At 65.7% G+C, this 56,201-nt stretch carries 55 protein-coding genes (1 of these 55 only partly in view); 31 read left to right on the top strand and 24 right to left on the bottom strand.

Going from position 1 to position 56,201, the window contains the following annotated elements:
- Nucleotides 1–182: 182 nt before the first annotated feature.
- The 12 genes from AC1DQK_RS10060 (at nt 183) to AC1DQK_RS10115 (ending at nt 12,056) form a co-directional block, all read left to right on the top strand.
- Complete coding sequence (locus AC1DQK_RS10060; RefSeq protein ID WP_477869992.1) at nt 183–1,694, top strand: PAS domain-containing sensor histidine kinase; 1,512 nt, start codon at nt 183–185, stop codon at nt 1,692–1,694.
- Nucleotides 1,687–2,307, top strand: coding sequence for a response regulator transcription factor (locus tag AC1DQK_RS10065; RefSeq protein WP_477869994.1), 621 nt, complete (start codon nt 1,687–1,689; stop codon nt 2,305–2,307). Before AC1DQK_RS10060 ends, AC1DQK_RS10065 begins: the two co-directional genes overlap by 8 nt.
- 580 nt (nt 2,308–2,887) lie before the next feature.
- Entirely contained in the window at nt 2,888–4,759 is a 1,872-nt protein-coding gene (locus tag AC1DQK_RS10070; protein WP_477869996.1) for a methyl-accepting chemotaxis protein, read from the top strand.
- 54 nt (nt 4,760–4,813) lie between these two features.
- The gene (locus AC1DQK_RS10075) at nt 4,814–5,098 is read left to right on the top strand and encodes an STAS domain-containing protein (RefSeq protein ID WP_477869998.1); all 285 of its coding nucleotides are present in this window, start codon (nt 4,814–4,816) and stop codon (nt 5,096–5,098) included.
- Nucleotides 5,095–7,338 (top strand): chemotaxis protein CheA, encoded by a 2,244-nt coding sequence (locus AC1DQK_RS10080; RefSeq protein WP_477870000.1) that lies wholly within the window; start codon nt 5,095–5,097, stop codon nt 7,336–7,338. The genes AC1DQK_RS10075 and AC1DQK_RS10080 overlap by 4 nt, the downstream gene beginning before the upstream one ends.
- Nucleotides 7,339–7,347: 9 nt before the next feature.
- Entirely contained in the window at nt 7,348–8,214 is an 867-nt protein-coding gene (locus AC1DQK_RS10085) for a CheR family methyltransferase (protein ID WP_477870002.1), read from the top strand.
- Nucleotides 8,211–9,236 (top strand): protein-glutamate methylesterase/protein-glutamine glutaminase, encoded by a 1,026-nt coding sequence (locus tag AC1DQK_RS10090; protein ID WP_477870004.1) that lies wholly within the window; start codon nt 8,211–8,213, stop codon nt 9,234–9,236. The genes AC1DQK_RS10085 and AC1DQK_RS10090 overlap by 4 nt, the downstream gene beginning before the upstream one ends.
- Nucleotides 9,237–9,325: 89 nt before the next feature.
- Nucleotides 9,326–9,787 (top strand): chemotaxis protein CheD, encoded by a 462-nt coding sequence (locus tag AC1DQK_RS10095; RefSeq protein ID WP_477870839.1) that lies wholly within the window; start codon nt 9,326–9,328, stop codon nt 9,785–9,787.
- Nucleotides 9,788–9,862: 75 nt separating this feature from the next.
- Nucleotides 9,863–10,231, top strand: coding sequence for a response regulator (locus tag AC1DQK_RS10100; RefSeq protein ID WP_477870006.1), 369 nt, complete (start codon nt 9,863–9,865; stop codon nt 10,229–10,231).
- Nucleotides 10,232–10,254: 23 nt separating this feature from the next.
- Entirely contained in the window at nt 10,255–10,704 is a 450-nt protein-coding gene (locus tag AC1DQK_RS10105; RefSeq protein ID WP_477870008.1) for a chemotaxis protein CheW, read from the top strand.
- Nucleotides 10,705–10,726: 22 nt separating this feature from the next.
- Complete coding sequence (cheB, locus tag AC1DQK_RS10110) at nt 10,727–11,764, top strand: chemotaxis-specific protein-glutamate methyltransferase CheB (RefSeq protein ID WP_477870010.1); 1,038 nt, start codon at nt 10,727–10,729, stop codon at nt 11,762–11,764.
- A 22-nt stretch (nt 11,765–11,786) separates the two neighbouring features.
- Nucleotides 11,787–12,056 (top strand): hypothetical protein, encoded by a 270-nt coding sequence (locus AC1DQK_RS10115; RefSeq protein ID WP_477870012.1) that lies wholly within the window; start codon nt 11,787–11,789, stop codon nt 12,054–12,056.
- A 151-nt stretch (nt 12,057–12,207) separates the two neighbouring features.
- On the opposite strand, the gene AC1DQK_RS10120 is transcribed toward AC1DQK_RS10115, so the two are convergent.
- The 5 genes from AC1DQK_RS10120 to hutI all read right to left on the bottom strand — a co-directional run bounded on the left by AC1DQK_RS10120 (nt 12,208) and on the right by hutI (nt 18,866).
- Nucleotides 12,208–13,578 carry a methyl-accepting chemotaxis protein gene (locus tag AC1DQK_RS10120; protein ID WP_477870014.1) on the bottom strand — a complete coding sequence of 457 codons (1,371 nt, stop codon included), beginning with the start codon at nt 13,576–13,578 and terminating at the stop codon, nt 12,208–12,210.
- Nucleotides 13,579–13,653: 75 nt separating this feature from the next.
- The gene (hutU, locus tag AC1DQK_RS10125; protein ID WP_477870016.1) at nt 13,654–15,321 is read right to left on the bottom strand and encodes a urocanate hydratase; all 1,668 of its coding nucleotides are present in this window, start codon (nt 15,319–15,321) and stop codon (nt 13,654–13,656) included.
- 13 nt (nt 15,322–15,334) lie between these two features.
- Entirely contained in the window at nt 15,335–16,138 is an 804-nt protein-coding gene (hutG, locus tag AC1DQK_RS10130; protein ID WP_477870018.1) for an N-formylglutamate deformylase, read from the bottom strand.
- Entirely contained in the window at nt 16,138–17,670 is a 1,533-nt protein-coding gene (gene hutH, locus AC1DQK_RS10135) for a histidine ammonia-lyase (protein WP_477870020.1), read from the bottom strand. The genes hutG and hutH overlap by 1 nt, the downstream gene beginning before the upstream one ends.
- On the bottom strand, nt 17,667–18,866 hold the full coding sequence (hutI, locus tag AC1DQK_RS10140; RefSeq protein ID WP_477870022.1) for an imidazolonepropionase: 1,200 nt from the start codon (nt 18,864–18,866) through the stop codon (nt 17,667–17,669). The genes hutH and hutI overlap by 4 nt, the downstream gene beginning before the upstream one ends.
- Nucleotides 18,867–18,932: 66 nt before the next feature.
- On the opposite strand from hutI, the gene AC1DQK_RS10145 reads away from it, so the two are divergent.
- From AC1DQK_RS10145 to AC1DQK_RS10175, 7 genes are all read left to right on the top strand, one after another.
- Nucleotides 18,933–20,300, top strand: a complete 1,368-nt coding sequence (locus AC1DQK_RS10145; RefSeq protein WP_477870024.1) for a formimidoylglutamate deiminase — start codon at nt 18,933–18,935, stop codon at nt 20,298–20,300.
- Nucleotides 20,297–20,998 carry a histidine utilization repressor gene (gene hutC / locus AC1DQK_RS10150; RefSeq protein WP_477870026.1) on the top strand — a complete coding sequence of 234 codons (702 nt, stop codon included), beginning with the start codon at nt 20,297–20,299 and terminating at the stop codon, nt 20,996–20,998. Before AC1DQK_RS10145 ends, hutC begins: the two co-directional genes overlap by 4 nt.
- Nucleotides 20,999–21,102: 104 nt before the next feature.
- Nucleotides 21,103–21,318 (top strand): DUF559 domain-containing protein, encoded by a 216-nt coding sequence (locus tag AC1DQK_RS10155; protein ID WP_477870840.1) that lies wholly within the window; start codon nt 21,103–21,105, stop codon nt 21,316–21,318.
- Nucleotides 21,319–21,370: 52 nt separating this feature from the next.
- On the top strand, nt 21,371–22,237 hold the full coding sequence (gene ypfJ / locus AC1DQK_RS10160) for a KPN_02809 family neutral zinc metallopeptidase (RefSeq protein ID WP_477870028.1): 867 nt from the start codon (nt 21,371–21,373) through the stop codon (nt 22,235–22,237).
- Nucleotides 22,234–23,001: a histidine phosphatase family protein gene (locus AC1DQK_RS10165; RefSeq protein WP_477870040.1), complete on the top strand. Its 768-nt coding sequence runs from the start codon at nt 22,234–22,236 to the stop codon at nt 22,999–23,001. The genes ypfJ and AC1DQK_RS10165 overlap by 4 nt, the downstream gene beginning before the upstream one ends.
- Nucleotides 22,998–23,903 carry an NAD(P)H-hydrate dehydratase gene (locus AC1DQK_RS10170; protein ID WP_477870042.1) on the top strand — a complete coding sequence of 302 codons (906 nt, stop codon included), beginning with the start codon at nt 22,998–23,000 and terminating at the stop codon, nt 23,901–23,903. Before AC1DQK_RS10165 ends, AC1DQK_RS10170 begins: the two co-directional genes overlap by 4 nt.
- A 4-nt stretch (nt 23,904–23,907) precedes the next feature.
- A complete protein-coding gene (locus tag AC1DQK_RS10175) occupies nt 23,908–24,894 on the top strand; it encodes a hypothetical protein (RefSeq protein ID WP_477870044.1) in 987 nt (328 codons plus the stop codon).
- A 26-nt stretch (nt 24,895–24,920) separates the two neighbouring features.
- Here AC1DQK_RS10175 and lldD read toward each other — a convergent pair whose 3' ends face one another.
- The 3 genes from lldD to AC1DQK_RS10190 all read right to left on the bottom strand — a co-directional run bounded on the left by lldD (nt 24,921) and on the right by AC1DQK_RS10190 (nt 28,321).
- The gene (gene lldD, locus AC1DQK_RS10180) at nt 24,921–26,060 is read right to left on the bottom strand and encodes an FMN-dependent L-lactate dehydrogenase LldD (RefSeq protein ID WP_477870046.1); all 1,140 of its coding nucleotides are present in this window, start codon (nt 26,058–26,060) and stop codon (nt 24,921–24,923) included.
- Nucleotides 26,061–26,087: 27 nt separating this feature from the next.
- Nucleotides 26,088–26,351, bottom strand: a complete 264-nt coding sequence (locus AC1DQK_RS10185; RefSeq protein WP_477870048.1) for a hypothetical protein — start codon at nt 26,349–26,351, stop codon at nt 26,088–26,090.
- A gap of 113 nt (nt 26,352–26,464) precedes the next feature.
- Nucleotides 26,465–28,321 (bottom strand): DUF885 domain-containing protein, encoded by a 1,857-nt coding sequence (locus AC1DQK_RS10190; protein WP_477870050.1) that lies wholly within the window; start codon nt 28,319–28,321, stop codon nt 26,465–26,467.
- Between the two features lie 63 nt (nt 28,322–28,384).
- On the opposite strand from AC1DQK_RS10190, the gene AC1DQK_RS10195 reads away from it, so the two are divergent.
- The 7 genes from AC1DQK_RS10195 (at nt 28,385) to AC1DQK_RS10225 (ending at nt 35,325) form a co-directional block, all read left to right on the top strand.
- Nucleotides 28,385–29,122 (top strand): enoyl-CoA hydratase/isomerase family protein, encoded by a 738-nt coding sequence (locus AC1DQK_RS10195; protein ID WP_477870052.1) that lies wholly within the window; start codon nt 28,385–28,387, stop codon nt 29,120–29,122.
- Entirely contained in the window at nt 29,119–29,808 is a 690-nt protein-coding gene (locus AC1DQK_RS10200; RefSeq protein WP_477870054.1) for an N-formylglutamate amidohydrolase, read from the top strand. Before AC1DQK_RS10195 ends, AC1DQK_RS10200 begins: the two co-directional genes overlap by 4 nt.
- A gap of 161 nt (nt 29,809–29,969) precedes the next feature.
- Nucleotides 29,970–30,320: a response regulator gene (locus AC1DQK_RS10205; protein ID WP_477870056.1), complete on the top strand. Its 351-nt coding sequence runs from the start codon at nt 29,970–29,972 to the stop codon at nt 30,318–30,320.
- 324 nt (nt 30,321–30,644) lie between these two features.
- On the top strand, nt 30,645–32,366 hold the full coding sequence (gene ilvD, locus AC1DQK_RS10210) for a dihydroxy-acid dehydratase (RefSeq protein WP_477870057.1): 1,722 nt from the start codon (nt 30,645–30,647) through the stop codon (nt 32,364–32,366).
- A 42-nt stretch (nt 32,367–32,408) separates the two neighbouring features.
- A complete protein-coding gene (locus AC1DQK_RS10215) occupies nt 32,409–32,753 on the top strand; it encodes a hypothetical protein (RefSeq protein WP_477870059.1) in 345 nt (114 codons plus the stop codon).
- On the top strand, nt 32,750–34,117 hold the full coding sequence (locus AC1DQK_RS10220) for an NAD(P)H-hydrate dehydratase (RefSeq protein WP_477870061.1): 1,368 nt from the start codon (nt 32,750–32,752) through the stop codon (nt 34,115–34,117). The genes AC1DQK_RS10215 and AC1DQK_RS10220 overlap by 4 nt, the downstream gene beginning before the upstream one ends.
- A 5-nt stretch (nt 34,118–34,122) precedes the next feature.
- Nucleotides 34,123–35,325, top strand: a complete 1,203-nt coding sequence (locus tag AC1DQK_RS10225; protein ID WP_477870841.1) for a class I SAM-dependent RNA methyltransferase — start codon at nt 34,123–34,125, stop codon at nt 35,323–35,325.
- On the opposite strand, the gene AC1DQK_RS10230 is transcribed toward AC1DQK_RS10225, so the two are convergent.
- Nucleotides 35,322–35,756 carry an MAPEG family protein gene (locus AC1DQK_RS10230; protein WP_477870063.1) on the bottom strand — a complete coding sequence of 145 codons (435 nt, stop codon included), beginning with the start codon at nt 35,754–35,756 and terminating at the stop codon, nt 35,322–35,324. The genes AC1DQK_RS10225 and AC1DQK_RS10230 overlap by 4 nt on opposite strands.
- Nucleotides 35,757–35,917: 161 nt before the next feature.
- Between AC1DQK_RS10230 and AC1DQK_RS10235 the strand changes: the two genes are divergently transcribed.
- The gene (locus AC1DQK_RS10235; protein WP_477870843.1) at nt 35,918–36,367 is read left to right on the top strand and encodes a BLUF domain-containing protein; all 450 of its coding nucleotides are present in this window, start codon (nt 35,918–35,920) and stop codon (nt 36,365–36,367) included.
- Here AC1DQK_RS10235 and AC1DQK_RS10240 read toward each other — a convergent pair.
- The 3 genes from AC1DQK_RS10240 to AC1DQK_RS10250 form a co-directional block, all read right to left on the bottom strand.
- Nucleotides 36,359–38,209: a hypothetical protein gene (locus AC1DQK_RS10240; protein WP_477870065.1), complete on the bottom strand. Its 1,851-nt coding sequence runs from the start codon at nt 38,207–38,209 to the stop codon at nt 36,359–36,361. The two genes, AC1DQK_RS10235 and AC1DQK_RS10240, sit on opposite strands and share 9 nt — an antisense overlap.
- 48 nt (nt 38,210–38,257) lie before the next feature.
- Nucleotides 38,258–39,310: a 1,9-bis(guanidino)-5-aza-nonane synthase gene (locus AC1DQK_RS10245; RefSeq protein WP_477870066.1), complete on the bottom strand. Its 1,053-nt coding sequence runs from the start codon at nt 39,308–39,310 to the stop codon at nt 38,258–38,260.
- A 119-nt stretch (nt 39,311–39,429) separates the two neighbouring features.
- The gene (locus AC1DQK_RS10250) at nt 39,430–40,623 is read right to left on the bottom strand and encodes a type III PLP-dependent enzyme (protein WP_477870068.1); all 1,194 of its coding nucleotides are present in this window, start codon (nt 40,621–40,623) and stop codon (nt 39,430–39,432) included.
- 391 nt (nt 40,624–41,014) lie between these two features.
- Here AC1DQK_RS10250 and AC1DQK_RS10255 point away from each other — a divergent pair, with 391 nt between their 5' ends.
- Together AC1DQK_RS10255 and wecB are read left to right on the top strand one after the other, a co-directional pair.
- Nucleotides 41,015–41,950 (top strand): cation diffusion facilitator family transporter, encoded by a 936-nt coding sequence (locus AC1DQK_RS10255; RefSeq protein WP_477870070.1) that lies wholly within the window; start codon nt 41,015–41,017, stop codon nt 41,948–41,950.
- Nucleotides 41,951–41,957: 7 nt separating this feature from the next.
- Nucleotides 41,958–43,055, top strand: coding sequence for a non-hydrolyzing UDP-N-acetylglucosamine 2-epimerase (gene wecB / locus AC1DQK_RS10260; RefSeq protein ID WP_477870072.1), 1,098 nt, complete (start codon nt 41,958–41,960; stop codon nt 43,053–43,055).
- A 96-nt stretch (nt 43,056–43,151) separates the two neighbouring features.
- Here the strand turns inward: wecB and AC1DQK_RS10265 are convergent, their stop codons facing one another.
- From AC1DQK_RS10265 to phhA, 7 genes are all read right to left on the bottom strand, one after another.
- Complete coding sequence (locus AC1DQK_RS10265; protein ID WP_477870074.1) at nt 43,152–44,987, bottom strand: carbamoyltransferase family protein; 1,836 nt, start codon at nt 44,985–44,987, stop codon at nt 43,152–43,154.
- A gap of 11 nt (nt 44,988–44,998) precedes the next feature.
- Complete coding sequence (locus tag AC1DQK_RS10270) at nt 44,999–45,247, bottom strand: DUF5989 family protein (RefSeq protein ID WP_477870076.1); 249 nt, start codon at nt 45,245–45,247, stop codon at nt 44,999–45,001.
- Nucleotides 45,171–45,608 carry an SxtJ family membrane protein gene (locus tag AC1DQK_RS10275; protein ID WP_477870078.1) on the bottom strand — a complete coding sequence of 146 codons (438 nt, stop codon included), beginning with the start codon at nt 45,606–45,608 and terminating at the stop codon, nt 45,171–45,173. The genes AC1DQK_RS10270 and AC1DQK_RS10275 overlap by 77 nt, the downstream gene beginning before the upstream one ends.
- The gene (locus tag AC1DQK_RS10280; protein WP_477870080.1) at nt 45,605–46,570 is read right to left on the bottom strand and encodes an SGNH/GDSL hydrolase family protein; all 966 of its coding nucleotides are present in this window, start codon (nt 46,568–46,570) and stop codon (nt 45,605–45,607) included. The genes AC1DQK_RS10275 and AC1DQK_RS10280 overlap by 4 nt, the downstream gene beginning before the upstream one ends.
- Nucleotides 46,571–46,637: 67 nt before the next feature.
- Complete coding sequence (locus AC1DQK_RS10285; RefSeq protein ID WP_477870081.1) at nt 46,638–47,045, bottom strand: hypothetical protein; 408 nt, start codon at nt 47,043–47,045, stop codon at nt 46,638–46,640.
- A gap of 625 nt (nt 47,046–47,670) precedes the next feature.
- A complete protein-coding gene (locus tag AC1DQK_RS10290) occupies nt 47,671–48,039 on the bottom strand; it encodes a hypothetical protein (protein ID WP_477870083.1) in 369 nt (122 codons plus the stop codon).
- Nucleotides 48,040–48,216: 177 nt separating this feature from the next.
- Nucleotides 48,217–49,116, bottom strand: coding sequence for a phenylalanine 4-monooxygenase (phhA, locus tag AC1DQK_RS10295; protein ID WP_477870085.1), 900 nt, complete (start codon nt 49,114–49,116; stop codon nt 48,217–48,219).
- 122 nt (nt 49,117–49,238) lie between these two features.
- Between phhA and AC1DQK_RS10300 the strand changes: the two genes are divergently transcribed.
- Nucleotides 49,239–50,762, top strand: a complete 1,524-nt coding sequence (locus AC1DQK_RS10300; protein ID WP_477870086.1) for a fumarate hydratase — start codon at nt 49,239–49,241, stop codon at nt 50,760–50,762.
- A 113-nt stretch (nt 50,763–50,875) separates the two neighbouring features.
- Here the strand turns inward: AC1DQK_RS10300 and AC1DQK_RS10305 are convergent, their stop codons facing one another.
- From AC1DQK_RS10305 to AC1DQK_RS10325, 5 genes are all read right to left on the bottom strand, one after another.
- Nucleotides 50,876–51,613, bottom strand: a complete 738-nt coding sequence (locus tag AC1DQK_RS10305; RefSeq protein WP_477870088.1) for a hypothetical protein — start codon at nt 51,611–51,613, stop codon at nt 50,876–50,878.
- Nucleotides 51,614–51,666: 53 nt separating this feature from the next.
- Nucleotides 51,667–52,437 (bottom strand): NRDE family protein, encoded by a 771-nt coding sequence (locus tag AC1DQK_RS10310; protein ID WP_477870090.1) that lies wholly within the window; start codon nt 52,435–52,437, stop codon nt 51,667–51,669.
- Nucleotides 52,438–52,445: 8 nt separating this feature from the next.
- Nucleotides 52,446–53,732: an MFS transporter gene (locus tag AC1DQK_RS10315; RefSeq protein WP_477870092.1), complete on the bottom strand. Its 1,287-nt coding sequence runs from the start codon at nt 53,730–53,732 to the stop codon at nt 52,446–52,448.
- Nucleotides 53,733–53,844: 112 nt separating this feature from the next.
- Nucleotides 53,845–54,678, bottom strand: coding sequence for an arylamine N-acetyltransferase family protein (locus AC1DQK_RS10320; RefSeq protein WP_477870094.1), 834 nt, complete (start codon nt 54,676–54,678; stop codon nt 53,845–53,847).
- Complete coding sequence (locus tag AC1DQK_RS10325) at nt 54,669–55,145, bottom strand: DUF3617 domain-containing protein (protein ID WP_477870096.1); 477 nt, start codon at nt 55,143–55,145, stop codon at nt 54,669–54,671. The genes AC1DQK_RS10320 and AC1DQK_RS10325 overlap by 10 nt, the downstream gene beginning before the upstream one ends.
- Nucleotides 55,146–55,286: 141 nt before the next feature.
- On the opposite strand from AC1DQK_RS10325, the gene AC1DQK_RS10330 reads away from it, so the two are divergent.
- A protein-coding gene (locus tag AC1DQK_RS10330) for a glycosyltransferase (RefSeq protein ID WP_477870098.1) crosses the window boundary here: on the top strand, nt 55,287–56,201 show its 5' portion. It continues 213 nt past the right edge of the window; 915 of the gene's 1,128 nt are visible here — the first part of the coding sequence; its start codon is at nt 55,287–55,289; its stop codon lies beyond the right edge, outside the window.

The raw sequence follows: 56,201 nt of genomic DNA on the forward strand, positions 1-56,201 counted from the left end.
TTGGCCGAAGGGTGCGAGCCTAAGTTCTTTGCATATTATAGGGGAAACTACGTAATCTTTGCAATATAAGTAAATGTCTAGTATCTGTTTGCAGCTGGAAGAGTGGTAGCGCGACACGCGGTAAGAGATCGCTGTGCAATCATCGCACAGCGAGGGGGCGGCCTTTGAACGTCGAAGCGAGTATGTTGGGGTATGAGTCGGCGGAAGCCGCGGTCACTGCGTTGCAGATGGGGGCCGCTTCCGATCTTGAGACTATCGGCTTTTTCGCCTGGGATCTGTGCGCCGCAGAGGTGAGACTTTCGGCCGGTGCTGCGAACATGCTGGAGCTTCCCGCCGGGCTCAGTCGCTTCGACATCGCCGCTTTCCGCCGCCTGCCACTGACCGCCAAGGCGAAGCATCTTCGCAAGCTGCGGCGCTGCCTGCGCGAGGGTGAGCCGCAGATCGGCATTTCCTCGATATTCGTGCGCCGTGACGGCGATCGCCGGCATCTCCGTGCCTCTCTTCGCCCGCTGCTCGAAGGCGGCGAATTACGACAGCTTGTCGGTGCGCTGATCGACCAGACCGACAAACGACGCGGCGAAGCCGAGCTTCGCGCGACGATGTCGACCGTCCCCAGCGCGATGATCGTGATCGACGAGTTCGGCAAGATCCGTGGATTCAGCGCCGCCGCCGAACGAATGTTCGGCCGGGTGCAGTCGGAAACGATCGGTCAGCCCATCGAGATTCTCATGCCGGAGCCCTATCGCTCGGAACATGCAGGTTATCTTCTGCGCTACCTCAAGACCAACGAAGCGCGGATCATGGGCCAATCGCGGATCATGTACGGGGTCCGGGCCGATGGCACCGAATTCCCGATCGAATTGTGGGTAGGCGACGCGTCCACCGACAGCGAGCGGCTGTTCACCGGATTCATCCGCGATCACACGCAGCGGTTCGAAACCGAGGCCAAGCTGCAGTTGTTGCAGAATGATCTGATCCATGTCGCCCGGTTGAGCGCCGTCGGCGAGTTGAGCATGGCGCTGGCTCATGAGCTCAACCAGCCGCTAAGCGCGGTGGTGAACCAGCTTTCGACCGCGGAATTCCTGGTGCAATCGGGGGACCCCGCACATCACCAGCGGCTGCTGGAGGCGATCAAGAAAGCCAGCGACCAGTCCATGCGGGCCGGTGCCATCGTCAAACGGCTCCGCTCCTTCGTCGAGAAGGGAGAAGCGGACAAGCGGATCGAGCCCGTGGCCGCGATCGTGAACGAAGCGACGGCGCTCCTGTCGAGCGCCGTTCGGCAGAAGGGCATATCGCTCAAGATCAAGATCGACGAGCCGCAAGCCGCGGTGCTGGCGGATCGCGTGCAGATCCAGCAGGTGCTGTTCAATCTCCTGCGCAATGCCGTCGAAGCGCTCGAGCAGCCGGGAACGGCGAGGCCGGCGATCTCGTTGACGGTGCGGCGGCTGCCCAACGGATTCAACGAGATTGCCGTCGAAGATAATGGCCCTGGCATCACAGCGGAGCGAGCTGCCGAGATCTTCAAGCCCTTCTCCACCGAAAAGCTCGGGGGCATGGGCGTCGGCCTGTCGATCAGCAAACGCATCATGGAAGCGCATGGCGGCCAGCTCCTCTACACAGCTGCGGTGGAGAGGGGCGCCCGGTTCGCATTGATCCTTCCAGTAGCGGTGAACGAGGAGGGAAGGGATGGCTGACCCAGCCTGTGTGTACATCATCGACGATGACGACGATCTTCGCGAGTCGCTCGTCGACCTGCTGTCGACCCGGACGCCGTGGAAGCTGAAGGCATATTCCGACGGCCCTTCGTGGCTCGAGGAGGAGCGGTCGGCGGCACCAGGTTGCGTGCTGCTCGATTTCAGCATGCCGGTGATGACCGGCATGCAGGTCTTGCAGGAGATGCAGAGGCGAAAATCGCCCCATCAGGTCGTGATGCTGACCGGCGAGGGCAATATCGCCCTGGCCGTGGAAGCGATGCGCAATGGGGCGACCGATTTTATCGAGAAGCCGGTGCTGTTCGAACAACTCGAGAGCGCGATCGTTGATGCGATCGAGCGGCTGAGCAGCAGCGCCGAGAGCCGTGCCCGGACGGCAGAGGCCGAAGCCAAGGTCGCCCGCCTCAAGCCGCGCGAACAGGACGTGATGATGGGCCTTGTCGAAGGACATCCCAACAAGATGATCGCGTACAAGCTCGGCCTGAGCGTGCGGACTGTCGAGCTTTACCGCGCGGCGCTCATGGACCGGCTGGCGGTGGATAGTGTCGCCGATATCCTGAAGATCGCATTCGCGGCCAAGCTGATCAACGGTTAGGCAGCTCCAGCTTGCGCCTCTGTTCAGGCGCTGCGCCAGTTTCGCCGAAGCGAATCAGCAGGCTCACCGAGCGAGGGGCGGGATCGCGGCGATTGTGGAGGCACCCGACAGCCTCTCTCGGGCGGGGCGGTGCTGCGATTGCCTGGCACGTCCGCTCTCGTCGGTTCCACGCGCTCGACAGCAAGTTCTCCCAAATAAAACAGGAGGGTGGGTGGTCGAGGCTGGCGAAATCGCCGTGCGATATCAGTTGGTAAAAATTGGTGGTAAAAATCCCGGGCCCATACTTAGCCTCTTGTTAACCTCGAGGTCCTAGCAAACTGCGCATAGTCATGTCGCAGGCGGCACACGATGCATTATCAGAACGGCTCGATCGAAACGAGCGAAGCGGCATCCTTTTCAACGCCATCGCCCGCAGCTGCGGGCAGGCGAGGTGTCGCGTTTTCGTTCGTCTGCCGGCCAGAACGCCGCAATCCATCCCGAATACCGGGCAAGGTCCCTTTGCGCGTCTCACTCCGAAGTCGCAGCGCACGTCCATTGGATCGAGTTTATTCCTGATTTTTCGTCATTCGAGGAAATACCGATGTTCAACCTCAGCAACTTTTCCATCTCTCAAAAGATCGCTCTGGTCGTCGGCCTGCTGGCAGCTTTCGCCCTTGGCATCACTGGCCTCGCGACAGCCCGCTTCATCAAGATGGACACGTCCTACGGCCAGCTGACCAACCATGTTCAGCCGTCGGTGCAGCGCATGACGCGGTCGCTTCGGCAAGCGGTGGACATGGTTTATGGCGGCTATCGGGTGATGGCCTATCCCGGCACCAGCCAGGAAGCTCGCAGCGCCGCGGAACAGGCGCGAAAGAGTGGAGAGTCTGCCGTCGCGACACTCGACGAGGCCGTTAAGTTCAACCCGGATATCTCGGATGAGGCCCTGCCCATCCGCGCCGCGATGACGGAAGTCGCGCAGGCGAACGAGGCAGCCATCGGCCTTGGGCTCGCCGATCGCAAGGATGAAGCGCGGATCGCGTTGTCCAACGTCGATCGCGATATGGAGGCCCTTTCGAAAACCGTGGTGGCGCTCAACGACCAGTTGGGCAAGACCGCTACGGACGAAGCCGCCGCCCTCTCGGCCGATACTGCTTCCACGATCAAGTTGATCGTCTCCAGCGGTATCATTGGCGTCATCCTCAGCATGGTTGCCGGATTGATGATCGCGCGCCGCGGGATTTCGGCGCCGATTGGAGCCTTGGCGAGCCGCATGACCGCGCTTTCCGAGGGCGATGCCCAGTCGGAGATTCCCGGCATCGATCGTGGCGACGAACTTGGCGGGATGGCGGCGGCCGTCCAGCAGTTCCGCGATGCGGCGATCGCCAAGAGCAAGTCGGATGCGGACAAGGTGCGATCCGACGCAGAGCAGCAGTTGGTGGTCGACCAACTCGCCAATAGTCTCGCCAAGCTTTCCGAAGGCGACCTGACCACCTCGCTGAGCGGTTTTCCAAACGGCTATGCGAAGCTCGAGCATGATTTCAACGCAGCGGTCCAGGGGTTGCGCACTGCGATGCTCACGATTTCGTCGAGCAGCGGCGGCATCCGCACCGGCGCCGGCGAGGTCGACCAGGCCTCGGGTGACCTGTCCCGGCGCACCGAGCGCCAGGCGGCGAGCCTCGAAGAAACCGCTGCTGCGATGAACCAGATCAATGCAACCGTGAAGGAAACTGCAGAGAGCGCAACCAAGGCCAATGCGGCGGTCGCCCTGGCTAAGGTCGACGCCGACAAGAGCGGAGCCGTCGTCCAGGAGACCATCGAGGCCATGAACGGCATCGAGCGCGGCTCGCAGGAAATCGCTGCCATCATCACCGTCATCGATGGAATTGCTTTCCAGACGAATTTGCTGGCGCTGAACGCCGGCGTGGAAGCGGCGCGGGCGGGCGATGCCGGCAAGGGCTTCGCGGTGGTCGCATCCGAGGTCCGGGCGCTGGCGCAGCGCGCGGCAGAAGCGGCGAAGGACGTCAAAGCCCGCATCATGGCGAGTTCCAGTCAAGTGGAAAGCGGCGTCAGGCTGGTCGGTGAAACCGGCAAGTCGCTGGAGCGGATCTCCGAGCGCGTCAACGAGGTGAGCAGCCTGGTCAGCGACATCGCGACCGCGGCACAGGAGCAGTCTGCCAGCCTCCAGCAGGTCAATACCGCCATCACCGAGATGGACAGCGTGACCCAGCGCAACGCCGCGATGGTCGAGGAATGCGCGGCTGCCGCGCGGAGCCTTGCCACCGAAGCCGAACAGCTCGTCACCCAGGTTTCGCGCTTCGACGTCGGCAGCGGCGCCAGGATCGAGCCGATGCGCGGCGAAGCCCACCAGGCTCCGAGCCCGGTAGCGGCCCGTATCGTCCGCAGCGCTCCGGCCTCACGTGGCAACGCGGCTCTCGCGATCGCGCCGGAAGACGACTGGAACGAGTTCTGAGGACCAGTTTGAACCGTCCGACACGATAGAAGCCCTGTGCATGGAGCGTCTCGCATGACCCGCATTACCCTTACCCCGATCATGGATCGCAGTGCGGTCAAGGCTCATCTCGATGAATTGAAGGCGGCCTTCGCCGAAGCGGGGTCCATCGAGATCGCCTGCGAGGCGGTCGAGCAGATCGGCCTGGCCGGGCTTCAACTCCTCGCCAGTGCCGTCCGCACCGGCCGGGAACGCGGCACCGGCGTGGTTCTGGCGGGCGTCGGCGACACGCTCGCCGCGACCCTGAAGCTGGCCGGCATGAAGCAGATCCTCCTCCCCGCAGACGGAGCAACGTCATGAAAATCGAAGAGATTCAGGACATCTTCTTCCAGGAATGCGCCGAAGGGCTGGTGCAGGCGGAAGAAGGTCTGCTGGCGCTGCAGTCGGGCTCGCACGATTCCGAGACGATCAACACGATCTTCCGGGCGGTTCACTCGATCAAGGGCGGTTCTGGCGCCTTCGGCTTCACCGCGCTTCAGCATTTCACGCATCATTTCGAAACGCTGCTCGATCAGGTCCGCAGCGGCGACCACGCGATGACGCCGGGCCTGGTCTCGGTGCTGCTCGCTGGCTTCGATATGCTTTCCGACCATGTCGCGGCGATCGGCGGGGAGGCTCCGACGCCGGACGATGCCGATGTGCTGAAGCGTCTCCAGGACGTGTCATCGGGTACGCCGGCAGTGGAGGAAGGCGCCTCGCCGGTCGAGGAAGCGAAAGACGATGCCGGCCTCGATTTCGATATCGCCGGCCTGATGGACGAGCTCGACGATGGCGCGGCCCCCGCCGCGGATTGGGAGAAGGGCGCGATAGAGGAAGCGCCGGAGTCCGCCTCTGCCGAGTCGACGCTGTTCATTCGCCCGTCGCGCGGCGCAATGGCCCATGGCGGCGAACCGCTGCTGCTGATCCGCGAGCTGGTTGATCTCGGCGCTAGCGTGCGCGACGTCGATTGCTCGGCGCTGCCCACGATCGATCAGTTCGATCCCGAGGAATGCTATCTCGGATGGCATGTCGACCTTCCCGACGCGATCAAGCGTGCCACCATCGACGAAATCTTCGAATTCGTTGCGGAAGACTGCCTGCTGGTCTTCGACGGCGTCGATCTCGGCTCCGTAGCGGCCCCATTGCCCGTCGAGCCGGCTGTCGCCGCGGCGCCGAAGGTGGCTGAGCCCGTCAAACCCGCACCGGTTGCCGTCGTGCCAATCCCGACGGCGGAGCCCCTTGGCGCGTCCGTCGCCACCACCGTGCCCGTGCCCGTGCCCGTGCCCGTGCCCGTGCCCGTGCCCGTCCCTGTCGCCGCGGCCGAGCCGGTGCCGGCCCCCGAGGATAAGGGAGCCAGCGCACCAGTTGGCGTGACCCAGACGATCCGCGTCGATCTCGAGAAACTCGACCGGCTGGTCAATCTGGTCGGCGAACTTGTCATCACCCAGTCGATGCTCGCCCAGCGCCTGCTCAACTGCGGCCTCGCCCAGATCACCGAGCTGAGCGACCTCGATCATTTGACCCGCGAACTGCAGGACAGCGCGATGGCGATCCGCGCGCAGCCGATCCGATCGGTGTTCAGCCGCGTGCCGCGGATCGTGCGCGAACTCCAGGCCAGCACCGGCAAGCGCGTCCAGCTGGACGTGGAGGGCGAGGGCACCGAACTCGACAAGACCGTTGTCGAGCGGATCGGCGAACCGCTGACCCACCTGATCCGCAACGCGATCGACCACGGCCTCGAAAGGCCCGAGGATCGCATTGCCGCGGGCAAGGATCCGCAGGGCCGGGTGCGATTGTCGGCCGAGCACCGCTCCGGCCGCATCATGATTTCCGTGTCGGACGACGGCCGCGGCATCGACCGTGAGCGCGTTCTCGGCAAGGCCATCGAACGCGGGCTGGTTTCGCCTGACGCGCGGCTGAGCGACGAGGAGATCGACAATCTTATCTTCGCCGCGGGCTTCTCGACCGCCGAGTCGGTTTCGAACATCTCCGGGCGGGGCGTCGGGATGGATGTGGTGCGCCGCAACGTCCAGGCGCTCGGCGGACGCATCAGCATCTCGTCGCGGCCTGGCGAAGGCTCGACCTTCACCATGTCGCTGCCGCTGACGCTCGCGATCCTTGACGGCATGATCGTCTCGGTCGGCGAGGAGACCTATGTGATCCCGCTGACCCACATCATCGAAAGCCTTCGCCCCGAACAGGATCATGTGAAGATGATGGGGCACAGCCAGCCGATGCTGAATGTGCGGGGTACCTGGTTGCCGGTACAGTCGGTGGCGGAGGGCCTCTCCATATCGGGCGCCAAGACCGATCCGTCGGATGCGGTGCTGATCGTCGTCGAGTCCGAAGCGACCGGCCAGGCGGTGCTGATGGTCGATGAGATTCGCGATCAGCGCCAGGTCGTCATCAAGAGCCTGGAGTCCAATTATCGCCAGATCGAAGGTGTCGCGGGTGCGACGATCCTCGGCGACGGCCGTGTCGCCCTCATCCTGGATGTCGAGGCGATCACCAGCGCTTCGCGTCCGCAGATCGAGCGCTCGCCGCTTCGCGCCGTGAAGTGAGCTGACAGGATGAACGATCTCACCAGCAGCCGCACCTTCGAGGACGGCCAGGAATATCGGTATACCGAACAGGACTTCGAAGCGATCGCTACGATGGTGCATGCCCATGCCGGCATCTGCATGCCTGAAGGCAAGGCGATGCTGATCTATTCCCGACTGGCCAAATTCCTGCGCGAAAAGGACCTGCGCAGCTTTGCCGAATATGTAAACATCATCCGCAACGATTCGGCGGAGCGGGCGCGCGCGATCGAGGCGCTGACCACCAACCACACCAAATTCTTTCGCGAAATCCACCATTTCGATCATTTCGAGCAGCATCTGCGTCGCAGCTATGTCGATCGTCTGGCGCGTGGCGAGAGGATCAGGATCTGGTCGTCCGCGGCATCGAGCGGAGAGGAGATCTATTCGCTGGCGATGTGCCTGCTCGGCACCGACATGGCCGAAGCGCGGCGCATTTGCCAAGGCGATGTGGCCCTGCTGGCCACGGACCTCGCCGAGCATGTGCTTCGCACCGCCGAGACCGGCGTTTACCCGGCCAGTCTGAAGGGCGATATTCCCGCGCGTTATGCGCAGGCATGGACGCGATCCGAAGCGCAGCGCTTCACCATCGCACAGCCGGTTCGCAACCTGATACGCTTCCGCAGGCTCAACCTGCTGAACGCCTGGCCGATCAAGGGCCAGTTCGACCTGATCCTGTGCCGCAACGTCATGATCTATTTCGACGAACCGACCAAGGAACTGCTGCTGAAGCGCCTGGCCGACCAGCTCGTGCCCGGAGGCATTCTCTATATCGGCCATTCCGAGCGGCTGGTCGGCCCCGCCGCCCAGCACCTCGTGTCGGTGGGGCAGACCATCTACAGAAAGGGCGCAGCATGACCGTCCGTTGCCTGATCGTGGACGACTCCCCGACCATGCGCGCATTCCTGAGCGGATTGCTGCGTCACGATCCCGAGATCGAGGTGATCGGGTCCGCCGCGAGCGCCCAGTCGGCGCGCGAGATGATCCGTGAACTGAACCCGGACGTCATTACGCTCGACGTCGAAATGCCGGGAATGAACGGCCTCGACTTCCTGGAAAAGCTGATGCGGCTGCGCCCCACGCCGGTGGTGATGTGCTCGACGCTCACAACCAAGCGGGCCGAGGCGACGGTGCGCGCGCTCGAGCTGGGCGCGGTGGATTGCTATGCCAAGCCCAGCGGCGGCCTTGCCGACCTGATCGCGACCGATGATGGCGTGCTCGCGGCGATGGTCAAGGGCGCTGCCCGCGTCCGCCGCCGTTCGCTCGTCCGCGAGACGCCGACGTCGGCACCGCGCAAAAATTATCGTGCTGGCGACAAGATCATCGCGATCGGCGCGTCCACCGGTGGCGTCGAGGCGCTCATGACGGTGCTGCAGCATTTTCCCGAAAATTGCCCGCCCACGGTCGTGGTCCAACACATGCCGGCGACGTTCACCACGTCCTTCGCTGCGCGGCTCGATGCCAACTGCGCGCCGAAGGTCAGCGAGGCCGAGCCCGACGCTCCGCTGGAGCAGGGGCATGTCTATATCGCCCCGGGTGGGCTGCGCCACTTGATGGTGCGCGGCACGGTGATGCCGCACTGCTCGCTGATCGATGCAGGCACCGTCAGTGGCCACCGTCCGTCAGTGGACGTGCTGTTCCGTTCGGTTGCGCAGACGATCGGCGCACGGGCCGTCGGCGTGATCCTCACCGGCATGGGACGTGATGGGGCGGAGGGCCTGCTGGCCATGCGCCAGGCAGGAGCTCGGACTGTCGGCCAGAACGAGGCGAGCTGCGTGGTCTACGGCATGCCGCGGGTCGCCAATGAGATTGGCGCTGTCGAAGACGTTCTGCCGATCGACCGCATCGCAGGAAAGGTGCTCGACCTGTGCAGCCTCTGAGGCACGACATAAATGGGGGACTGTCCCGCGAGATACGGATCAACATCGTCCAGGGCAGCTGCCGTGTCACGGACAATGACGACGTCGTGATGTCGACCGTGTTGGGAAGCTGCGTCGCCTGCTGCCTGTTCGATCCGCTCGCGCGGGTTGGCGGCATGAACCACTTCCTGCTGGCGGAGCCGCGCGAAGGCACGGTGTGCAGCACCGCGGAGGCAGAGCGCTATGGCCTCTATGCGATGGAACTGCTGATCAACGAGATGCTCCAGGCGGGCGCGATCCGCAGCCGATTGCGGGCGCATCTCTATGGCGGCGCCAATCTTCATGCGGGGATGCAGGCGATCGGCACCAGCAATGCCGACTTCGCGCGCGCCTTCCTCCTCCGCGATGGCATCCCGCTGGCGCACAGCAACCTTGGCGGAGTGCTGGCGCGCCGCGTCGATTTCCGCGCGACGGCGGGCAAGGCCCGCTGCCGGCTGGTCGCGGCGGATGTTCCCGACGTAACGCGCGGTCCGGTCCTGCCGAGGGGAGGCGGAGCCGTTGAGCTTTTCTGAACTAAAGGTGGGTAAGCAGACTCCAGACGCCGATTGCAATAGCCGGGGCAGCGCCCTGAAACGAGGATGAAGACTATGGCCAAGACGATTTTGACGGTCGATGACTCGCCGAGCATGCGCATGCTGCTCCGGCACACCCTCGTCCAGCAGGGGCATATGGTGCATGAGGCCGTGGATGGCATCGCCGCCCTCGAGTGGCTGGCGACGAACGATCAGCCCGACCTCATGATTACGGATATCAACATGCCGCGCATGGACGGTTTCGGCCTGGTCGAGGCGGTTCGCGCCCAGCGCGGCGGCGGCGAGATGCCGATCCTGGTGCTCACGACGGAAAGCTCCGATGCCAAGAAGACCCGCGCCCGCGAAGCCGGCGCGACGGGCTGGATCGTGAAGCCCTTCGATCCGGACAAGCTCGCCTCGGCAATTCGCCGCGTCACCCTCTGATAGCCTCACCGAAAGGATAAATCATGCTCCGGCAGCTCATAACCTTCCAGATCGGCGAACAATATCTGGGCGTCGACATCATGGCGATCCGCGAGATCCGCGCATGGACGCCCACCACGCTTCTGCCCCACGTTCCCGAGCATGTTCGCGGCGTTGTGAACCTGCGCGGAACCGTTCTGCCGGTGATCGATCTGGCATCGCTGCTGGGCTGGGGCCTTACCGAGCCGACGGCGCGGCACGTCATCATCGTCGTTCGCATCGGCGGGCAGCTCCAGGGCCTGATCGTCGACTCGGTCAATGACATCGTCTCGATCGACAATGACGGCATGCAGCCGCCGCCGAACGTCGGCGACAGTGCGACCACATCCTATCTCGAAGGTATCGCTTCGGTCGAAGACCGGATGGTGATGGTCCTCGCGCTCGATCACCTGTCGCTCGAACTTGCCGGCACCGACCTCGCAGCTGCCGCCTGACCCCGTACCTAGGATTACCGAGATGACGACAGCCCGAGTTCTTATCGTGGATGACTCGCTGACCATGCGCGCCCTGTTCAGTGGCGTGCTCGAGCGCGCACGCGGCATTGAAGTGGTCGGAATGGCCGCCAATGCCGACGAAGCGCGCGAGATGATGATTCGGCTCCGGCCGAGCGTGATAACGCTGGACGTTGAAATGCCGGGGATGAGCGGCCTCGAATTCCTCGAGGAGATCATGCGCGAGCGGCCCACCCCGGTGGTGATGCTGTCAACGCTTACGCAGAAGGGCGCGGAAACATCCTTCCGCGCGCTGGAACTCGGCGCCATCGACTGCTTCCCCAAGCCCAAGAGCGCCACGCCGGACGAATTCAACGCGCTGGCTCCGAAGCTGGCGGCGCTCGTCATCGCCGCGTCCAACGGCGGCGTGAAGCAGGTCAAGCCGATCCGCCATGCGACCGAAGCCAGCTATGACTGGAATGGCAAGGTTGTCGCCATGAGCGCATCCGTCGGCGGCGTCGATGCGGCGCTGAACATGCTCCCGACCTTTCCGAAGAACTGTCCGCCGACCGTCCTGCTGCTGCAGATCGAGCCGGGCTTCGTCGATCCGCTCGTCAAGCGGCTGAAGGCATCCTGCGCGGCCCAGGTGGCGCTCGCCGAGGATGATCAGCCGCTGGTCCAGGGGACGATCTACCTCGTCACCGATCCGTCGAGCCATGCGGCGATGAGCCGATGGCCCAACCCCACGCTGCGCCTGCTGAAGTCCGATCCGATCAACGGTGCTCGACCTTCGGCCAGCCTCCTGTTTGCGACGATGGCCAAGACTGCGGGCGCGAATGCGGTTGGCGTTGTTCTGACCGGCATGGGCACCGACGGCGCTGCCGGGCTGAAGGCGCTCCGCGCTGCTGGCGGCTTCACCATGGCTCAGGACAGCGCCAGCTCGGCGGTCCACGAGGCGCCCGCCGCGGCCTGCGCCGCCGGCGGCGTCGAACGCGAGCTGCCGCTCAGCGAGATCGGCGTTGTCGCGCTCGAAACGTGCCGCCGCATCGCCGACGCCGCCTGAACCTTCAAGATCGGGAAACCAGATGCTGATCGATCACAAGGCGTTGCTGGCGATGCTGGCGAGCGAGCTGGACGATGCGCGCGCCGAGCTGGAAATGCTCGGCGTGGCGCTTTGCCAGGACGTCGCCATAACGACGGCGCACGTCGCAAAGCTGCAGGCTCTGGACCATGTCGGCCAGCGCTGCGCATCGGTGGCGGATATCCTGCGCGCGCCGGATATCCAGGCCGCCAGCGCCGCAGCGCCGTTGGAAAGCATAGCCAGTCGTCTCGAAGGTCTCACGCGGCAGGCGTGACGCCGAAACCCTGAACGACGCCGCGGGGAGGCGGCGGGACATCGCAGCGCCGCTGGTGGAGAGCAAGGAACGATTACATCGATCGGTCATTGCTCTGGATGTTTTCTAGCATTTGCGAGCCGTCAGGTGGCTTCACCTGACTTTAAATCACTCAAATTGCGATGTGCGCGGCGAATGCATGCGCAGTGTCCTTCAGCTGCTCGAGCTTGCCGTCCATGGTGCGGAATCCTGCCTCGAGCCGGTCGAAATGGGCCGCGACATTCTCGGTATCCGAGCGGATCTCTGCGACCGTTGAGGACATGGAGTCGGCAGCCATCGCCGTCTGGTCCACTGCCGCGGTAATCATGGTCACCGTGCGCGCCTGTATGTCCATCGCTCCCAGAAGCCGGCTTGCGAGGTCCTCGACTTCGCTGATCGTGTCGCGGATCGAGCCATTCGCGTCGACCGCCTGGCGGGTCGCGGTCTGGATGGAGGCGATCTTGCGGGCGATATCGTCGGTTGCGCGAGCGGTCTGGCTGGCGAGATTCTTCACCTCCTGGGCAACCACGGCGAACCCTCTGCCCGCATCGCCCGCGCGGGCAGCCTCGATCGTCGCATTCAGTGCGAGAAGATTGGTCTGACCGGCGATGTCGCGGATCAGCCCCAATATCGATTCGATGCCGAGCGCATGGTTGGTGAGTGCGTCGGAGACCGCAACGGCCTCGGCAGACTGGTCGGCCGCGCGGCTCGCAACTGTAACGGCAACATCGACCTCGTGCCGGGCGTCCTCGATCGCGCGGATCAGCCCGGCAGAGGTCTGCGCCGCATCGCGCATGGCTGCTGCCGACTGCTGAGCGGCGGACGCGACATCGCCGGTCTTGCCCAGCATCCCGCGTGCGGAGCGCGCGGCATCGAGCATCTGGTCGCGGAGCGCCCCGGAACTTTCGAGCGTCGTACCCAATATGCCGCCGACATCGTTGCGGAAGATCGTGCCAGCTTCCGCGCGCTCTTCCAGCGAACGCTGCCTGCGAAACGCGTTGATATGGGAGAGCGCAAGCTCCACCCGGATGCTGGAGAGAAGATGCCCGGTTTTCCGCGCCATCGCTACGAACTCGGGCTCATCGGAGAAATGTTCGGCGATGCGGTCGGCGATCAGCGCAGACTCGGCGGCCATATCGACCACGGCCTGAGCCAACGGAATTTTGAACTGCAGGATGACGATGCCGGCCATGCTGAGCGCGTTGATCCATTGGGCATCGATCGGATGGGAATGGATGTAGCTGCGGTTGCGAGTGACATTCTCGAGGCTCACCGAGGCTGAGACCTCCGGATCATAATTGCAGGAGCGGTAGATATCGTCCAGCTTCGGCGTCCAGTATTCCTCGACCGTCGCCAGGATGAGTTCGGATGCCCGATCCCATATCAATTCGAGTTGCTTCCCGAGAATGCCGTCGCCGTTATAGGCGGCGATGCGCTCCGCAATCTCGGCATCGCGCAGATAATTGTTTGCGGCAGCATTTTTCTGCACGGAAGACATGTCCATTGCTCTCTCCAGTCGGGAATGCCGTACCGGATCGAGGTTAATGGGCGGTTAGCTTCGCCGGGGATGCTGTGCGGTTCAGCCCAATATGCCGGGAAGATCCAGGCCCTTGCCGCGTGCGCAGTCAAGCGCGAGATCGTAGCCGGCATCGGCGTGGCGCATCACGCCGCTCGCAGGATCGTTCCACAGGACCCTCTCGATCCGTCTGGCCGCGGCATCGGTACCGTCGGCCACGATCACCATCCCCGCATGTTGCGAATAGCCCATGCCGACGCCGCCGCCATGATGGAGCGATACCCAGGTCGCGCCGCTCGCGGTGTTGAGCAGCGCATTGAGCAGCGGCCAGTCGGAGACGGCATCGCTCCCGTCCCGCATCGCCTCGGTCTCCCGATTGGGGCTCGCTACCGAGCCGGAGTCGAGATGATCGCGCCCGATCACCACCGGCGCCTTCAGCTCGCCGCTCGCCACCATCGTGTTGAAGGCGAGGCCGAGCCGGTGGCGGTCGCCCAGGCCAACCCAGCAGATCCGAGCCGGCAAGCCCTGGAACCGGATCTTCTCGCGAGCCATGTCGAGCCAGCGGTGGAGGTGCATATCGTCGGGCACTAGCTCCTTCACCTTGGCGTCGGTGCGGTAGATGTCCTCGGGATCGCCCGACAGCGCGGCCCAGCGGAATGGCCCGACGCCGCGGCAGAACAGCGGTCGGATGTAGGCGGGGACGAAGCCGGGGAAATCGAACGCATTGGCCACGCCCTCGTCCTTGGCAACCTGGCGGATGTTGTTGCCATAGTCGACGGTCGGCACGCCGGCGGCCTGGAAATCGAGCATCGCCCGGACATGGACCGCCATCGATGCCCTTGCGGCGGCGGCAACCTTGCCCGGCTCGCGCTCGCGCTGGTCGACCCATTCCGCCACCGTCCAGCCGATCGGCAGATAACCGTTGACCGGATCATGCGCCGATGTCTGGTCGGTCAGCAGGTCGGGCCGGATGCCGCGCCGGTACATCTCGGGCAGCAGCTCCGCGGCGTTGCCGAGCAGTCCCACCGAGACCGGCGTCTTTGCCGCGCAGCTCTGCTCGATCATCGCCATCGCTTCGTCGATCGTGGCAGCGGCGCGATCGAGATAGCCGGTGCGCAGCCGCATCTCGATCCGGCTCGGCTGGCACTCGATCGCGAGGCAGGATGCGCCGGCCATCACGCTGGCCAGCGGTTGCGCGCCGCCCATGCCGCCGAGCCCGGCAGTCAGCAGCCAGCGGCCGGCAAGATCGCCGCCATAATGCTGGCGGCCCATCTCGACGAACGTCTCGTAGGTGCCCTGCACGATCCCCTGCGTGCCGATGTAGACCCAGCTGCCGGCGGTCATCTGGCCGTACATCGCAAGGCCCTTGCGATCGAGTTCGGTGAAATGTTCCCAGGTCGCCCATTTGGGGACGAGATTGGAATTGGCGATCAGGACCCGCGGCGCATCCGCATGGGTGCGGAACACGCCGACCGGCTTGCCGGACTGGATCAGCAGGGTCTCGTCATCTTCGAGCCGCCGCAGGGTCTCGACGATCTTGTCATAGCTCTCCCAGTCGCGGGCGGCGCGGCCGATGCCGCCATAGACCACCAACTCCTCCGGCCGTTCGGCGACATCTGGGTGGAGGTTGTTCATCAGCATGCGCAGCGGCGCCTCGGTCAGCCAGGATCGCGCGCTCAGCATGGTGCCGGTGGCGGGCCTGATCACGCGGCTATTGTCGAGGCGGGTCACGATCGGTCCTTTCTCAGGCGCGGGCGAAGGCGATGCACGATGCGAGGATCTTGCGGAGGTCGGAGAACAGCGGGCTCGAGCGGTCGAGCGGCGCCGGCCAGTTTTCAGGGGCTATCCGCGCGGGTTCGGCCAGATAGCCGCGCATCGCGAGCTCCATCTGGATCGCATGGATGCCATCTGCCGGCCGGCCGTAATGGCGGGTCGTCCATCCGCCGCGGAACCGTCCGTCGAGGACATGGCTGCGCCCGCTCGCCGCGGCGAGGTCCACTACCGCGCGGGTCAGCGCCGCATCGCAGGTGATGCCATGGTTGGTGCCGATGTTGAATAGCGGCAGCACCCCGTCGAACAGGCGCGGCACCCGGCTGGGGATGGAATGGGCGTCGTAGAGCACGACCTTGCCATGCGCAGCGCGAAGCCGTTCGAGTTCGCCCGCGAGGGCCGCATGATAGGGATCGAACCAGGTCGCGCGGCGGCGCTCGATCTCGGCGGCATCGGGCGGATCGCCGCGATAGAGCGGTTCTCCTTCGAAGGTGGTGCTCGGGCAGAGTTCGGTCGTGGTCTGGCCCGGATAGAGCGATGCACCCGAAGGATCGCGGTTCACGTCGATCACGCTGCGCGACATGCGGGTGCGGATGGTGGTCGCGCCAAGCTCGGCGGCGAAGTCGTAGACCTGGTCGATCCACCAGTCGGCATCCTTGCGCGCGAGCCAGGGGGAGACGAAGCGGTCTTCCAGCTCGGGCGGGATTTCGGTGCCGCTATGGGGGAAGCCGACGACGAGCGGCGCATTCCCGCGGCGGATCTCGAGCCACCCGGTCATTATTGCGTCACCCCCGGTAGCGTCATGCCGATGGCCTCCACCAGCGAACCCGATCCGATGATGGCTTTGGCGGCTTCGATGTCCGGATGGAAATGCCGGTCATGGTCGAGCGTCGGCACCTCGCTCCGCAGCCGCGCCCGCGCCGCCTCCAGCGCCTCGCTCGACCGCAGCGGCGCGTGGAAATCGCATCCCTGTGCCGCGGCGAGCAGCTCGATGCCGATGATCGCGCCGCAATTCGCCGTCATCTCCAGCAGCCGGCGCGCACCATGCGCCGCCATCGACACATGATCCTCCTGGTTGGCCGAGGTCGGGATCGAGTCCACACTCGCCGGCGTCGCCCGCTGCTTGTTCTCCGAGACGAGCGACGCAGCCGTCACCTGCGGGATCATGAAGCCCGAGTTCAGGCCCGGCTGCGGCGTCAGGAAGGCGGGCAGGCCCGATAGCGCCGGATCGACCAGCATCGCGACCCGACGCTCGCTGATCGAGCCGATCTCGCAGATGGCCAGCGCGATCATGTCGGCTGCGAACGCCACCGGCTCGGCATGGAAGTTGCCGCCCGACAGCGCCTCGTCACTCTCGGGGAAGATCAACGGATTGTCCGAAACGCCGTTGGCCTCGATGCCGAGCGTCGCCGCCGCCTGGCGTAGCAGGTCGAGCACCGCACCCATCACCTGCGGCTGGCAGCGCAGGCAATAGGGATCCTGCACCCGTGCGTCGTCGACGAGGTGGCTGGCGCGGATTGCCGATCCGGTCATCAGCCGGCGCAGCGCCTCGGCGGTCTCGATCTGGCCAGGCTGGCGGCGCAGCCGGTGGATGCGCGGGTCGAACGGCGTGTCTGATCCTTTCGCCGCCTCGGTGGCGAGCGCGCCGGTGATCAGCGCCGACTGGAACAGCCGCTCGGTTTCGAACAGCCCGGCCAGCGCATAGGCCGTCGAGAACTGCGTGCCGTTGAGCAGCGCCAGCCCCTCCTTCGGGCCGAGCGTCAGCGGCGTCAGGCCGGCTCTTGCCAGGGCGCCCTCCGCCGTCAGCCGTTGACCGGCAACCTCGATATGGCCGACGCCGATCATGGCCGCGGCCATGTGCGCCAGCGGGGCAAGATCGCCGCTGGCGCCCACCGAGCCCTGGGCGGGGATGATGGGCGTCAGCCCTGCGAGCAGCATCGCTTCGAGCAGCTTGACCGTCTCGGGCCTCACCCCCGAAGCGCCCTGGGCAAGGCTGGCGAGCTTGAGCGCCATCATCAGCCGGACCACCGATGCCGGCGTCGCGGCGCCGGTACCCGCCGCATGGCTGAGCACGATGTTGCGCTGGAGCGTCGCCAGGTCCTCGTCGCCGATCTTGACGCTCGCCAGTTTTCCGAAGCCGGTGTTGAGGCCGTAGACCGGCTTGTGCCGGGTGATGATGCGGCCGACCGCCGCGGCGCTTGCGGCGATCACGGGCGCGCACGCGGGATCGAGGCGCGGGACTGCGCCGCGATACAGGGCGCGCCAGTCTGCGAGCGGCACCTCGGCAGGGTTGAGGACGATCCCGGTCATTGGCCTTTCCAGATGCGGGCATGCAGCGGATTATGCCCCATGCGATAGACGAGTTCGGCGGGGCGCTCGATGTTCCAGATCGCGAGGTCGCAGCTCTTGCCCGCCTCCAGCGTGCCGGTCTCGCGCACCAGGCCAAGCGCCCGGGCGGCGTTGCGGGTGACGCCGGCAAGGCATTCGTCGACGGTCAGGCGGAAGAGGGTCGCGCCCATGTTCATCGCCAGCAGGAGCGAGGTCAGCGGCGAGGTCCCCGGATTGCTGTCGGTCGCGAGCGCCATCGGCACGCCGGCGGCGCGCAACGCAGCGATCGGCGGGAGTCGGGTCTCGTGCATGAAGTACCAGGCACCGGGAAGCAGCGTCGCGACCGTGCCGGCCTGCGCCATGGCTGCCACGCCTTCGTCATCGAGATGCTCGAGATGATCGGCCGACAGCGCGCCGGCCTCGGCCGCAAGCGCCGCGCCGCGCAGGTTCGAAAGCTGCTCGGCGTGCAGCTTGACCGGCAGCCCCGCTGCCTTGGCCGCGTCGAACACATGGCAGGTCTGTGCGGGCGAGAAGCCAATGGTTTCGCAAAAGGCGTCGACCGCGTCCGCCAGCCCCGCACCGGCGACAGCGGGGATCATCTCGTCGCAGACGAGGCGCACATAGCCGTCGCGGTCACCGGCATATTCGGGCGGTAGCGCATGCGCGCCGAGCAGGGTGGTGCAGACCCGGACCGGGCGAAGCCGGCCCAGCCGCCGCGCAGCGCGCAGCATCTTGAGTTCGTCCGCGGTGCGGAGACCATAGCCCGACTTGATCTCGATCGTGGTGACGCCCTCGGCGATCAGCGCGTCCAGGCGGGGCAACGCGCTCGCGACGAGATCGTCTTCGCTGGCCGCGCGAGTGGCCTTCATCGTCGACACTATCCCGCCCCCGGCGCGGGCGATCTCCTCATAGGAGGCGCCTTGAAGCCGCAGCTCGAACTCGTGCGCGCGATCGCCGGCATGGACGAGGTGGGTGTGGCAGTCGATCAGCCCCGGCGTGATCCAGCGCCCGTCGCAGGAGCTGGTTTCGCAAGGCTCGAAGCGCGGCGCGTCGGCGGCAGGGCCGGCGTAGAGAATGCGTCCTTCGCGCGCGGCGACGACGCCATGATCCACGAGCCCGACAGCGTCTTCCGCCATCGTCGCCAGCCGCGCGTCCGTCCACAGCCTGTCGCATCGCATGCCCGAGTCTCCGCGTCGCATCATTGCACGGACGCCCCGATAATGTATAGACATTATAAGGGCTGGATGATGGGCGCAGATGGCATGCGGACGTTCCACTTCGAACAGGTGCTGCTGCCGGACGGCTGGGCGCGGGGCGTGCGGTTATCCGTCGCCAACGGCATCGTGGTGGCGATCGCCAAAAATACCGCGCACGAGGAGGGCGACGAGCGCCACGCGGTGGCGCTGCCGGGATTGCCCAATCTTCACAGCCACGCCTTCCAGCGCGGCATGGCCGGGCTGGCCGAGAAGGGCGGCCGCTCCACCGACAGCTTCTGGACCTGGCGCGAGGCGATGTACCAATTCGTCGATCGGCTGACGCCGGACCATCTGCGCGCCATCGCCGCGCTGGCCTATGCCGAGATGCTCGAATGCGGCTTCACGCGTGTCGGCGAGTTCCATTATCTCCATCACGACCGCGATGGGCGGCCTTACGCCGATCCGCGCGCGATGAGCCTCGCCATCTTCGAGGCCGCCGCCGAAACCGGGATCGCGCTGACCCACCTCCCGGTCTTTTATGCGCATGCCGGCTTCGGCGGCGCTGCGCCTGGGGACACGCAACGCCGTTTCGTCCATGATCTCGACGGCTATGCGGACCTGCTCGAAGGCCTGAAGGGGCCGCTGTCGAGCCTGCCCGACGGCGTGCTCGGCGTCGCGCCGCACAGCCTGCGCGCGGTCACTCCCGATGAGTTGGGGGCGGTTGTCCAACTGTCGAGCGGCCCGATCCATATCCACGCGGCAGAGCAGAGCAGGGAGGTCGAGGATTGCCTCGCATGGTGCGGCGCGCGGCCGGTCGAGTGGCTGCTCGACCGGATGGGTGTCGACGCCAGCTGGTGCCTGATCCACGCGACGCACATGACCGACCAGGAAGCGCGGCGGCTCGGCGCAAGCGGCGCGGTCGCGGGATTGTGCCCGATCACCGAGGCCAATCTGGGCGACGGCATCTTTCCCGCCGCGCCCTTCCTCGCCGCTGGAGGCGCCTATGGCATCGGATCGGACTCGAACGTGCTGGTTGACGTGACCGAGGAACTGCGCCTGCTCGAATATGGCCAGCGGCTCATGGCGCGCGGCCGCAACATGATGACGCCGCCGGGCGGCTCCACCGGGGCGGCGCTCTACCGGGCCGCGCTGGCGGGCGGGAAGCGTGCGCTGGGCGCGCCCGCGGAGCTCACGGTCGGCGCGCCGGCCGATTTCCTGACCCTCCACGAGGACCATCCCTCGCTGGCCGGCCGCAAGGGCGATGCGCTGCTCGACGCGCTGATCTTCGCCGCCGGACGCACTGCCATCGCCGGCCTGTGGCGGCGCGGACGCCGGCGCGTGACGGACGGGCGGCATATCGACCGGGACGCGATCACCCGGCGCTACCGCGCCGTCCTGGCGGAACTGCTCGGATGAAGCCGCCGCCGCTGCACGACCGCATCCGCCAGGATATCGAGGGCAGGATCATGTCGGGTGTGTGGGAGGCGGGCCATCGCCTTCCGGTCGAACAGCAGCTGATGCTCGAATATGGCTGCTCGCGGATGACCGTGAACAAGGCGCTCGCGGGGCTGGTCGAGCAGGGCCTGCTCGACCGCCGCAAGCGCGCGGGCACCTTCGTGGCGGCGCGGCCGGTGCATCGGGCGGCGCTCGAAGTCCCGGAAATCTCGGCCGAGATACGGATGCAGGGCAAGGCCTATAGACTCGGCCTGATCGCGCGGGTCGAGCGCGATGCCGATAGCAGCGACCGCGAGTTGCTGGCCATGGCGGGTGGCCGGGTGCTTTCGCTGAGATGCCTTCATCGCGCCGACGACAGGCCTTTCGCGCTGGAGGAGCGGCTTATCAACCTCGAACAGGTCCCCGCCGCCCGCGAGGTGGACTTCGCGCAAGAGAGCCCGGGCGCCTGGCTGCTCGCGCATGTTCCCTGGACCGACGCCCGCCACCGTTTCCGCGCCATCGCCGCGAAGCGCCCGGTGGCCGAAAGACTCGGGATCGCGGTCGGCGGCGTGTGCCTGTCGATCGAGCGCTGGACCTGGCGAACCGACGAGCGGATCACCTATGTCCGCCAGATCTATCCGGGCGAACGCTACGAGCTGATGGCGAGTTTTCTGGCGTGACGGTCGACAGCGAACGTCGAGAATACTCCCCAGGAAGGGGAGGGGGACCGGCGAAGCCGGTGGAGGGGTAGTCGCCTCATGTTGCACGGCCCCTCGCGATCGAAATCGATGGTGAGGCGCATGGGCGGGGAGACCGGCCAGGCAGGGATGCGCGCCGTGATGAATGGCTGCGATCACAGGGGGTCAATGTCTGTCGGATATCTGCTGCGGATGTCCTTGCCGACATGGAAAGCGCGGAGCGGCACATCGTCCGTGCCGCGCGTGGAGAACACCCCTCCACCAGCTGCGCTGGTCCCCCTCCCCCTCCGGGTGAGGATTGAGGCGGCGCAACCATAACCTCCTCGGCGCATTCTCTCCGAAGTGGAGAATGACATGCGGCTCGATGACGAAAGGGAAAGCTCCAACTACGAGATCCGCTCGGGCGGCGGGCGTGGCTTCGGGCTGCCGATGGGAATACCGCTCGGGCGGGGCGGGCTGGGCTGCGGCTCGCTGCTGCTGATCGGGATCATCTCGCTGATATTCGGGATCAATCCTCTGTCGCTGATCGGCGTGGCGCAGGACGGCGCGCCGGTCGTCCAACAGGGGGAGCCCGGGGCGGCGCCCGGCGAGAAGACCGCGATCCAGAGCACGTCGCTCAAGATCCTCGGATCGACCGAGCGGGTGTGGGGCGATCTGTTCGCGCGGCAGGGTGGCGAGTACACGCCGACCACACTGGTCTTCTATCCGGGCCGAACCCAGTCCGGCTGCGGCGCCGCGCAGTCGTCGGCCGGCCCCTTCTATTGCCCGACCGACAAGCGGGTCTATCTCGACACCAGCTTCTTCGAGGAGCTGGCGACGCGGTTCGGCGCACCCGGCGATTTCGCCCAGGCCTATGTGATCGCGCATGAGGTCGGCCATCATGTCCAGGATATCGAGGGCACGCTCGACAAGGTGCACGGCGCGCAGGAGCGGATGAGCGAAGCGCAGGCCAATGCGCTGCAGGTCAAGGTCGAGCTGCAGGCAGACTGCTATGCCGGCGTCTGGGCGGCGAACGACAAGAACCTGCTCGAGCCCGGCGATGCCGAAGAGGGCCTGCGCGGCGCCGCCGCCGTGGGCGACGATACGCTGCAGAAGGCGAGCCAGGGTTCCGTCGTGCCCGAGTCCTTCACCCATGGCAGCGCGGCGGAGCGCCAGAAGTGGCTCCAGGTCGGCCTGTCGACCGGCGATCCGGCACGCTGCGACACGTTCGGCGCGCGATGATGCGGCAGCGCTGGCCCGCTCGCCTGTGGATCATCCGCCATGGCCAGAGCGCCGGCAATGTCGCGCGCGATGCCGCGCAGCAAGCATCGCTCGATCGGATCGCAATCACCGGCCGGGACGTCGACGTGCCGCTCAGCCCGCTCGGCGAGCAGCAGGCCGACGCGCTCGGCCACTGGTTTTCCGGGAATGACGAAGGCGCCAGGCCCGACATCCTGTTGTCGTCTCCCTATCGCCGTTCGCTGCAGACCGCCCGCCGCTTCCGCGATGCCGGCGGGGCCGCGCCGGACGAGGTGATCTGCATGGACGAGCGCCTACGCGAGAAGGAGTTCGGCATCCTCGACGGGCTGACGACCAGCGGCATTGCCAACAGCTTCCCCGACCAGGCCGGCTTTCGCGCGGTGCTCGGGAAATTCTACCATCGGCCGCCCGGCGGGGAAAGCTGGTGCGACGTGATCCTGCGGCTGCGCTCGCTGCTCGATACCGTCTCGCTCCATTATGCCGAGCGGCGGGTGATGATCTTCGCGCACCAGGTGGTGGTGCTATGCCTGCGCTACATCATCGAGAATCTCGACGAGGAAGGGATATTGGCGATCGATCGCGCTGCCGATGTCGCGAACTGCTCGGTCACCGAATATGCCTTCGATCCGCAGGCCGGGAAGGACGGCAACCTGGTGATGGTCCGCTACAACGCCACGGCGCCGATGGAGGACGAACATGCGCCGGTCACCCGCGCGCCCGACCAGATAGTGGCGGCGCGCGGATGAGCAATATAGTATCGCTGGACGGGGCTTGGCGCGCTGCGCATCCGCTGCCCGGCCATCGCCAGGCCACCGACAAGAATGCGCGCGGGCGCGTGCTGCTGGTGGGCGGCAGCAGGTTCGTGCCGGGCGCGCTCGGCCTGACCGGCGAAGCGGTGTTGCGCGCGGGCGCGGGCAAGCTGCAGATCGCCACGGTGGATGTTGCGGCGATGCAGCTGGGCGTGCTGGTGCCGGAGGCGGCGATGATCGGCCTGCCGACCGATGAGGACGGTGAGATCGCTCCCGACGCTGCGGCGAGCCTCGTCGACGCGGCGCGCTATTGCGATACGCTGCTGCTTGGCCCGGGCATGGTCAGCCAGTCGAGCGCACGCGCCCTGATCGAGGGGCTCTTCGCCGAATTGCGCGACGACCAGATCGCGATCCTCGATGCGGCAGCCATCGCCTGCGCTGCCGACCTTCGCGAGATCGTCGCTGCGCGCAACGGACGCGTGATCATGACTCCGCATCATGGCGAGATGGGCCGGCTGACCGGCTGCGAGCCCGAGCAGATCGCCGCCGACCCGGTGGGGAGCGCGATTGCTGCGGCACGAGAGTTCGGCGCGCTGATCGTGCTGAAGGCGAGCGAAACGATCATCGCCGCGCCCGATGGCGGAGCGCTGCTCTACGACAGCGACTGCGTCGGCCTTGCCACCGGCGGTTCGGGCGACGTGCTGGCCGGCATCATGGCCGGCCTCGCCGCACGCGGGGCCGATCCGGTGACCGCCGCAGGCTGGGGCGTGTGGCTGCACGGCGAGGCGGGGCAGGCGGCGGCGGCGCGGATCGGCCCGATCGGCTTTCTTGCCCGCGAGCTGCCCGGCGAGGTGCCGAGGCTGATGGCGTCCGCCGACGACGGGCGAGACCGAGGATAATGCCGTGCGCCCGCTGGTTCATATCGGCGTCCACAAGACCGGGACCAGTTGGTTCCAGAAGCGGATCTATCCACGGCTGACGACGCACCGGCTGATCGATCGCCGGGCGATCCGCGTCGCCTTGATGTGCCGCGACGCCTTCGATTTCGATCCGGCGGCGGCGCGCGTTGCGCTGGCTCTCGACCAGCCGGGCAAGCCCGCCATCCTGTGCGAGGAGGATCTGTCCGGGATCCTCCACCAGGGCCTGTCGTCGACCTATGTCGCCAAGGAAATGGCGAGGCGGCTGCACGCGACCCTGCCCGAAGCGAATATCCTGATCTTCGTCCGGGCGCAGCCGACGGCGGCGCTGTCCTGGTACCATCAATATGTCCGCGAGGGCGGCACCGCGTCGCTGCGCCGCTATCTCCTCCCCCAGCGCTATCGATTCCTGGGCAAGGACCGGCCGTTCAAGATTCCCTGCTTCGATTTCGCGCAACTCGACTATCGCGGTCTGGTCGAGACATATGACGAGCTCTACGGGCGCGAACATGTCACCGTGCTGCCTTTTGAGGCGCTGGCGCGGGACCGGGCGGCGGTGCTGGCGCGGGTGGGGGCCTTGCTGGGGACCGATCTGCCCGATCCCGGCGGCGAGCGGGTGAACAGCGCCTACCGCGTCGTCCTGCTGCCGCTGCTGCGCCTGGCCAACCTATTCACTGCGCGGTCGCTGCTCTACAAGCGATGGCTGGTCCATATTCCCTATTGGTATGCGGCGCGGAAATGGCTGTTCCGGCAGCTCAACCGGTCTCCTCTGTTCGGCCCGGCGCCGCGGCCCGCCGCCGGCCTGGACGGCGAATTGCGGCGCTGGGTCGCAGCACGCTTTTCGCGATCGAACCGCTGGCTGGAGCAGCGCATGGCCTGCGACCTGCGCAGCCTGGGCTATCCGCTGGATCCCCCGCAGGGGCCGGTGGACAGCCCGGCTGCGCCGCGATGGCTGACCTGGACGCGGCAATGAAATCGTGGTCTCGGATGGCCGATGGTTCAGGCCAGGATAGTGCGATCGATCGCGGCGATCGACGTCGCGCCGGTCAGCGCCATCGCCACCCGCATCTCGGCTTCGATCAGCGCCAGCAGATGCGCAACGCCGCGCTGTCCGCCGCCCGCGAGCGCATAGGCCCAGGCGCGGCCGAGCAGCACGCCGCGCGCTCCGAGCGCGAGCATCCGCACCACATCGAGCCCCGAGCGGACCCCCCCATCGACAAGGATGGAGATGTCGTCGCCCACCGCATCGACGATCGGCGGCAGCGCGCGGACGGACGACAGCACCCCGTCGAGCTGCCGCCCGCCATGATTGGAGACGATGAGCCCGTCGGCGCCGCTGCGCACCGCCTCGCGTGCGTCCTCCGGATCGAGAATCCCCTTCAGGATTAACGGTCCCTTCCATTCGGACCGGATGAACTCGAGATCGCGCCAGTGGATCGCCGGATCGAAGTTGGCGCGCAGCCAGGCGAAGAAATCCTCGATGCCGCTCTTCCTGCCGAGCAGCGGTGCGACGTTGCCGAGCTGGTGCGGGCGGCCCATCATGCCGACATCCCAGGCCCAGCGCGGATGCATCGCCCCCTGGCACAGCCGGCGGAGCTGCCCGCGAAGCCCGGCCGCGCCGGCAAGGCCGCTATGATAATCGCGGTAGCGCGAACCCGGCACCGGCATGTCGATCGTGAACAGCAAGGCCGAGCAGCCGGCCGATGCCGCCTGCGCGAGCAGGTCACGCATGAAGCCGCGATCGCGGATCATGTAGAGCTGGAACCAGATCGGTCGCGCTACGCTGCGCGTCACTTCGTCGAGGGGGCAGGCGGAAACGGTGGACAGGGTGAAGGGGATGCCGGCGGCCTCGGCGGCGCGCGCGGCCTGGACCTCGCCGCGCCGCGCCGTCAACCCGGCCAGCCCGATCGGCGCGAGGGCCACGGGCATGGCAAGCTTCTGCCCGAACAAGGTGGTATCGAGATCGAGCCGGGAAACGTCGCGCAACACCCGCTGGCGCAGCGCGACGTCCTCCAGATCGGCGACGTTGCGCCGCAGCGTCACCTCGGCATAGGAGCCGCCATCGATATAGTCGAACAGGAACCGCGGCAGCCGTCGCCGCGCCAGTTCGCGATAGTCGATCGCCGAGGCTGCGATCATGGCCGTGCTGCGCCCGTCATCGGGCGGCTATGCCACGAAGTTTCCTGCAAAGGCCACCTCGTCGATCGGCTTGCGGCCGCTGGGCTTCTCGTTGTCGCGATCAGCAGCGAGGCGTTCTGCGCCCAGACCTGGTTCGCCGGCACCAGCAGACCAGAAAACGGTCCCAGTTCGCGCCGCGTCGAACAGCGTGCGGAGGTCGGCTTCGCCAAGCGACGACCCGTCGGATGCGCGCGGCGACCAGCGGTCGAGAAACAGGCGATCGACCTGGCTGTCGGTCACGCGATCGGTCATGCGATTTCTCATTGGGCGGTGGCTCATCACCTTAAGACGCGATATCGGCAGGCACCGGTGCAGACCATGGCGGGAATGCAAACGCTTCGTTCGCAAAGCGATCCGTCGCAGGATCAGTCTCGCCGCTTTGCCGACGGTAGCACGACGGTTTCGAGCAGATCCATCGGCATGGCGCCGTTGCCCAGCACCATCGCATGGAATTGCCGGAGATCGAAGCGCCTGCCGAGACGCGCCCTGAGGCGATCGCGCATCGACAATATCCGCAGCTGGCCCAGCTTGTAGCCGAGCGCCTGGCCTGGCCAGGCCATATAGCGCTCCACCTCGGCCACGACTTCGCTCATCGGCGAGCCGGTGTGCGACTGCATATAGGCAATCGCCTGTTCGCGGGTCCATCTGAGCCGGTGCAGTCCGGTGTCGACGACCAGCCGCACGCAGCGGAACAGGTCGTCCGCGAGCCGTCCGACATCGCCGGCGGGATCATGGGCATAGGCGCCGAGGTCCGCCGCGAGCCGTTCGGCATAGAGCGCCCATCCCTCCTGATACGCGTTGAAACTGGCGATGCGCAGCAGCAGCGGCGCCTGCGGCAGCGACAACAGGGTCGCGCCCTGGGTGTGATGGCCGGGCACGCCTTCATGAAAGCTGAGCGTCGGCAGTGCATATCGGTGGACTCCGCTCATGTCGCGCAGGTTCACCCAGTAGATGCCAGGACGAGAGCCATCGAGCGAGGGCCCGTCATAATAGCCGCCCGGTGCCGAGTCCTGTGTGGCCGGTGGGACGGCGCGGATCTCGAGGCGCTGGGTGGGGATCATCGCGTGCGGCAGGAAGCTCGGCTGGCGCGCTTCCATGCCCGCCACCAGCGCACGCAGATAATCGAGGACCTGCCGGCGACCTTGCGCTGTATCGGGAAAACGCTGCCGCGGATCGGCCGCCAGTGCATCGAGCCGTTGACGCAGCGTGCCCTTGCGAAGCCCGATCTGCCGTAGCCGCACGTCCAGCTGCGAGCTCACCAGCTTTATCTGGTCGATGCCGATGCGGTGGATCTGTTCGGGCGACAAGGAGCTGTCGCCGACCGAACGGATATTGGCGGCATAGAGCGCTTCGCCATCCGGCTGCGCCCAGATCCCGGCCTCCTCGCGTCCATCGGGAAGCATGTCACGGACCCGCGCGCGCAGCTTCGCATATGCGGGGCGGGCGCGATTTTCGAGCGAGACGATCGCGCGCTGTTCTGCGGCGGCGCGAATGCGGCTGTCCAGCCCCGCCGTCGCCATCCGCTCGCGCAGCGCCACGATCAGCGGATGGCTGTCGGGCGGGCCGGCGAGGAAATTCTCGAGCACCGGCAGCGTCTTTTCGAGCAGCACGCGTGGCGGGATGCAGCCGAGTCCCTGGTCCGCGCGCGTCTTCTCGACGACCCCGGCAAAGCCCGGGGCGAAGCCGTCGAGCTTCTCCAGCCATGCATCCACTTCGGTTGGCGTCGACAGCGGCTGCTGCGCCATCATCACATTGGGCGTGTTGATCGCGGGGCCGGACAGCTGGTTGACGATGTAGGGTTCGTGCCCGGAAAACCAGAAGGGATTGGGGCGGCCATAGCCGATCGCCGCCGAGCGCGTGCCATTTTCGATGACCGCGGCGGCGATCCGCAGCCGCAATGTCCCGAGCGCATCGCCGCTGCAGTCGATGCGCCCGATCGCCAACCCCGCCGCGCCGAGCGCGGCACGCCAGGCCGCTTCGCCTTCAGGGGAATAATCGTCCATCCGCCGCGCAAGCGGGCCGCCGCCGGCAGAGCGCGGAACGCCGCCATAGCTGCCGGTCTCGGGCGTGTGATCGAGCAGATCGTCGGTAATGGCATCGATCGGCGTGATGATCGGGCATGGGCCTGGGCGGTGGGGGCTGGCACTGGCAGGTAAGGCGGGGACGATGGCGGCGCTGCCGATCAGATATCCGAACTGGCGGCGCGAAACAGCTGGGGCCATCGAAGATTCCATATGTCCAGCGATGTCGTGACATTTTCGATGGGGAACGGCAACAGTCGGCGGATGTTCACCATCGATTCGATCGGCCGCGTCGCGCGGATCAGCCTCGACCGGCCCGCAGCCCGCAACGCCATCGCCATTGCGCATTGGGAGCTGCTGTCCGCCGCGATCGCGGAGGTCGCCATATCCGGAGCCAGGGTGTTGATCCTTCGGTCCGCCGCGCCGGGCATCTTCTGCTCCGGCGCGGACATCGGGGATCTTGAGGCGCTCGGCGCCGACCCGGCGATGCGAACCCGTTTCCGCGTCGGCATGGCGGCGGCTTTAGATGCGCTTGCGGCGCTGCCGATCGCGACGATCGCTGCGGTCGACGGCGGCTGCTATGGTGCGGGCGTGGCGCTGGCACTGGCCTGCGACATCCGCATCGCCGGGGCGAAGGCGGCGTTCGGAATCACTCCGGCGAAGGTAGGGATCGTCTATCCGGCCGGGGATGTCGCGCGGCTCAAAGCGCTGGTCGGGCCGGGCCAGGCCGCTCGGCTGCTAGTGTCGGGCATGACGATCGACGCCGATCGGGCGCTGGCGATCAGGCTGGTCGAGGAATGTGCGCCGGCCGCCGACACGGCGGCGCTGGCGCTGGCGGAGACGATCTCGGTCAACTCGGCCTCCAGCGTCACCGGCCTCAAGCGCATTCTGGCCGGGGACAGCGATGCCGACCGACTGTTCGAGGACGCGTTCGGCGGCGGCGATTTTCTCGAAGGTGTCGCGGCCTTCCAGGCGCGGCGCCGGCCGATGTTCGCCGGATGAGCGGCCTGCTGCTGGTCGCCGATCATGCCTCCAATCATGTACCTGGCGACATCGACCTCGATGTCCATCCGTCGTTGCTGGACCAACATATGGCGATCGACATCGGCGTCGAGCCGCTCGGCCGGCTGCTGTGCGCGCAACTCGGCATGGAGGGAATCTTCGGCCCGGTGTCGCGGCTGGTGATCGACCTCAACCGCGAGGAAAATGCTCGTGGGCTGATTCCGATCGAAAGCGACGGCTTCGCTGTCCCTGGCAACGCCCTGCTCGACGATGTCGGTCGGCGCGCCCGGATCGAGCGGTTCTGGCGCCCCTATCATGGCGGCATCGCTGCGCGCATCGATGCGCATCGCCCGCGGCTGATCGTCTCCCTTCACAGCTTCACGCCCCGGCTCGCCACCAGGCCGCATGAGCAGCGGCCGTGGCAGGTCGGGGTGCTGTATAATCAGGACGATCGCGGGGCGCGGCCAGGCATCGCGGCGCTGCGTTCGGCAGGGATCGTGACTGGCGACAACGAGCCTTATTCGGGCAAGGTGCTGAACGCGACGATGAACCTGCACGCCGAGGGGAATGGGATAGCCTATCTCGGGCTGGAGGTCCGGCAAGACATGATCGGCGACGATGCGGGGGTTGCGGCATGGGCAGAGAAGCTGGCGCCGGTGATCCGGCATGTCGCGAGTCGTATCTAGAGTGCTTCCCGCTCACTGGTGCATTTAAAAATTTCATGGATTCGTTGGCGTAGGATTCAGGGCTTTTGCGTTTGGCGGAACAGGATTATGCAGTTGGCAGTTTTGCGGTGGAGAACGTCATTCCGCTTGTGGGAGACACGTCTCCCAAACTGGCGATTGGCATGCAGAAGACGGTTTTGATCGTCGAGGATGAGTATCTTATCGCGATGGATCTTCGGCTGTGGGTCGAGGGCCATGGCTGGCGCGCCATCGGCCCTGTGGCGACGGTCAATGCCGCACTCCGCCTCATAGAAGACGAACTGCCTTCGGTCGCCCTGCTCGACGTCCACCTGGGAGATGAGCTCGTCACGCCGGTAGCAGAGGTCCTGAAAGCCCGCGGCGTGCCCTTCGCCCTGGCAACCGCCTATGCCCAGCCGGAGCAGTTCGGTGGCCCTGCTCTCGCTGGTGCGCCTAATGCCGGCAAGCCAACCAGCCAGCGCAGCCTGCTCGCAACCCTGGAGCAGCTGATGTGATCTGGAGGGGCCGTCGTGCCGCGGCGCCTTTCGACGGACGCTTTCGGCTGGTGGGTGAAGGGTAAGCTGCGCGACCGAGCGCCGGACTGTCGATCGGCACCGGTTCATCGAATCGGAATATGAAGGCGAAGTAGCATCAGCCTGGTCCTGCCATGGGATCGTCGCTGCCGATAAGTGCTGCCCAATTCTCATGGCGGCGACCGCGCCTTTGCTGCCGGCACAACGCTGCTCGATGCCGACACGCGCGCTCCGGACGGCTTGCCAGGGCCTTGCCTCGACCGCCCCGCAGCGCCTAGAGCGCTCCGCGCAACCAAGGAAGTCCCGATGACGCAGATATTCGACAAGTCGAAACTCCCCAGCCGCCATGTCTCGGTAGGCCCCGAGCGGGCGCCGCAGCGCAGCTATTATTATGCAATGGGGATGACCGAGGAGCAGATTGCGGCGCCGTTCGTCGCGGTCGCTTCCGCAGGCAACGACTCTGCGCCGTGCAACACCGCGCTCGACGCGCAGGCCGACGTCTGCCGCGAAGGCGTGATGGAAGCGGGCGGCACGCCGCGGCGGTTCAATACCATCACGGTCACAGACGGCATCGCGATGGGTCATCAGGGGATGAAGTCTTCGCTGGTCAGCCGCGAAGTCATCGCCGATTCGGTCGAGCTGTCGGTGCGCGGCCATTGCTATGACGCGGTCGTCGGCTTCGCCGGCTGCGACAAGTCGCTCCCCGGCATGATGATGGCGATGTTGCGCCTGAACGTGCCGTCGATCTTCGTCTATGGCGGTTCGATCCTGCCGGGCACCTATCAGGGCCGCGACCTTACCGTGCAGGACGTGTTCGAGGTGGTGGGGCGCTATTCGGCCAATGCTTGCCCGCTGTCGGAAGTGACCGCGATCGAGAAGGCAGCCTGCCCCGGCCATGGCGCGTGTGGCGGACAGTTCACCGCCAACACCATGGCCTGCGTCGGCGAAGCGATCGGCCTGTCGCTGCCCAATTCGAACATGATGCCCGCGCCCTATCGTGGCCGCGACGAGATCGCGCGCGCGGCAGGCCGCCAGATCATGGAGCTGATCGCGAAGAATATCCGCCCGCGCGATATCTGCACCCGCGATGCGTTCGAGAATGCCGCCCGCATCGTCGCGGCGACCGGCGGCTCGACCAATGGCGGGCTGCACCTGCCGGCAATGGCGCATGAGGCCGGGATCGACTTCTCGCTGTTCGACGTCGCCGAGATCTTCAAGACCACACCATATCTCGCCGACCTCAAACCTGGCGGCAAATATGTCGCCAAGGACATGTACAATGCCGGCGGCGTGTACATGCTGATGAAGACGATGCTCGGCGAAGGGCTGCTGCATGGCAACTGCATGACCGTCACCGGCAAGACGCTGGGCGAGAATATAGATGAGGTCACCTGGAACCCTGACCAGAAGGTGATCTACGACGCCAAGTCGCCGATCACCCCGACCGGCGGCGTCGTCGGCCTGAAGGGCACGCTTGCGCCAGAGGGCGCGATCGTCAAGGTCGCCGGCATGGCGCGGCTCGAGTTCACCGGGCCGGCGCAGGTGTTCGACTGCGAAGAGGATTGCTTCGCCGCGGTCGAGGCGCGCGAGATCGGCGAGGGCTCGGTGATCGTGATCCGCTACGAAGGGCCGAAGGGCGGTCCGGGCATGCGTGAGATGCTGGCGACCACCGCCGCGCTCTATGGCCAGGGCATGGGGGAGAAGGTCGCGCTGATCACCGACGGCCGCTTCTCGGGGGCGACCCGGGGCTTCTGCATCGGCCATGTCGGACCCGAAGCCGCCGACGGCGGCCCGATCGCCCTGATTGAGAATGGCGACATCATCCGCATCGATGCCGTCGCAGGCACCATCGACCTGGAGGTGCCGGCCGATGTGCTGGCGGCCCGCAAGGCCAAGTGGCGGCCGCGCATGAACGACTATCAGTCGGGCGCGCTGTGGCGCTATGCGCAGAATGTCGGGCCGGCCTGGGCGGGTGCGGTGACGCATCCCGGCGGCAAGGCCGAGACTCACGTCTTTGCGGATATCTGAATTTGGAGCAGCGCTCAGCCTTCAGTGCAGCGGAGCGCTGATGTGAGCCGGCTCCCGATGGCAGGCGGGCCGCTGCTTGCGCTGCTGGCAGGCTGTGGTCCGGCCGGCAGCGGCAGTATCGCCGGCGAGCCGATCGCCTGTCTGTTGCCCGGCAAGAGCGGCTTCGAGCAACTGTGTACCATCGACAGGATGCGCAGTCCCGACGGCATAGTCCTGACGGCGCGGATGCCCGATGGCGGGTTTCGCCGACTGCTCGTCGTCAAGGACGGCCGCGGGGTGATCGCAGCGGATGGGGCCGAGCCCGTGACGGTGAAGCCGGGCAAGGACAGCATCGACGTGACGGCCGGCAGCACCGTCTATCGCCTGCCCGCGCGGATCGCGCCATGATCGGGCGAGCGATCCTCACCGCCGCCGAGACACGCGCCGCCGAGGCGGCGGCGTTCGCGCAGGGCGTTACCGTGGAGCAGGCGATGGAGCTCGCCGGCAGCGCGGTCGCCGAGGTGGCGTGGCGCTATGCGGGGCGCGCGTCGACACTGGTGGTGTGTGGGCCCGGAAATAATGGCGGCGACGGCTATGTGATCGCGCGGCTGCTGAAGGCGCGTGGGGTCAGCGTCCGGGTTGCGGCCAGCGGCGAACCCAGGAGCGATGCCGCGCGCGCCATGCGATCGCGCTGGGGTGGTCCGGTCGAGCCGCTGGTGGAGGCGCAGCCTGCATCCGTGATGATCGACGCGCTGTTCGGCACCGGCCTTGCACGGCCGCTCGATGCGGCGGTGGCGGAACCCTTGGCGCGGCTGGCGGGAGCGGCGACCCGGAGGATCGCGGTCGACCTGCCGAGCGGGATCGGTACCGACGACGGCGCGCTGCTCGGGCCCGCGATCGGCTATGACCTGACGGTCGCGCTGGCGGTGCTCAAGCCGGCGCACCGGCTACAGCCGGCCGCGGCGCTGATGGGGCGGCTGGTCGTGGCGGATATCGGCATCCCGGGGACTTCGCTGCTCGTCGAAATCGGGCGGCCGCATCTTCCCGCACCTGGCCCCGCCGATCATAAATATAGCCGCGGCCATGTCGTCGTCGCGGAGGGCGCCATGCCGGGTGCGGCGCTGCTGGCGGCGATGGCGGCGCAGCGCGGCGGCGCCGGCTATGTGACGCTTGTCGGCCGCGGACCGGGCGGGCCGGCCGCGATCGTCCGGCGCGATGCCGCGCTGGGCGATGTGCTGGCCAACCGCCGGGTGGGGGCGGTGCTGGTCGGACCGGGGCTCGGCCGCGATACGGCGGGCCGCGCGTTGCTCGATGCGGCGCTGGCGAGCGGCAAGCCGCTGGTCCTCGATGCCGATGCGCTGATGCTGCTGGCCGGCACCGGCCCTATTGCCGGAACACCGGTGCTGACACCGCACGAAGGCGAGTTTGCGGCGCTGTTCGGCGATCTGCCCGGCAGCCGGATCGAGCGGGCGCGTGCCGCGGCGGCGCGGTCGCGCGCCGTGGTCGTACTCAAGGGCGCCGATACGGTGGTGGCCTCGCCGGACGGTGCCGCTGCGATCGCCAGGACGGCGCCGGGCTGGCTCGCCAGCGCCGGGACAGGCGACGTGCTCGCGGGGCTCATCGCAGCAAATCGCGCGCGCGGCCTCGCGCCCTTCGAAGCGGCTTGCGCGGGCATCTGGCTGCATGGCCGCGCCGCCGAACTGGCGGGGCCGGCCCTTATCGCCGACGACCTGATCGGGCATCTTCCCGCAGCAATGGCGGAGTGCCTGTGAACGACATGGTCCCGATCATCCGCATTGCCGCGCGCGGCGAGGGCATTACCGAGGATGGACGGCACTCGCCGCTGTCCGCGCCCGGCGACCTGCTCGCCGTGGACGGCACGCTGGTCCGCGGCCCGCATCATGTCGACCCGCCATGCCGGCATTTTCCGAAATGCGGCGGCTGCCAGCTGCAGCATATCGACGACTCCAGCTATGTGGAGTTCATGGGGCAGCGGATCGTCAGTGCGCTGGGCCAGCAGAAGATCGCGACTCCCGAACTGACGCCCGCCATCCTGTCGGCACCCGAGACGCGCCGCCGGACCTCGCTGCGCGCCGAACGGCAGGGCAAGCGGATGCTGATCGGTTTCAACGAGGAGCAAAGCCACCACATCGTCGACATGAAGATGTGCGCGATTATGCATCCGGCGCTGTTCGCGCTGATCGATCCGCTGCGTAAATTGCTGCACCCGATGCTGCGCGACCGGCGCGCGGCGGGCGTCCAGATGACGCTCGTCGACCAGGGCGTCGACCTGCTGCTCGACAAGGTCGAGGTCGAGGGACTGGCGGCGGTGGAAGCGCTCAACGATTTCGCGCAGCTGCACCGGTTGGCGCGGCTCTCGATCGACGACGGCTACGGCTCGCAGCCGCGCTGGGAGCCGGAGCCCGCCACCGTCACGCTGGGCGGACTTCCGGTGACCTTCCCGGCCGGTGGCTTCCTTCAGGCGACCGCCGATGGCGAAGCGGCGCTGGTGGCGGCGGTCGAGGCGATCGTCGGCGACGCCGACATGGTCGCCGACCTGTTCGCCGGGCTGGGGACCTTCACCCTGCCGCTTTCCGCCGGGCGCCGCGTCTATGCGGCGGAGGGCGCGCGCGATGCGGCGCTGGCGCTGAAGTCTGCCGGGGAGCGGGCCCAGCGCCTGATCGCCGTCGAGCATCGCGACCTGTTCCGTCGCCCGCTACAGCCGGATGAACTCGACCGCTTCGCCGCCGTGGTGCTCGATCCGCCACGCGCCGGTGCTCGCGAGCAGGTCACAGCACTCGTCGCCTCGGCCAAGGTCGCGCGCATCGCCTATGTTTCGTGCAATCCTTCGACCTTCGCGCGCGACGCGCGGACGCTGGTGGAGGGCGGCTGGCAGCTGGAACGGATCACCCCGGTCGGCCAGTTCCGCTGGTCGACCCATGTCGAGCTGGTCGCCGCGTTCATACGGGCACCAGGCTAAGCAGCAGGGCCCGACAACAGGATCAGCGCGGCCCTGATGGCCAGCGTGAACAGCACCAGAGAAGCCGCCAGGAAAAGCATGAAGCGCAGGCCGACATGGTTGGAGAGCGCCTGGACCAGGCTGTGCGCCACGCGTAGCCCGACATATATCCACGCCAGCGCGGCGTTGATGCCGCCGCCTGCGCCCAACAGGGCGAGAACGATCGCGGTGGCATAGAAGATCGTCGGCTGCTCGTGAAGGTGGTTGTAATTGTCCGCCTTCCACCGGATTCGCGCCGGTATCTTGTCCATGAATTCGCTGACCGGCCGCTGCGGATCGTAGACAAGGCGTCCCTTCACGATGGCCGGTATGCGGGTGGCGAAAAGCCAGGCCATCATCGCGCCGGTCCACAGCACCAGTGCGATGACGGCTGCCAATATCTGTGTATGCATCTCGTCATCCTCCCCGATTTACGCAGGCTGACGGCTGACTGCCAGGCTGTCCACCCGAATCGCCGTGGGGGGCTCTCATAGGAATCGCGTAAATCATGGTTAAATTGGTATAATTGCGAAGTGCGCCGGCCGCTTGATCATGGCATCACCGCAGCATGAGGATGATTTCGCTAATCTACGTTAGTCGCAGCCTGATCGCACGTTGCGCGCAGCAGGAGGAGATCGACAGCATCGTCAGCGGCTCGATGGCGCGCAACGCCCAATTGGCCGTGCGCGGCGCGCTGATTTACACCGAGCGGCATTTCGGGCAATTGCTCGAGGGCCCGGAGATGGCGGTGGATGAATTGATGAGCAGCATCGCGCACGATCCACGGCACGACTGCGTCACCATCATCGAGCGCAAGCCGATCGACTGCTACCGCTTTCCCAACTGGGGCCTCGCCTATTGGGGTACCGCCAGCTACATGGACCGCCGGATTGCGACCGTGCTGAACAAGCTGGAGGCCCCGGCGATGGCCGAGAAGACGGCTGAACTGTACAAGCTGATGCGGATGCTGGCGCAGGAAAGCACAAAGCAGCGGGCCCCGATCGGCAGGCCGTCGTCAAGCTGAACTGACGCCCTGCCGATCCGCCTGGTTCCACAGCTTGCGGCCGTCCGACTGGATGAATTCATGATGGCGGTAGAGCCACCACAGCGCATCGGCCACCTCGCTGCGCAGCGAGGTGGCCGCATCGCCGAACATCACGGTGTCGATGTCGAGCGCGAGCGCCTGCCTGCTGAGATCGACACGAAGGGCATCATCCCGGACGATGCGCAGCGCAGCCGCCACATATTCGGCTTCAGTCCTTGCCACCAGCCATTCAGGCATGCCGAGGCGGCGCAGCAGCATGGCATCGGTGCGGCCGTGCGGTTCGGGGCACTCCATCGCCACCACCGGAATGCCCTGCCGCAGCGAATCGATCACGCTGTGCAGCCCACCGAACGGAAAGGGGCTGAGGTTCAGGTCGCAGGATGAGACGATCTCGAGGTAGCGGTCATAGCGCAACGTCGGATGGACGATGGCGCCGGGCAGGATCTGCTGGACGCTCTTGCGGATGGCGTCGAGCTCCAGTCCCGTCGCGTTGGGAAGCAGATGCAGTTCGAGCGGCCGACCGGCGTCGGCGCGGATCCGCGCGATCACGGACAGGAAGGCTGGATTGAGCTTCAGCGCGTTGCTGGGGAGGACGATGCTTAGCGGCTGCGGCTTGTCGCGGATCTGCGGCGGAAGCGGTGCATAATGCGGGGCCCGCTCGAAGATCAGGCTGTCGTCGGGCAGGGTTATGACGGTTTCGCCGAACAGTGCGGGATCGGAGACATAGCCTTGCTCGAGCAGATAATAGTCGATCGTGTCGCAGAAGGTCGATGCCGAATGGCCCAGCCCGGTCAGCTGGATCGGCGCCAGCCGCAGATTGGCGAACAGCGGGCCCCAATGGCGCATGCCGACGCTGGGATAGAAGATGATGTCTGGCGCCGTCTCACCGATCAGCCGGGCGATGTCGCGCAGATAGACGGTGTCGGTGCCGCGTTCGAACGTCAGCACCCGGTCGAACAGTGCTGCCACGGCCTCGTCGACCTCGCGCTTCTCGGTCAGCAGCACCAGTTCGAAGCGGGTGCGGAGCTGCCGCAGATATTGGCCGAAATAGCGATACTGGACATGAACGCTGTGCATGATCTCTGCGGCGAACAACAGCACCGGGCGTGTCTTGTCGGCCCGCCTCGCCGGCAGCTCCGCGTCCTGGAGGCCAAGATCCGCCGCCACATTGCGCAGCACGCCGTTGAAGCCGCGCTTTATCGCGTGCTTCCCCGCGGTGCCGGCATAGCTGCAGACCATCCAGGCCGAACTGATCAGCACCAGATGATCGACGCCGGCAGGGTAGGTGCCCAGCGGCAGCGACGGGGCGGCATCGAGCAGCTGGTTGCGGCGCTGCTGGCCGCGCAGCGTCATCACCGGCTTGGTGGCGATCAGGCTAGCCAGCAGCTGGGTGGCAAGGCGCGGCCCCGCTGCGCCCAATATCTTCGGATCCCATTCAAATGGCGTTTCCAGCGATAGCAGAACGAGCCGCTTCGCGATCTGCCCGGCCGGCGCGCTGACCGGCGTATCGCCGAGCAGCCGGATGATGACATCCGGGCCGCCAAAGCCCGACAGCTCGAAAACCTGCCGCATCGTGCCGGCGACGACCATCAGGCGGTCGGCGTCCGCGGCGCTGAGCTCCAGCTGGGGATCGGCGAAGACCGCGATGATCGCAGCGGCTAGCCGGTGGATCAGCACGCCGCGGTTGACCGCCTTGTCGGGCTGGCCGGCATCCTCGAGCAGGGTGCCGACCGTCATGTTGCGCAGCGCGCTGATCATCCGCGCCATGCGGTCGGGCGAACGGGCATAGGCTGCCCGCTCGAAGCCGATGAGGTCGCTCATCGCTTCGCCCCTAGCGTCATGCGCAAACTTCCCGCCGGTCCGGCCCGATCAATCGAAAATCTTGCCCCACGCCCGCTTCGCACGGCCTTTCCAATGGCCGCGGTGATAGGCGTCCGACGCCAGCAGCGGCACCACCGAACCGGCCTCGGCGAAGACCATCTGCTCGATGCCGGTGTTGACCTTGCCCCAGCTCGCAGCCTCCTGCAGCGTCGACGAAGAGCAGGCGCCGTCGCGCACGTCGGCGACGGTGATCTGCACCGCATATTTGTGGACCTGGACATCGTCATGGCCGAGAATCTCGGCGCAGACGACGGTGTCCTGGATGAAGTTCTTCGGCACGCCGCCGCCAATCATCAGCAGGCCGCTGGTGCCCGCCTTGATCTTGATGTCTGTCAGCTCGCGGAAGTCGGCGATCGCGTCCAGCACCATATAGGGGCGGCCTGCCTTCATGCAGTCGACCTGATGCTTGACGAGGCCGAAGCCCGCCGAGCTGTCGACAAAGGCGGGGCAGAAGATCGGCACGTCATGCTCATAGGCGAGCTTGACGAGGCTGTTCTCCTTCTTGCCGTGCTCGACGAGATATTTCCCCATCTCGCGTATGAAAGCGCGGCTCGAATAGGGGCGCGGTTCGAGCGAGTTCGCGATCTCGTAGATCGTGTGGTCGCAATCCTGGAGCTGCTCCTCGTCGATATAGGTATCGTAGATCCGGTCGATCAGCAGCGAGCGCAGCGTATCGTCGTCGGGCACTTCGAGCGCCTGGTAATGTTTGTGGCCGAGGCCCTCGAAGAAATCCATGTCGACGATCGACGCGCCGGTAGCGACGACCGCGTCTACCATGCCCGAGCGGACCAGTTCGGCATAGGCGTCCATGCAGCCGCCCGCCGAGGTCGAACCCGCGATCACCAGGAAGATGGTGCAGTCGGGATCCTCGAGCATCTGGTTGTAGATGCCGGTGGCACGGGCGAGATCGCGGCTGGTGAAGCTCATCTTGCCCATCGCGTCGATGATCGGGCGGGCGTCGAAGCTCTTGATGTCGATATGCTCGACCACGGTCGAGAGCAGCTCGGCCTTGCGGGTGTCGTTGATGGCCACTTCGGTCATTGTCTTCTCCAGAAATCAATCGCCGTCATCCCAGCGGAAGCTGGGATCTCCCTTGTTTCTGGCAAGGAAACGAGATCCCAGCTTTCGCTGGGATGACGGATTAATGTGGTCGTCAGCCCTTACAGCTTGATGACGTTCGACGGAACCGCCTCGCGGACCTCGTCGTCGGCTACATAGAGGCTCGCCATCGGCTCGTCGTCCATGACCACCCGGTCGCCGGCGGTGAAGCCGTTGAAGCCGGTGCGCATCGCGCAGCCATAGGCACCGAGCATGCCGATCTCGATATAATCGCCGGGGCCGATATCGGCGGGCAGCATGAACGGGCCCGCCATGCGATCCATGTCGTCGCAGGTCGGGCCGTAGAAGCTGAACGCCAGGTCCCGCGCCCGCGACGGCGTGTCGCGCAGCAGCTTCACCGGGAAGCGCCAGCCGATATGGGCCGCATCGAACAGCGCCCCATAAGCGCCATCGTTGATGTACAGCTCGTGCTCGCGGCGGCGTTCGACCCGCACCAGCAGGCTGGCATATTCGGCCGACAGCGCGCGGCCGGGCTCGCACCACAGTTCCGACGAATAGCTGACCGGCAGGCTCTCGAAGCTTTTGTGGATCGCGTCGAAATAGCCTTCGAGTTCGGGTGGCTCCATCCCCGGGTAAACCGACGGGAAACCGCCGCCGACATCGATCACGTCGACCGTGACGGCCGCCAGGACGATCGCCGCGCGCACCTTCTCCATCGCCTGCACATAAGCCGACGGGCTCATCGCCTGGCTGCCGACGTGGAAGCAGATGCCGAGCGCGTCCGCCACCTGGCGGGTGCGGATCAGCAGCTCCTTCGCCTCGCTCAGCTCGACGCCGAACTTCGACGCGAGGCTAAGCTTCGACATCTCTGAGGAGACGCGCAGCCGCACGCACAGGGTCAGGTCGGTCGCGGCCTGGGTGGCGCGGACGATCTTCTCCAGCTCCTCGATCGAATCGAGCGAGAAGGTGCGGACGCCATGCGTGAAATACGCCTCGGCGATCGCCTCCTCGGCCTTCACCGGGTGCATGAAGCAGAGTGTTGCATCGGGCAGCACCCCCGCGACCAGCCGCACCTCGGCAATCGACGCGACGTCATAATGCGTCACGCCATTATCCCACAGGATCTGGATCAGGTCGGGCGATGGATTCGCCTTGACCGCATACATGGATCGCCCCTGGAACTTCTCCACGAAGAACCGGGCAGCCCGCGCGGCGGCGTGGGGACGAAGGAGCGTAACCGGCTGAACCGGCTTCAGGGACGCAGCTAGCCCCAGCGCGCTATGATGCTTGTGCAACTCAAGGGACCTCCGGGTGTAACGTTGGCAAGAAAGCTGCCTTGCGGTGGAAGTCCCATGGGGCAGCGGAGGCGCGGATATATGGTGCGATAACAGCTATGTAAAGTTGCGATCTGCAGCTCGTCGCGTCGAGCGGCCATATTGTCGATCAAGTCCATGGAAAATAGGATAAAATCATCAAAAGCTGTTGACGGGTTTCGTCGCTTTTCCGGCGCGAATCGGTCGAGCCGCGCTTGCGTTTGGCCCGGCGCTATGGCTTGGCTGCGTAATGACGCTCGAACCTGCCCCAGGATGCCGTGCCGCGGCTGTCGCCGATAGCGACGGGCCGGCGTCCCGGGGCGCGCTGCCGACGGCCTTCCTCATCCTCCAAGCCAGGGTGTAGGCCGGCGGCATGGCAGATCAGCATCACGAGCATTCCGGCCATGGTCACGGGCATTCGCATGCGCCCAAGGAGTTCGGCCGCGCCTTTGCGATAGGCGTGGCCCTCAACCTGGGATTCGTGATCGTCGAGGGCGCGGCAGGCTGGCTGTCCGGATCGATTGCGCTGATCGCCGATGCCGGGCACAACCTGTCCGACGTGCTCGGGTTGCTGATGGCCTGGGCGGCCTATGCCCTGGCGAAGCGGCCCGCGAGCGCGCGCTTCACCTATGGGCTTCGGGGATCGTCGATCCTCGCCGCGCTGTTCAACGCGATCCTGCTGCTGGTCGCCTGCGGGGCGATCGCGCTGGGGGCTGTCCAGCGCCTGCTGCACCCCGCGCCGGTGGAAAGCGGCGCGATGATGGCGGTCGCCGCGGTCGGCATCGTCATCAACCTGGGCACCGCACTGCTGTTCCTGCGCGGCCGCGAACATGATCTCAACATCCGCGGGGCGTTCCTCCACATGGCGGCCGATGCCGCGGTGTCCGCAGGCGTGGTCGTGGCGGGGCTGATCGTCGCGCGGACAGGGATGTCCTGGATCGATCCGGCGATGAGCCTGGTGATCGTCGCGGTCATCGTCGCCGGCACCTGGGGCCTGTTCCGCGATGCGCTGAGCATGTCGCTACATGGCGTTCCGGGCGGCATCGATGTCGACGAGGTCAGCGCGCGGCTTGCCGGCCTGCCCGGCGTCGGCGCCGTCCATCATGTCCATATCTGGCCGACCAGCACCACCGAAGTGGCGCTGACCGCGCACCTGCTGATGCCGTCTCAGGGCGAGAACGACGCCTTCCTCGCCGAAACCGCGCAGCTGATGCGCGACGAGTTCCGGATCGGCCACTCGACATTCCAGATCGAGCATGGCGCCTGCGCCGACGAGCGGCGCGATTGCGCGCCCGCGCACCAGCATTGAGGGCTGCATGATCCGTCCTGCCATCGTCCACCTGATCGCGGCCGCGCGCCCCAATTTCATGAAGGTCGCGCCGCTCTGGCATGCGCTGAAGGCGACCGCGGACTTTGCGCCGGTGATCGTCCATACCGGCCAGCATTACGATGCGGCGATGTCGGACGACATCTTCGCCGACCTGGGCCTGCCGGCGCCGGACCATCATCTCGGCATCGGCTCGGGCAGCCACGCCGAGCAGACGGGCAGGGTGATGATCGCCTATGAGGCGCTGGCGATCGCCGAGCGGCCGGACTGGCTGATCGTGGTCGGTGACGTCAATTCGACCGCGGCGGCATCGATGGCGGCGGGCAAGCTGCGCATTCCCATCGTCCATCTCGAAGCCGGCCTGCGCAGCCGCGACCGCGACATGCCGGAGGAGCTCAACCGGCTGGTGACCGACGTGCTCGCGGACGTGTTGTGGACGCCGTCGCCCGATGCCGACGACAATCTGATCGCCGAAGGCATCCCGCGCGAACGCATCACCCGCGTCGGCAATATCATGATGGACAGCTATGAGCTGGTCCGCCCGGCGATCCTGGCGGCGGACTATCCGGGCGAACTTGGACATAAGCCGGGCGGCTATGGCGTGGTCACGCTGCATCGCCCGTCGAACGTCGACCTGCCCGAACAGCTAGAGCGGCTGGTCGACGCACTCGTCGCGGTGCAGGCGCAGCTGCCGCTGATCTTCCCGGTTCACCCCCGCACCCGCCAGCGGCTGGGCGACGCCGGCATCGCCAGACTGGAAGGCGCAGGCATGAAGCTGGTCGGGCCGGCCGCCTATGTCCGCTTCATGAGCCTGGTCGCCGGGGCCGCCGCGGTGATCACCGATTCCGGCGGCATCCAGGAGGAAACCACCTATCTCGGTATTCCCTGCCTGACGCTACGCGAAAATACCGAACGGCCGATCACGATCAGCGAGGGCACCGCGCAGCTGGTGAATGCGGGCAATCTGCTCGAGCGACTTTTGGCCGCGCTCGCAGAACCGAAGCAGGACCGCAAGCGGCCGGAATATTGGGACGGCAAGACCGCCGGGCGCTGCGTTGAGGATCTGCGGCGGCGGATGGGGGCGTAGGGCGGGGTCGGGTGGCGACGGCTTTGCGGCCAGTTTCCGCCGCCAGTACAGCAACGGTTTAGTTTGCGCCGCTATCGTTCAACCCCCGATTACGACCTAGTCAAGTTCAAAAGCCGCCTTGTAATCGGCCGCCAATGATGGGTCCTGATCCTCTTTCCGCAGGATGCAGTTTCCTACAACGAGGCGCTCGATTTCCGTGCCCATGAAGCAGCGGAAGGCATCTTCAGGGTTACAGACGATCGGTTCGCCCCGGACATTGAAGCTGGTGTTCACCAGTACGGGGCATTCGGTGCGCTCCTTGAAGTTCGAAAGCAGCTGCCAATATCTAGGGTTTGTCTCTCGGTGAACCGTCTGAATACGAGCAGAATAGTCAACGTGCGTGACGGCCGGGATTTCCGACCGCGGAACATTGAGCTTTTCGATCCCGAATAGCGCCTCTTCGGCGTTCGTCATTTTGCGTCGACGCTCGTGGAGCACGTCGCCGACAAGCAGCATGTACGGACTGTCCGTATCCACATCGAACCAGTCAGCAACATCCTCCCGAAGAATGGACGGAGCGAAAGGGCGGAAGCTCTCGCGATATTTCACCTTCAGGTTGAGCAGCTTCTGCATTGTCGGCGAGCGCGGATCGCCTAGAATGGAGCGGTTACCGAGCGCGCGTGGGCCGAATTCCATTCGGCCCTGCATCCAGCCTACAGCCTTACCCTCTACCAGCGAATCCGCCGTGGCAGAAATCAGCTGCGCTTCATCCAGAACGGTATATTGGGCGCCGCAACTGCGTAGCTCCTTTTCGATCGCGACCTGTTCGAAAGCAGGGCCGAGATAGGCACCTTGCATCTGGTCCCGCTCCAGAGTGATGCTCCGCGGCTGACCGCAATATTGGTGCCAGACCGAAAGGGCGGCTCCGAGCGCACCCCCCGCGTCACCCGCAGCAGGTTGTATCCATATATCGTCGAAGATTCCTTCTCTGTGAAGCCGACCATTTGCGACGCAGTTGAGGGCCACACCGCCGGCAAGGCACAGTTTTCGCTCTCCGAAGTGGGTGCGCGCATGGCGTGCAAGCCGGAGCACCACTTCTTCCGTGACTTTCTGGATGGACGCAGCCAGGTCCATTTCCCGCTGGGTCAGGTCGTCTTCCGGCTTTCGCGGAGGACCGCCGAACAGCGCATCGAACGCGGGCGATGTCATGGTGAGGCCGGTCGCATAATCGAAGTAGCGTTGATCGAGCCAGAACGATCCATCCGGTTTTAGATCGATCAGGTGGTCCAAGATAGTCTGGGCGAAGCGCGGCTCCCCATAGGGGGCGAGCCCCATCACCTTATATTCCCCGGAATTAACACGGAAGCCAGTGTAGAAGGTGAACGCGGAATAGAGCAGACCAAGCGAATGGGGGAAATGTAGTTCCCTATGGATGGCGAGGCGGTTTCCTTGGCCGACGCCAAGCGAGGTGGTGCACCATTCGCCGACACCATCCATGGTGAGCACGGCGGCACTCTCGAACGGCGAAGGGAAAAACGCGCTGGCCGCATGCGACTCATGATGTTCCGCGAACAGGATGGCGTCATTCCGTCCGCCGCCGCCGGGGAGCGCCTGGAGCGCAGAGCGCAGCATTGACTTCTGGAAGAGCTTTTCCTTCAGCCAAACTGGCATTGCACGGCGGAAGGATGCGAAACCTCGAGGTGCCGTGGCCAGATATGTTTCCAATAGCCGCTCAAATTTCGCGAACGGCTTTTCGTAAAAAACGACGTGGTCGACGCCGTCGAGCCCACAACCCGCCTCCTCCAGGCAGTAGGTTGCCGCCGATGCCGGAAATCGAGGATCATGCTTCTTGCGCGTGAAGCGCTCCTCCTGCGCGGCAGCGACAATTCTGCCGTCCTCGATCAAAGCCGCAGCGCTGTCGTGATAAAATGCCGAAATTCCTAGAATTCGCATGTGGGACCCGATCAGAACAGAGTGTAAATGAATGGCGCGAGCGCTGTGCCCGAGGTCAACAGAATAAGGCCGCCAAATATCGCCAGTACGAAAAGGATCGGAAGAAGCCAGAATTTCCGCCGGGCTCCCAGGAACGCCCAGATCTCTCGTGCAAACTCCATGATGGGTTCCTTTCTGGTTCGATCAGAATTGGTGCTCGACTGAACGCGGAAGCGGCCCCGGGGGATCGCGATCGATCCAGTGGCTCGGTGCGTTGGCATCGCGGCGGAGGCGCAGGGCGTCCCGTCCGCTAAGCCGCATTACCAGGGCGTAAGGAGTGAAGATCAGTCCAAAAATTGCAAACATGATCACCGGGTTCGTTATGCGAGCGAGCAGTGCTCCGAGTTGCATCCAAAGGCGATTCAAGGGCGCCAGTGCCTGGGGAGCCAGGACAGCGACAGTGATCAGAGCCAAGCCGGCACAACCAGTGGCCATTGTGTCGACCGTCCAGGCGCCATGGATCAGTCGCTTGGTTATGCAGAAAAGCAACAGCACGCTGCCCACCGTCCAGCCGAAGCTGCGCTCCGATGGAAGCTTAACATCCTTGTACTCGATGAATTCCTCGTGGGCGTGGCTGCTCATGGCTTACCCTTCCTCGGTTGCTGATTGCCGGCCGTTGCCGCCCGTGACTGTTGCTCCCATGCCGGGCCGAAGCGGCGAAGAAGAACGTCGCTAGCAAGTTGATTGGCGTATGCGCTCGCATGCGCATCGAAGCGATTTACGATCAGGCTTTTCCGATCCGACACAGCAGCCAGAGCCGGACGCAGATCAACGCAGGCGATGCGTTCCCGATGGCACCGCTCCAGGAGCTTGTCGATCAAGCCATCGTTCGGGCTGAGGCCGATCGGACGACCAAGCTCCGGCCAGATGTAGATCGCGATCGGTATCGCCGCGGCACGGGCGACATTCAGAACCTCCGCGAGTCGAGCGTCGGCGCGCTGCGCGAGTTCGTCGCGGGGGTCGCGGAAGCGCGCATAATAGGCATCCGGATCTACAAGTCCGAGCCGGATCTGGGCATCGGCGAAAGCATGGGAGAGCAACATGTACAGCGCTGATGAGCGGGACAGAGGTTCATGCAGGATCCATCCAGGCTGCTTTGGATCGGGACGGCGCGTTTGGGGATCGTCGACGTCGTTCAGATACCATTGCAACAAAATGAAATGTGGGTGCGAAGCACGTATTGCGACCGCCATGTTCGCGCGATGCTCGGCGTAGTTGGCACCGGGCACGCCGAAATTAAGCACTTCGTAGCGATGCTCTCGCCGGTTAAGCAGCTCATCTAGGCGATCGGAAACGCGATCCCGTTCCATGATCCCCGCGCCATAGGTAAAGCTATCGCCTATAATTGCGATCCGGAAGATGCCGGGCTGAGCCATCGGCGTGAAGTCGCGGTCGCGAAATCCAAGGCGATTTTTTTGGGGCGGGTGGCTGGTATACCATCTCTGCGAGAAGTAATCAGTGCGGTTGCCCGTCGTGCCTATATCGGAGAGCAGGATCCGAGCACCTATCTCGCAGCCGAACAGCACGATAATGAGCGACGCCATGCACAAGCCTACATTGGCGAATATTTTGCGGAGCTTGGACGATGGGCGTTGCTGGGCAACTATCGTACTAGCCAAGGGCGTGTTCCCTATCTTGCAAGGCTGAAATGGCGAAGCTCGATCGGCGGTGCGGCAGCCGTGCACCGAGTGAATGCAAAGGCATCACGAAGCTCTCGTCTACCCCGAGACTGACGAGCCACTTTCGAAAAGAGCGGGTTGATGCAAAGATAAGGCTCGCCTCGTAAATTACAGTCGGCAAGTCATCATCGAGGGGCACAAAGTATCGGAGGCCCGGAATCGTCAGCGGTAGCTTTTTAACCACAGTATCAAGCGACTGGTCGATCGCATCAGGGCTGATATCGTTGAGGACCAAGGCAATCATGCCATGCGCACTGCTGCGGTAGATATGATGCAACAGTGGCTGGAAGGCTACGCAGCCATGCCTGAAGACCAACTCGATAACTGCCTGAATGGCCATGCGCCCGTCTCCGATGGCACCCGCGGAAGCTGGCTCGGGGCTCCGACAACCGCGTGACCCCAGACCTACATGTTCATCTGTGATTTCCGCAGCGCGCATAAGATTAGCAAATAGGCCTTTGTTGGTAACAACATTGAGCATGTGCCAGCGACGACACGAAATTTGGTAACCTGAGCGAGAAATTCATTGTTTAGAGGAGGGCGCTAGAATCCGAGCGTGATTACCCGAAGCTGGTGAGCGATCACCCTGTCGCCGGTTGGCGGAGCAGGTAGTCGATGCCATCGATCCCGATATATGTCTGCGGGTAATCGTGATCCGGATATCGGGTGCGCAACACCCGCCTGAGCTCGAAGCCGGGCCGGTTCGTCGAGGGATCAGCGCAGATCGCTGTCATAGGAGGAGACGATACCGCGCCGTCGAGCGTCAAGCCGCCATCACCGTCGACATTGTCGCGGACGGAGGATGCCGATCACGCCATCCAACGGAAAGCGTGCTAGCAGGACTTGCCGAAGTAGCGTGAACGCTAGCTTTCCCGCCTGCGCATCGACAGCGGCGATCTGTCGATGACAGCAAACGCCTTAGCCCGATCCTCTGGCAAGGGCAGTCAGCGGTCGCCCGTGTCGGGTCAGGAGCTCTTCGTATCGCGTTCACTGCGGAATCGCCGGCTCAGCATCTTTCCTCCCGCTCCCAGAACAAGGAGGGCGCCCAAGCCGATGCCGGCGATCGGCGCCGGAGTACCGTGAGCACCGCCGCCACCGCCACCGCCATTACCGCCGCCACCGCCATTCCCGCCACCACCGGCATTGCCGTTCGAGCCCGTGTTGCCGTTGTTCCCGTTATTCGGGTTGCCATGGCCGGCATTGCCGTTCGCGTTCCCGTTCCCGCTGTTGCCGTTATTGGGATTGCCGGCAGCGAAGGCGGGGATGGACAGCGAGCACCAGCCCAGCGTCGCGACAATCAGGGTCAGGCGCGTGATTTTGTGCATGATGCTCATCCCCAGAGGTGGTTCGATCGTAATCGATACCTCCCGGCGATCGCGATTTCACTTGCGCATAATATGTAACTCCTAGTCTCCATCGCAGCTCGCCGCCCTGTGGCGGCAGCCACGTCATGTCTGCTTTCGCGATATTCATTGCAAAACGGGCCGTCCGTAACCTGCTCGAGACCAGCCTCAATCCGGCGCTGCTACCGCCTCGCGCGCCAGTGCATAGGCTTGCGTTCCCCGCGTAATCACCATGTCGCCCGCGACGATCTCGCCCGGCTCGATGTCGTCCTGCTCCGCGATCTCGGCATAGACCGGGCCGAAGTCGGTTTCGATCGTCTGGCGGAGCAGATCGTCGAAGCTGTCGATCACGAAGTAATTCTGCTGGTAGTCGTCGATCCGGTAGCGGGTGCGCATCACCCGCCTGAGGTCGAAGCCGAGCCGGTTGGGCGAGGGGTTGTCGAGCGCGAAGATCGACTCGCCATAGGAGGAGACGATGCCCGCGCCGTAGAGTTTCAGGCCGCCATCACCCTCGGCGCCGTCGCGGACCAGGCCGAATTCGACGGTATACCAGTAGAGGCGCGCCAGCCGGTCGATCGCGCCCTGTTCCAGGGCGCGGAGGCCGCCGCGGCCATAGGCCTGCATATAGTCGGCGAACACCGGGTTGGCGAGCAGCGGGACGTGGCCGAACACGTCGTGAAAGATATCCGGCTCCTGTAGGTAGTCCACCTGCTCGGGCGTGCGGATGAACCGGCCGGCAACGAAGCGGCGGTTGGCGAGATGTTCGAAGAAGACGTCCTCCGGCACCAGTCCCGGCACGGCGACGACCTGCCAGCCGGTCGTTGCCATCAGCCGCTCGGACAGTTCGGCGAAATCGGGGATGCCGCGCTTCGACAGCCGCAGGATATCGAGCCCTTCGAGGAAGGCCGGCGCGACCCGGCCCGGCAACATCGCCGACTGGCGCGCGAACAGCCGATCCCACATCGCATGCTCGGCAAGGTTATAGCTGTCCCACGCCTGGGCTATGGTCCAGTCGGATGCGGCGCCCGGGGGCGGGGCAGCGGCTATGGTCTCGTCGGTCTTGAGCATCACAGCGATATAGCAACAGATGATACCATTTACACCGGTGCATCGGCCGCATTTTAGGGCTGACCGGCGCTGCCTTTGGCGTCTATGTGGATGCATAAAGCAGCATCGCGGGAGCCGGGGCCATGACCGTCATCATCAAGGAAGCCGATCTGATCGAGAGCGTCGCCGACGCGCTCCAATATATCAGCTATTATCACCCGATGGATTATATCAGGGCGCTTGGCGCGGCCTATGAGGCGGAACAGGGGCCAGCCGCCAAGGATGCCATCGCGCAGATCCTGACCAACAGCCGGATGTGCGCGGAGGGCCACCGTCCGATCTGCCAGGATACCGGCATCGTCACCGTCTTCATCAAATGGGGCCAGCAGTGCATGCTGGATTCCGAGAGAAGTCTGCAGGAGGTCGTCGACGAGGGCGTTCGCCGCGCTTACCTCCATCCCGAAAACCGGCTGCGCGCGTCGATCCTCAAGGACCCGGCGTTCAGCCGCGTCAACACCAAGGACAACACGCCGTCTGTGCTCAACGTCGAGATGGTGCCCGGCCATCATGTCGAGGTCGCGGTTGCGGCCAAGGGCGGCGGTTCGGAGAACAAGTCGAAGTTCGCGATGCTGAACCCATCGGAATCGATCGTCGACTGGGTGATCGAGACCGTCCCGAAGATGGGTGCCGGCTGGTGCCCGCCGGGGATGCTCGGCATCGGTATCGGCGGCACCGCCGAAAAGGCGATGACGATGGCCAAGGAATCGCTGATGGGCGATATCGACATGGCCCAGCTCAAGCAGCGCGGCCCCCAGAACGACATCGAGAAGCTGCGGATCGAGATCTTCGACAAGGTCAACGCGCTCGGCATCGGCGCGCAGGGGCTTGGCGGCCTTTCGACCATCCTCGACGTCAAGATCCTCGATTATCCGACCCATGCGGCATCGAAGCCGGTGGCGATGATCCCGAACTGCGCGGCGACCCGCCATGCGCATTTCCATCTCGACGGCTCGGGCCCGGCCTATCTCGATCCGCCGAATCTCGACGAATGGCCGAAGGTGGAATGGGCGCCGTCGAAGGAGTCGATCCGCGTCGACCTGAACGCGCTGACCCCCGAGATCGTCGCGAGCTGGAAGCCGGGCGACCGGCTGCTGCTCAACGGCAAGATGCTCACCGGCCGCGATGCCGCGCACAAGCGCATCCAGGAGATGCTGGCGAAGGGCGAGCCGCTGCCGGTCGATTTCAAGGGCCGGGTGATCTACTATGTCGGCCCCGTCGATCCGGTGCGCGACGAGGTCGTCGGCCCCGCCGGCCCGACCACCGCGACCCGCATGGACAAGTTCACCGACATGATGCTCGAGCAGACCGGCCTCATCGCCATGGTCGGCAAGGCCGAGCGCGGGCCTGCGGCGATCGAGGCGATCCGGAAGCACAAGGCCGCCTATCTGATGGCGGTCGGCGGTGCGGCCTATCTGGTGGCCCGCGCGATCAAGGGCGCCAAGGTCGTCGGCTTCGCCGATCTCGGCATGGAGGCGATCTACGAGTTCGATGTTAAGGACATGCCGGTCACGGTGGCCGTAGACGCGACCGGCGAGAGCGTCCACCACACCGGCCCGCTGGTGTGGCGCGAGAGGATCGCCAAGGAGAAGCTGCTCGAGACCGCGTAAGGCGCCGTCGCCCCGGCGGAGGCCGGGGCCTCGGTCGGCGAGGGCGGAGTAGGGGTGGCACGGCACTCCTGAGATCCCGGCCTCCGCCGGGATGACGTGGGAGGATAAGGGGGCTAGCCGCCCTTTTCTCCGTTCACGGTCAGCGAATAATGGATGCGGACCCAGGCGCCGATCAGCGGCTTGCCGTCGGCACGCGGGGGGCGGACGCGGAATTGCCAGGCGGCCTGTCGGACGGCCCGGGCCATGCCGGATCCCATCGGCCCCTCGTCCAGCTCGCGGCAGTCCTCGACGCGATAGTCCGCGATCGTCCGGCAGATGATCTCGCCCCATCCCGATCGCGGCGTGCCCTTCGGAAGATAATAGGCGAGCTCGGCCTGGGTCGGCTCGCGATACCATTCGGCGTTGTAGAGGCGCGCGCCGCCCGGCCCTTCGCCGGATCCGCTGCTGTCGGCGGAGCCGGTGCCGCCGGTGCCGCTTGCCCCTTGTGTGCGTGAAGGGATCTTGCCGATATCGCTGGCGGCGAACACGTCGCTGCTGACCAGCATCATCCTGAGCGGTGCGGCCGCCGGCAGCGGCGGATCTGGCAGCTTCGGCGCGGTCACGGCTTCGACCGGCCTGGGCGTCGCCTTGCGTGCTGCGGCCTTCCTCTCGGCCTTGGGTTCGCGCAGCGCGAGCAGCGGAAAGCTCTTATACTCCGGCTCGACTTTCCTGACCGCGAGCGGCGGCGCCATGAGGAAGGCCAGGAGGATAGCGACTAGGTGGACGGCGGCGGCGAGCAAAAGCCCGATGGCGCGCCGCGTCAACAGCTCGGGGCGCCGCGCCGGCAGGAGTGTTCGGAAGGCCGGACGCATGAGGATCGCCCCTAAACACCGCGACGACATGCCGCAACCCGATCGGCACGTCTCTATGATGCCACGCTGTCTCCCGGATGAACCGGCCAGCAAAAAGGCAGGGTCGTATCGCCATTAGCATCGCCGGCCGCCGTGAAGCGGCGCTCGACGAACAGCCCCCGACCCTCGCCGTCGACCGCGATCACCGAACTGCACCGCGTGCCATAGACCGGATTTCGGATGAAGATCGGACTGTGGTTCGGTTCCTGCGGCACGTCGGAGGGTTGGACAGGGTCGAGGCCGATATCGGGAAGCGCTTCCTCGCGCAGGCCTTCGAGCAGCAGCTCGGGCGTGTCGGCCGGGCCCATCAGCCAATCCAGAAGGATGGATTTGAGCCTTAGCGTCTTGGGCCAGGGTTCGTCGAGCGCCCCGTTGGACAGGCCGTAGAGGCCGGAACCGAGGCTGGTGTGCAACGCCGCCGGACGATTGGACAGGAAGCGGGCGCGATCACCGTCGATCGCGATCAGGTTGACCGGATTATAGGCGTCTATCGCCATGCTGTCGGGATCGGTGCCTTTGAGCAGGCCGGTCACCAGTCCGCCGCGCGAAGGCCGGTCCTGCCCGGGCGAGCCGAAACCGCGCAGGTTGGTGACGACAGCGCAGCGACCTCGTTCGGAGACGCCCAGCCAGGTGCCGCCCGACTGCAGGTCGCGGCCCGCGAGCAGTCCGCTATCCTGCCAGCGCGCCAGCGGAGCGGCGGGGCGGGCATGGAACTCGTCGCGATTGGCGGCGATGACGAGCCGCCAGCGCGGATGGGCTTGCCAGGCCATGGCGAGGACGCACATCGGCGGCTCTACCGTTTCGGCCTGCCGCCGGGCCAGCGTGTCTCGGGCAGGAAGAACGTGGTGACGAGGGCGATGGCCATGCAGGCCGCCACATACCAGAAGAACGCGGCCTCGATCCCCGCGGCCTTGAACGACAGCGCGATCGATTCCGCGGTGCCGCCGAAAATTGCCTGACTGACCGCATAAGGCAGGCCGACGCCCAGCGCGCGGACGTGCGGCGGGAACAGCTCGGCCTTGACGACGGCGCTGGTGGCGCTCGATCCGGAGATGATCAGATAGGCGAGGCAGATCAGCAGAAAGGCGCTCACCATACTCTGCGCCGCGCCGATCGCGGTGAACAGCGGCACGGTGGCGATCCCGCCCAGAATCCACGTCCAGTAGAGCAGCGGCTTGCGGCCGATCCTGTCGGAGAGGGCGCCGAGCAACGGCTGGATGACGATGTAGAAGATCAGCGCCGCCGAGCAGATCAGCGACGCCTGGTCCTTGGCGAAGCCGGCGCTCGCGACCAGATATTTCTGCATATAGGTGGTGAAGGCGTAGAAGCTGACATTGCTGCCGATCGACAGGCCGAACACAAGGGCAACCTGCTTCGGCTGCTCGCGGATCAGCGTGACGAGACCTCCCTTGCGCTTCCGCGTGCCTTCTCCGAGGAAATCGGGTGTCTCGTCGATCCCGCGACGGAGCCAGAACACCGTGACCGCCAGGATGGCGCCGGTCGCGAACGCGATCCGCCAGCCAAAGGATTCGAGCTGGGCTTCGGTCAGGAACACGAACTGCAGCAGCACCAGCAGCGCGAGCGCGAGCAATTGCCCGGCGATCAGCGTGACATATTGGAAGCTCGACCAGAAACCGCGTCTGTCGGGCGGCGCAATCTCGGTGAGATAGGTGGCAGCGGTGCCGAACTCGCCGCCCAGGCTGAGTCCTTGGGCCATCCGCGCGACGACCAGCAGCAGCGGCGCGGCGAGGCCGATCGACGCATAGGTGGGGGTGCACGTGATGATCAGCGAGCCGGCGCACATCAGCGTGATGGACCAGGTCAGCGCGCTCTTGCGGCCGTAGCGGTCGGCGAGCACCCCGAGCAGCCAGCCGCCGAGGGGCCGCATCAGGAAGCCGATCGCGAACACGATGCTGGTGCTCAGCAATTGCGCGGTCGGATCGCCCTTCGGGAAGAAGCTCTTCGCGAAATAGAGCGAGAAGGCGGAGTAGATATACCAGTCATACCACTCGACGAGATTGCCGAGCGCACCGCCGACGACCGAACGGACGGCGTTGGGGCGGCGGGTTTCTGCTCTCACCTCTGTTCGTCATTCCAGCGAACGCTGAAATCCCTCTGTCTTCCTGGCCGCGAGGAAGAAGAAATGAGATCCCGGCTTTCGCTGGGATGACGAAGAGAGATGAGGGATCGGCTCAAAACAGACCCAGCCCGCCGATTTCAACATCGTCGAGCGCGATCCCGAACACGAAGTTCAGGCGCAGCCGATATGCCGTCGCGCTTTCGATGTCGGCCTCGACATGCTGATCGCCGTTGCGCCGGCGATAGTGGCGATCGGTGAGCGAGGCGAAGCCGGACGGAAGACAGATGCTGACCACCGAAAGGTTGGTGAAGCGGATATTCGGCCGGGTCGAGGACCAATGGTTGGACAGCTCGAGATCGGCCGATGCGACATTCTCCAGCGTAAAGCTGTACTGGGGCTGCCAATCTACGCCGGCGGAGCGACCATCGGTCGCAGCCGGGTCGCCGCGCCGTTCGAGCAGCCAGCCATGGTCTTCAATCAGCGAGAGGCGGAATTGGGCGCCGTCGGGCGCGGTCGCAGTCGAGCCTTCGAACAGCTTCATTGGCGGCGAGTAGCTGCCGCCGAAGCCGGCGTCGGCGATCCAGGGTTCGCCTTCGATCTGGATCAGGTTGAGGGTGTGGGTGCGCGGCGGGACTCCGTCAGCCATCAGCCAGATCCGCGCGAGCAGCGGCCGCGCATCGAAGCCGATCGCGGTCAATGCGCGCAGGAACAGCTGGTTCTGTTCGAAGCAATAGCCGCCGCGGCGGCGATGGACGAGTTTGTCGAACACATGGGCCGGATCGAGGCTGATGCCGCGGCCCAGCCGCACGTCGAGATTTTCGAAGGGAATCGACAGGCGGTGCGCGCGCTGCACGATGGCCAGTCCCTCGGCATCGGCGGCCGGTTGCAGCCCCAGGCCGATGCGGGCGAGGTAGCTGTCTAGGTCGATCGGTGCGCTTATTTGCATGGGCCGGTGCGGTGGCCGGTGCCGGTGGTCACGATCCTGACCGGCGCGCCATCCTTGGTGCCGGTGGACATCGTCGAAATCTCGTAGCTGTCGGGGGTATAGCTGCCCTTCGATGCGACCAGCAGCCCTTCGGGAAAGCGCTTGTTGACGCAGAAGGTGTCGAAGGCGAGCTTGCCGCCGACGAGCGAAAAGCGGCGCAGCTTGCAGACTGCGGCGTCGTCCTGGGTCAGCAAGGCTTCCGGGCGGCTCACCGCCTGCTGCGCGGTGTAGCAGCTCTTGCGGCTGCTGTTTCCGGCGAAGACCTTCACGACCCATTGCGGGACGCCGGGCACGTCGGCGCTGATCGTCTTGGTCTGATGCTGCCACGCGCCCGGCGCGAAGCCGTCGGCAGCGGCCGGCGCGGCCAACGCGAGCAGAATGAAGCCGGTCGCCATGTGACGCGTTTTCTTGCCGTTTCCCGCACTCATCGGACTGTTCTCCTCACGACTTCGATCCATTAACGGCTGACTGCTAAGGTTCAAGCCTGCTCGGCCGGGCGGGCGGCGATCTGTCGCCACGGGCCGGCTGTGCTGATAGGGTCTGCCGGGGGGTAGCTGCGCCACGTGTCGATGGTCTGGAATGGAGACGAACTTAGCGTCCGGCTGCTGGGCAGGCGTCGTCTCGGCTTCACGGCGCGCGCGACACGGGCGTGGCTGGCGAGGCCATGGTCGCCGGGCTCGAGGCGGCGGATCGCGCTGATCGCGATGAACGATGTGCTGGCATGGCCGCAAATCTATCCGCTGCTGCGCTACCGGGCACGGTTCGCAGCGTCGCAGACCGAGTTTCGGGTGTTCGACTATCACCATATCGATGTCGCGGATCTTGGAAGCGACCTGGCCGCGATAGCGGTGCAGGCGCCCTATGGCGCTGGAGACGGTGAGATCGAGCGGCTGCTCGGCGGACTGAAGGCCGCGCATCCCGATACGCCGCTGAGTTTTCTGGACTGGTTCGCGCCGACCGACATCCGCTTCTCGGAGCGCGTGACGCCCTATGTCTCGCATTATGTGAAGAAAGCGCTGCTGCGCGACCGCGGCGCCTATATGATGCCGACCGATGGCCATACCCAGCTTACCGATCATTTCAGCCGCCGGCTCGGCACCGACAATCCGGCGCCGGAGTGGCGGGTCGATCCGTCGATCGTCGATCGGCTGATGATCGGCCCGGCCTTCGCGACCGGGCCGGCGCTGCTGCCGGGCTTCGAACGGCCCGCCGCCGCATCGGCCCATCGCCCGATCGACCTGCATGCCCGGATCGCCGTCGAGGGCACGCCCTGGTACCAGGCCATGCGGCAGGAGGCGGCCGACAAGGTCGGATCAAGCTTCCCTGATCTGCGGGTCGCGGCGAGCGGCAGGATCTCGCGGCGGGCCTTCCTGGACGAGTTGCGGGCGTCGAAGCTGTGTTTCAGCCCGTTCGGCTATGGCGAGCTGTGCTGGCGCGACTATGAGGCTGCACTGTGCGGTGCGGTGCTCGTCAAGCCCGACATG

The sequence above is a fragment of the Rhizorhabdus sp. P4_G5 genome, assembly GCF_056401065.1.

Coding starts and splice junctions, on each gene's coding strand:
- AC1DQK_RS10060 (WP_477869992.1), top strand. CDS start 183: ATGTTGGGGTATGAGTCGGCGGAAGCCGCGGTCACTGCGTTGCAGATG.
- AC1DQK_RS10065 (WP_477869994.1), top strand. CDS start 1,687: ATGGCTGACCCAGCCTGTGTGTACATCATCGACGATGACGACGATCTT.
- AC1DQK_RS10070 (WP_477869996.1), top strand. CDS start 2,888: ATGTTCAACCTCAGCAACTTTTCCATCTCTCAAAAGATCGCTCTGGTC.
- AC1DQK_RS10075 (WP_477869998.1), top strand. CDS start 4,814: ATGACCCGCATTACCCTTACCCCGATCATGGATCGCAGTGCGGTCAAG.
- AC1DQK_RS10080 (WP_477870000.1), top strand. CDS start 5,095: ATGAAAATCGAAGAGATTCAGGACATCTTCTTCCAGGAATGCGCCGAA.
- AC1DQK_RS10085 (WP_477870002.1), top strand. CDS start 7,348: ATGAACGATCTCACCAGCAGCCGCACCTTCGAGGACGGCCAGGAATAT.
- AC1DQK_RS10090 (WP_477870004.1), top strand. CDS start 8,211: ATGACCGTCCGTTGCCTGATCGTGGACGACTCCCCGACCATGCGCGCA.
- AC1DQK_RS10095 (WP_477870839.1), top strand. CDS start 9,326: ATGTCGACCGTGTTGGGAAGCTGCGTCGCCTGCTGCCTGTTCGATCCG.
- AC1DQK_RS10100 (WP_477870006.1), top strand. CDS start 9,863: ATGGCCAAGACGATTTTGACGGTCGATGACTCGCCGAGCATGCGCATG.
- AC1DQK_RS10105 (WP_477870008.1), top strand. CDS start 10,255: ATGCTCCGGCAGCTCATAACCTTCCAGATCGGCGAACAATATCTGGGC.
- cheB (WP_477870010.1), top strand. CDS start 10,727: ATGACGACAGCCCGAGTTCTTATCGTGGATGACTCGCTGACCATGCGC.
- AC1DQK_RS10115 (WP_477870012.1), top strand. CDS start 11,787: ATGCTGATCGATCACAAGGCGTTGCTGGCGATGCTGGCGAGCGAGCTG.
- AC1DQK_RS10120 (WP_477870014.1), bottom strand. CDS start 13,578: ATGGACATGTCTTCCGTGCAGAAAAATGCTGCCGCAAACAATTATCTG.
- hutG (WP_477870018.1), bottom strand. CDS start 16,138: ATGACCGGGTGGCTCGAGATCCGCCGCGGGAATGCGCCGCTCGTCGTC.
- hutH (WP_477870020.1), bottom strand. CDS start 17,670: ATGACCGGGATCGTCCTCAACCCTGCCGAGGTGCCGCTCGCAGACTGG.
- hutI (WP_477870022.1), bottom strand. CDS start 18,866: ATGCGATGCGACAGGCTGTGGACGGACGCGCGGCTGGCGACGATGGCG.
- AC1DQK_RS10145 (WP_477870024.1), top strand. CDS start 18,933: ATGATGGGCGCAGATGGCATGCGGACGTTCCACTTCGAACAGGTGCTG.
- hutC (WP_477870026.1), top strand. CDS start 20,297: ATGAAGCCGCCGCCGCTGCACGACCGCATCCGCCAGGATATCGAGGGC.
- ypfJ (WP_477870028.1), top strand. CDS start 21,371: ATGCGGCTCGATGACGAAAGGGAAAGCTCCAACTACGAGATCCGCTCG.
- AC1DQK_RS10165 (WP_477870040.1), top strand. CDS start 22,234: ATGATGCGGCAGCGCTGGCCCGCTCGCCTGTGGATCATCCGCCATGGC.
- AC1DQK_RS10170 (WP_477870042.1), top strand. CDS start 22,998: ATGAGCAATATAGTATCGCTGGACGGGGCTTGGCGCGCTGCGCATCCG.
- lldD (WP_477870046.1), bottom strand. CDS start 26,060: ATGATCGCAGCCTCGGCGATCGACTATCGCGAACTGGCGCGGCGACGG.
- AC1DQK_RS10185 (WP_477870048.1), bottom strand. CDS start 26,351: ATGACCGATCGCGTGACCGACAGCCAGGTCGATCGCCTGTTTCTCGAC.
- AC1DQK_RS10190 (WP_477870050.1), bottom strand. CDS start 28,321: ATGGCCCCAGCTGTTTCGCGCCGCCAGTTCGGATATCTGATCGGCAGC.
- AC1DQK_RS10195 (WP_477870052.1), top strand. CDS start 28,385: ATGTTCACCATCGATTCGATCGGCCGCGTCGCGCGGATCAGCCTCGAC.
- AC1DQK_RS10200 (WP_477870054.1), top strand. CDS start 29,119: ATGAGCGGCCTGCTGCTGGTCGCCGATCATGCCTCCAATCATGTACCT.
- AC1DQK_RS10205 (WP_477870056.1), top strand. CDS start 29,970: ATGCAGAAGACGGTTTTGATCGTCGAGGATGAGTATCTTATCGCGATG.
- ilvD (WP_477870057.1), top strand. CDS start 30,645: ATGACGCAGATATTCGACAAGTCGAAACTCCCCAGCCGCCATGTCTCG.
- AC1DQK_RS10220 (WP_477870061.1), top strand. CDS start 32,750: ATGATCGGGCGAGCGATCCTCACCGCCGCCGAGACACGCGCCGCCGAG.
- AC1DQK_RS10225 (WP_477870841.1), top strand. CDS start 34,123: ATGGTCCCGATCATCCGCATTGCCGCGCGCGGCGAGGGCATTACCGAG.
- AC1DQK_RS10230 (WP_477870063.1), bottom strand. CDS start 35,756: ATGCATACACAGATATTGGCAGCCGTCATCGCACTGGTGCTGTGGACC.
- AC1DQK_RS10235 (WP_477870843.1), top strand. CDS start 35,918: ATGATTTCGCTAATCTACGTTAGTCGCAGCCTGATCGCACGTTGCGCG.
- AC1DQK_RS10240 (WP_477870065.1), bottom strand. CDS start 38,209: ATGAGCGACCTCATCGGCTTCGAGCGGGCAGCCTATGCCCGTTCGCCC.
- AC1DQK_RS10245 (WP_477870066.1), bottom strand. CDS start 39,310: ATGACCGAAGTGGCCATCAACGACACCCGCAAGGCCGAGCTGCTCTCG.
- AC1DQK_RS10255 (WP_477870070.1), top strand. CDS start 41,015: ATGGCAGATCAGCATCACGAGCATTCCGGCCATGGTCACGGGCATTCG.
- wecB (WP_477870072.1), top strand. CDS start 41,958: ATGATCCGTCCTGCCATCGTCCACCTGATCGCGGCCGCGCGCCCCAAT.
- AC1DQK_RS10265 (WP_477870074.1), bottom strand. CDS start 44,987: ATGCGAATTCTAGGAATTTCGGCATTTTATCACGACAGCGCTGCGGCT.
- AC1DQK_RS10270 (WP_477870076.1), bottom strand. CDS start 45,247: ATGCCAACGCACCGAGCCACTGGATCGATCGCGATCCCCCGGGGCCGC.
- AC1DQK_RS10275 (WP_477870078.1), bottom strand. CDS start 45,608: ATGAGCAGCCACGCCCACGAGGAATTCATCGAGTACAAGGATGTTAAG.
- AC1DQK_RS10280 (WP_477870080.1), bottom strand. CDS start 46,570: ATGGCGTCGCTCATTATCGTGCTGTTCGGCTGCGAGATAGGTGCTCGG.
- AC1DQK_RS10285 (WP_477870081.1), bottom strand. CDS start 47,045: ATGGCCATTCAGGCAGTTATCGAGTTGGTCTTCAGGCATGGCTGCGTA.
- AC1DQK_RS10290 (WP_477870083.1), bottom strand. CDS start 48,039: ATGAGCATCATGCACAAAATCACGCGCCTGACCCTGATTGTCGCGACG.
- phhA (WP_477870085.1), bottom strand. CDS start 49,116: ATGCTCAAGACCGACGAGACCATAGCCGCTGCCCCGCCCCCGGGCGCC.
- AC1DQK_RS10300 (WP_477870086.1), top strand. CDS start 49,239: ATGACCGTCATCATCAAGGAAGCCGATCTGATCGAGAGCGTCGCCGAC.
- AC1DQK_RS10305 (WP_477870088.1), bottom strand. CDS start 51,613: ATGCGTCCGGCCTTCCGAACACTCCTGCCGGCGCGGCGCCCCGAGCTG.
- AC1DQK_RS10310 (WP_477870090.1), bottom strand. CDS start 52,437: ATGTGCGTCCTCGCCATGGCCTGGCAAGCCCATCCGCGCTGGCGGCTC.
- AC1DQK_RS10320 (WP_477870094.1), bottom strand. CDS start 54,678: ATGCAAATAAGCGCACCGATCGACCTAGACAGCTACCTCGCCCGCATC.
- AC1DQK_RS10325 (WP_477870096.1), bottom strand. CDS start 55,145: ATGAGTGCGGGAAACGGCAAGAAAACGCGTCACATGGCGACCGGCTTC.